The following is a 54,759-nucleotide window of genomic DNA, read 5'->3' as shown; positions in this document are numbered from 1 at the left end:
TGACCGCGATCCCGAAGTTGGACATGAACGAGTCAGAGAGCATGCCCAGGTCCAGCGGCTTCTCTTGCTTGATCTCCTCGCTGGGAGCCAGGTCACTGACCGTGACCTCGAAACGCCCCGAATCGTCACGTAGCTCGATGCGGATGGGCTCGCCCGGACAGTGCGCTCGATGCGCCTCGACTGCCCGGGAACACGCCTCACCCACGGCGAGCCTGACCTCGTCCAGCAGGGACTCCTCCACACCGGTGCGGCGCGCGATAGCCGTCGCGACCAGCCGTGCGGTGCGCACGTGTGCGGGGAGAGCGCTGAACGTGAGCTCGACGGTAGCCATGCTACTTGTCTTTGCCGTGAGCTTCCTTGGCCTCGTCGACCGAAGCGTAGATCCCGAAGACCTTGGTCAGCCCGGTGATCCGGAAGATCTTGAGGATGCGCTCCTGGGTGCAGACCAGCTCAAGCGAGCCGTCGTGCGCGCGAACTCGCTTGAGCCCCCCGACCAGGACCCCGAGGCCCGTGGAGTCGAGGAAGTCGACCTTCTCCATGTTCACAAGAAGGTGGAAGTTGCCCTTGTTGACCAGATCGATGAGGAGTTCACGCAATCTCGGCGCCGTGTAGACATCGATCTCACCCTCGACCTCCACGATGGTGAGTCGGTCTTCGGTGCGGTGATCCAACTTCAGATCCACAGATCCTCCAGCGCCTCGCCTGCGAAAGTAGTCTTGCCGGCCTGGCAATCTGGAGCGTGGCCCCAGACTGTCCGACCCTGACGCGCGGCATTCAACCACGCGCCTGGCTTGTGTCTATACGAAATCACGATTCCCGGCGACTTTGCCCACGGATGCAAGACTGGAAACAGTGACTTCCACCGGATCCTCCCCAGAACAGACGGCATCACTCCTCCGCCACCTGCTCGGCGTACCCTCACGTCGCGCGCGTATCACCCATGTGGAGCATGTTCCTGCACGTCAGGCGGGTCACGTGCGCTGGCCGGAGTGGACGCCGGAAGTCCTCATTACGCGCTTGGCGAACCGCGGGGTGACAGGACTCTGGCCTCACCAGTACGAGGCCGCCGACCTGGCATTCCGTGGCCGAAACGTGATCATTTCGACCGGTACGGCGTCGGGCAAGTCCCTCGCGTACCTCACTCCGGCGGTCGCCGCCTCCCTCGACGGCGGCACGGTTCTTTACCTGACCCCTACCAAGGCATTGGCCGCCGACCAGCTCCGCAGTCTGCGCGAGCTGCGCATCACCCAGCTCCGCGCGGCCTGCTTCGACGGTGACACCCCCTTCGAGGAACGCACCTGGGTACGCCAGCACGCCAACTACGTACTGACAAATCCAGACATGCTGCACCGCAGCATCCTTCCCCGCCACGCGCAGTGGTCGTCGTTCTTCCGCCGCCTGCGCCTGGTCGTGGTGGACGAGTGCCACGGCTACCGCGGTGTCTTCGGCTCGCACGTGGCCCAGATCCTGCGCCGCCTCCGCCGCGCCTGCGCCCGCTACAACTCCACCCCCACCTTCATGCTCGCCTCGGCGACGGCCAGCGAGCCCGGGCTGTTCGGGCGGAGGCTGACGGGGCTCGAGATGGACGAGGTGACGGTGGACGCCTCGCCGAAGGGCGCGACCACCATCGCGCTGTGGGAGCCGCCCCTGACGGAGCTGCGGGGCGAAGGCGGGGCCCCCGTACGCCGCACGGCCACGGCGGAGGCCGCCGACCTGCTGGCCGACCTCGTCCTGGCCGACGTACGCACCCTCGCCTTCGTCCGCTCAAGGAGAGGCGCAGAAACAGTAGCCCTCTCAGCCCGCGCCAAACTGGCCGACGTAGCCTTCTCCCTTCCCTACACCCCACCCCCCACCTCCAGCACCCAGCACCCGAGGCAAGCCCCCTTGGGCGCGGACCACTCACCCCCCAGCTCAGAACACGCTGCTCCGACCTCGGAACACATGCGGGCTGCCCACACCGCCGCATCAGCCGAACAAGCCAGGGACCAGACACCGGCCGCCCACGCCGAAGGCTCGCGGGAGCCGGTCCCGCCCGCCGCCCTCTCCCGGGAATCACCGTCCTCCCTGGAAACAGCGTCCTCCCTGGAAACAGCGTCCCCCCTGGAAACAGCGTCCCCCCTGGAATCACCGTCTTCCTTCGGATCAGCGTCCTCCTTGGAATCAGCGTCCTCGATGGAATCACCGTCCCCTCTGGAATCGTCCTCACTCACCTGGGCGATCCCGGAGTCGGCCGAAGCCGACCTCGCCGAGCTCCCCAACAAGATCGCCGCGTACCGGGCGGGCTACCTCGCTGAGGACCGCCGTCTCCTGGAGAAGGCCCTCCGCGCAGGCACGATCATGGGCCTGGCCACCACCAACGCCCTCGAACTGGGCGTGGACGTCTCCGGCCTCGACGCCGTGCTGATCGCCGGCTGGCCGGGCACCCGCGCCTCGCTCTGGCAGCAGGCGGGTAGGGCGGGTCGCGACGGCAGGGACGCGCTGGCCGTACTGATCGCCAGGGACGACCCGCTGGACACCTACCTCGTGCACCACCCCGAGGCCCTGTTCGGCCGCCCGGTGGAGGCGATCGTCCTCGACCCCGACAACCCGTACGTGCTGGGCCCCCACCTCTGCGCCGCCGCCGCCGAGATCCCGCTGAGCGAGGACGACCTGCCCGTCTTCGGCCCCACCACCGCCAAGGTCCTCGACGACCTGGTGGCGGACGGCATGCTCAGAAGGCGTCCGGCCGGCTGGTTCTGGACCAGGCGCGAGCGGGCCACGGACCTCGCCGACATCCGAGGCGGCGGAGGAGCCCCGATCCAGGTCGTGGAGTCGTCCACAGGCCGCCTGCTGGGCAGCGTGGACGAGCCCTCCGCGCACACCACCGTGCACACGGGCGCGATCTACCTGCACCAGGGCGAGACCTTCCTCGTGGAGCTCCTGGACCTGGACGCCGGAGTGGCCCTGGTCTCCAGCGCCAACCCGGACTACACGACCTTCGCCCGCGACATCACCGACATCTCCATCCTTTCCACTGAACGCTCCCAACCTCTGGGCCCCGGCACCCTCCACTTCGGCGAGGTGGAGGTGACCCGGCAAGTCGTCTCGTACCTGAAGAGGCGCCTCCAATCAGGGGAAATGCTCGGCGACGAACCTCTGGAGCTGCCGCCCAGAACCCTCCGCACCCGCGCCGTCTGGTGGACGCTGCCCGCCTCGGCCGTGGCCCCGCTCGCCGAAGCCGACATCGACCTGGGCGGCGCCGCCCACGCCGCCGAGCACGCCGCCATCGGCCTTCTCCCGTTGTTCGCGACCTGCGACCGCTGGGACATCGGCGGCGTCTCCACCGAACTGCACGCCGACACGGGCCTGCTCACCGTCTTCGTGTACGACGGCCACGAGGGCGGCGCCGGCTTCGCCGAACGCGGCTACGCCCGCGCGACCGACTGGCTCACCGCTACCCGCGAAGCCATCATGTCCTGTGAATGCGAACGCGGCTGCCCTTCCTGCATCCAATCCCCCAAATGCGGCAACGGCAACGAACCCCTGCACAAAAGAGGCGCCATCCGCCTCCTCAACACTTTGCTATCCCCGCAATAGGAACTCACGCCCGTGCGACATGACTTCAACCCAACCACAGCCGGAACAGATTAAAGTCACCGGCCCAACACCTAATGCCCGCCGCCTGAAACCCTACCTCGAACGCCCTTTCCCCTTGCACCAAGACCAGCATTTTCAGCGCACCGCAGAACCGGCCATCCCCCTCGGCAGCCCACATTCGGCGGGACCCCGAACCCGCCACGGACCAGCCATCCACCCGACGAGGCCATCACCAAGCCCTTTTCAGCCGAAGAGCAATTACTCCTTTTCCGACTCACCTGAAGGCTTCCCGTTCCTCCGCGCGCGACCGGCATATGCCCCTTCGTCATCGCCATCCGCTTCCCAGAAATCGCCATCCCCCGCCTGAGAACGCGTCCAGAACGCACTGTCCTCCATGGACCTAGGCGCAGGCGGCAGGAAGTCATTCCACCGCTCATCGATCGGCACCGAAGGCAGGACAGGCGCCGCAGAACCGTCCGCCACCTCGCCTGAAGGAGATGTCGACGCAGCCCCCTCGGAGGAGGAGACATAGGGGGAAGGCGAACCCTCGGGGGAGGAGGCACTTTGGGGTGGCCAACCCTCAGGGGAGGAGACGCCTCGGGGTGGCGAACCCTCGAAAGGCGCCGACCCCTCAGAGGACATCGAACCGTCCGGCACCCCCATCTCCACCTGCGACTTCCGCCCCGACGAACCGGACGAGACAGCTCCCTCCCCCTCCAGAGACCTGGAGAACGCCGCCCCCTCCCGCGTCGTCGAGTCAGACGATCCCGCACCTCCATGCCCCGGCCAGCCGGTAGAAGCCATAGGTCTTTGCCGCGAGGAACCGGAAGCCGCCGCATCTTCGCGCGGCACAACCTGCCGAGACGCCCCACCCTCTCGCCGCGAAGAGGCTGGAGACGGCACCGCACCCTCCGGGCTCGAAGCGTCGGAGGACGACGCCATGCCCTCCCGCTGCGACGAGCCAGAAGACCAGGCCCCACCCTCCGCCCCGACAGAGCCAGAAGCCGACGCCACAGCCTCTGGCTCGGAAGAGCCGCAAGAGCCGGAAGACGTCGCCACACCCCCTCCCTCCGACGAGCCAGAAGGCCATGCCACAGCCTCCGCCCCGATTGAGCCAGAGGGCGATGCGGCGTCCTCCTTCCCCTTATGTGCCTCTTGCTTAGATACGCGGGTCTTGGCGACGGACACGATCACTGCGGGTCGTCGCGACGCCGATGTGACCGGCGTGACCGTGCCATCCGCTCGCTTGAGCTTGGTGCCCTGCGCGGTCGAAAGCGTGTACGCCCCAGCCGCCAGCCCCGACGTTCGGCCCGCTGAGGAGGGCGAGGCGGCAACCCCGCCCTCGCCCGCAGCCAGCGAACGGCGCCGGGCCCAACCGCCCACCTGCACACCGAGCAGCAGCAAGAGGATGCCGGCCGTCGCGTACCACCCGTACTGGCCGATGTTCCCGAGCGGAGACCCGCCCGATGCGGTCGTCACCGCGCCGGTCTGGCCTGGGGCCGGGCCGGCGCCGTCCTTGCCGTTCGCCGTGGCCGGGCCACCACCCTTCTCCGCCCTTTCCTGCCCGGAGGGAACCGGAAGGTTGGCGTTCGGGTCGGCTTCGGATGATTCGGGGGACGTCGCCGGCTTGCGATTGCTCGGCTTGCTGGACGGCCGCGTCTGCGTCCTTCCTGGCAGGATGGGCAGCGCGTCGACCCTCGTGGGTCCCTTGTTCTTCGCTGTCTGGCCGGTGTCGGCGGGCTTCCTCTTCGTCGGCTTGACGGACGGCGCGGCCGGGAAGCTCACGTACGCCATCGCCGACTCCTCCGAGCCGATCGACCCGCCGCTCCCGTCGCCCCTGAACGCCGTGACCGCGAACCCCACCTTCTTCCCCGCCACCTGCGCCGGGACCGCCAGCTCCGCCCTGCACGAGGAGCCGGAGCACGCGCTGTCAGCGGGCATCCGCCCGCCGACAGCGGATTGCGTGCTGGACACCTCGTACGACTGCAGGTCCGGCTCGGGCCCCTTTCTCCAGGTCACGAGCACCTTCTTGGCGCCCCGCCTGCCGGCCCGCACATCCGCCGGCATCTGCGCTGGCCTGCGCAGGGTGAACGTGCTGCTCGCGTAGGTCGTGCCGGTGATCTCACCCTTGAGGGTCACGGTGAAGGTGCCGTTGGGAACGTCGCCGGCGTTGAACGTCCCGGAGATGGTCTGATTTCCACTGCCGGTGCCGATCGTCTGGCTGGGCGTGGAAGGTCCCTCGACGTACAGCCCCACCTTCAGCTGCAACAGTCCGGCCCGCGCGGAGACCGGCACGGACGAGCTCGTCACCACCTCACCGTCAGACGGAGAAGTGATCTCCCCAGGTGCGATCTGTGACATGGCCGCCGGCCATGCTGAGCTTGCCGACGCGGTCAGGCTGGAGAAACCGGCGTGCTGGGTCGTCATGGCCGCTTGAGCGGGGTTGCCGAGTGCGATGGAACCGGCCGCGATCGCTCCTGTGACCACGACTTTGCCGACTACCGTCACGACGCTTCCCTCCGTCGAGAGCCTCGCGTCGCTTTGAGCACCCTCGGGGCGCCCATGCGACGACCGGAAGTGCAGTCCGCCCGGCCGATGACGGTCACCGACCGACCTCGGGCCGCACCCTAGCGACCGTGTTCCTGCTCTCCCACACTCCTTGTCGCAACTGGCATGGACCGAGGGTAAGCGGAACCTTACGGGACACAGTTGACTCTTGGACACAATGTCTAAGAAGTCGTGATTCGATTGGGATCTAGCCCCTTGGACCACAACCGTCCCACCAGCGGTAACGGCCCCGCGAAGCTCGAACGCCGCACCGCCTACGCCACACGCCGTATGACCGCACGCCTTACCCCGCACACCGTATGGCCGCACCCCGCACACCGGCTGCCCATGTCTCAGGCGGCGAGCGGAGGTCAGCGGTCGGCCGACTGGGCGATGGTGGACCGATCGGTGGCGGGCCGATCCGTGGCGGGCCGCTCCGTGGCGGGCAGGTTGATGGTGGCGAGGAGTTCCAGTTGCTCGATCTGGGCTTTCATGGACGCGGTCGCAATGCGGCAGACGAGGTGTTCTGCACCGGCTTCGACGCAACGGCGGCCACGGCCGCACTGCTGGCCGAATGAGCTCGGCTCCTGGCCGCTGCGGAGCGTCCTCAAGACCTGGCGGCCCCGCGACCCCTCGGGCTCACGGTCATGTGCACGACGTGGTCCGCGTCGCTCATGAACTTGAGTCATCGTGGCCTCGTCATTCCGCTGTTCGGTGAGGGTTGTTCGGATGGGGTGGGAGGTGCTGGGCCGGCTCGGGATCTGCCGGTCAGGGTTGTCGCGCCTGACAACGGGAGTGACAGGGGCACGGCGGTCCAGACGTCGGCTCTGTCGGTGGTGATCTCGCATTTCGTCAGCTTTGCGCCGTTCTCAGTGGCCAGTTCGGCGGCTCGGAGGCAGGCGCTCTCCGGGTCGATCAGCGCGAGCTTGGCCGCTGCCAGGGCGCTGAGGTCGGCGGCGCTGTTGACGCGGTGCTGGGCCGCTCGGACGGAGCCGATCGTGGCGAACGCCATGGCGACCGCCATCAGCAGGCCCATCAAGGCCACGCCCCAGAGAGTGGCTGAGCCGCGCTCCCTGGCTTTGAGCAGTGATTCCCTCTTGGAGGTGGTCACGCGTTCCTCCGGTTCTTCGTCGTCATGGCTCGGTGACTGCGGTGGCTGCGGCTGACACCTGGACCGCGGGGAGGGAGGCCGCCCACGATGGGCGCACCTCGACGGTGATGCGCACCTTCGTGAGGTCGGGGTCTCGTGTGAGAGCTATCTCGGCATTCGGGGTTGTGGCTGCTCGGACGTAGTCGCGGACCTGGTCGAGTGGCTCTCCCCTGGCGGCTGCTCGGGCTGCGGCGCGGGCGGCGTCGACACATTCGAGCTGTACGGCGACCGCTTGGATCGCCCACAGGGCGGCGGCCAGGACGATCATGAGGGCGGGCAGCATCGCGGCGGTTTCGGCGGTGACCGAACCCCGCGATGCCGGCCCTCTGGTGCCCCTGCGTGTCCGCGAGAGGCGGAGGCTCATTCCTTGGCTACGTTGAGCGCTCGGTTGATCAGCGCTGTCAGCATCTCCTGGACTTCTGTGCTGCTCACGACCTTGTAGAGGAGTGCGGCGAAGGCGCAGGCCGCGATCGTGCCTACTGCGTATTCGGCTGTGGACATGCCGCGTTCGCGGTTGACGGTTGCGTAATGGAGCCACTTGTTGACGCGCGGCCAGGATCCTTTCGCGCGGCGGGTCGAGGAGGGCTCAGCGGCTTGGTGTGGGGTTGTGGCTGGTGGCTGAGATCGGGCTTCACCTGTGCGATCGGAGTGTTCTGGGGTGGCTTTGATGTCGTCTGGCGTGGTGGCGGGACTTGGCATCGTGCCTCCAGGTGTTGAGGGCCGGCGGTTGTCCGGCGGGGTTCAAAGGGTGGCGGAGGCGGGGTGGCGGGCGGTGGCCCGAACGCGGTTCTGTGGATGAGCCGCCGTGGAAGGGTGGTGGTCTGTGGACGAGCGCGTTCTGGCGTTCCGATGAGTTTTCGGCGGCGCGGGGGTCTACTGCGGCGGCGGCACGCGACTGCACGTGGAGGACGACATGACCCTTGATCTGTTCGCCGGCATCCCCGTCAGCGACTACCAGGCGGCGTTGCGGTGGTACGAGCAGTTGTTCGGGGAGAAGCCGTCGTTCATCCCGAACGACGTCGAGGCCGTATGGGAGCTTGCCGAGCACCGGTACGTCTACATCGTCCAAGAGCCGGAACGCGCCGGGAACGCGCTGGTGGTGTCGTTCGTCGAGGACCTGCGGGAACGGGTCGCGGCGATCACTCGGCGCGGCATCGAGCCCGTCAAGCGGGAGACGTACGAGAACGGCGTGACCAAGGTCATCTACGAGGACCCGGAAGGGAACGAGATCGCCTTCGGCGGCATGGCGGATGATCGGCGTCCCGGAGATGACGAACCAAAGTAGGGCCGGCGCTGTCTCAATGAGGGGCGGTGACGGATAAGGCCGGTTCGCCGCACATGTTCGCGATGCCCTGGAGGTTCTGTGATCGAGCGGCGGCATCTCGAATGGGAAGGGTGCTTCAACGTACGGGACCTCGGCGGGATCGCCGTAAGTGGGGGCGGGTCCGTACGTGCGGGAGCTTTGGCTCGGTCGGACAATCCTGAGCGGCTTACGGCGGCGGGATGGCGGGCGCTCGTCGAGCACGGGGTCCGGACCGTGGTCGATCTGCAGTTGCGGGCGGCCGGGCTGACAGATGGAGATGTGGCCGAGCTTCGTGCACGGCTGGTTCAGGTGCCCACTACATAGGACTGATGAGCTGACTTCTCGTCCTTCGGCTCCCTGGTACATAGCGCTGATGATGCATGGTGCAGGGCCCATGGCTCGGCTTATGTAGTGAGTGGCTACGGGATGATGATGGTCGACGCCAGACCCGCCACTACCGGGATGATTCCCAGCAATACGAACGCCGGTAGGAAGCACAGGCCCAGCGGGGCCACTGCTTTCACGCCGACGCTTCTCGCGGCGGCGACTGCGGCCGCTCTTGATGCTTCTCTGGCGTCGTCGGCCAGGCGGGTCAGTACGTCGGCCACGGGCGCGCCGGTTTGCGCTGCTCGGCTCATGGCTCTCGACAGGTGGCCCATGGACGGGTCCTTGGCCAGGTAGGCCCAGGTCGGTTCTGGGTCGGCGCCCAGGCGTAGCTGGGTGCTCGCCCAGGTCAGACGCTCGCCCAGCGGGCCGCCTACGGCTGTCGCGGCCATCTCGGTGGCGGTGCTCACCGGGCGTCCTGCACGGAGGCACGCGGTCATGAGGTCGGCGGCGAAGGGGAGGTCGGCGGCGATTCTGCGCCGGTCGTCCTGGGACTCGGGTGGGCTTCGGCGGCGGAGGTAGAGGGCTGTCGCGGGGGTCAGGAGAGCGCCGGTGATCAGGCCTGGGGTGCCGCCGATGAGGAGTACGGCGAGCAGGCCTGTGCATGCTGCGGTGAGGATCGTTCGCTTCGTGAGTCGGTGGGTGGGCGGCTCCAGCCAGCTTGGGGCTGGGTGACGTTCTTCGGGTGGTTCTTGCGGTGGGCGTAGGCGGGTGAGGCGTTCTGCCGGGGTTCTCGGGGAGAGCCAGAGCCAGGCGGCCATGCCGGCGCACAGGGCTGACAGCAGGTGGAGCATCGCAGGGTCCGATCGGGGGTCGGGTCAGGATTGGGCTCGGGTGGCCATGCGGTTGGTCCACCACAGGCCGCAGACGTCGAGGGCCACGCCGGCTGTCAGGCACATGAGGCCCGGGATGCTGCCGAACAAGAAGCTCAGGGGATGCATCTTCAGGGCGGCGGCCATGAGGAGGCCGAGGGCTGGGAGGACGGCGAGCATCCTGGCCGTGGTGCGGGGGCCTGCCAGTTGTGCGGCGACGTCCTGGCGATGGGCTTGGGCGGCTCTCAGCGTCTGTGCGACTCGGTCGATCAGGGCCGCCATGCCCGCGCCCACCGTGGTGCCCACCTCCCAGCAGGCCGCCAACTGGTGCAGGCCCTCGCCGCCCTGGGGTGGAGCGGCCGTCCTCAGGGCTGTGGAGACGTCGCCGCCGTCTCGTGCGGCTGCCAGGACGGGGCGGAGGAGGGCTTGGTCGGGGAATTCCACTGCGGTCAGGGCTCGGGCCATCGATTCGGCTGGGGTCCGGCCGGCGGAGAGTTCCGCTGACAGGGATTGGCAGAGCTCGATCGATGCCTTTCGCCAGGCTTCGGCTTGGCGGGTGGGGCTGGGGCGGGCGAGGAGTCTCGACGGTGATGGGCGGGGGTGGGGTGGCGAGTTCCTGGTCCGCAGCAGGTTTGCGAGGCGGGTTGCGGGGGTGGAAGGGGCTGTCCACAGCCATAGGGCGCAGGCTGTGGACAGCGCGGCTATCAGGGCGCTGGTCATGGGTGGCGATCCGGGTCGGCCGTGCTGGGTGGCGAGGGATCTGGCGGTGGGCTGTAGGTCGTGCGGTGGGCGAGGGCCTCGTAGGCGGGACCGGGGTGGGTAGTGCCCTGAGGGGTGAAGGTCAGGGCCGGGATGGCCTCTACCAGGCCGGTTGAGGCTCTGGTCAGGAGGCAGACCTGGGCTATGCGTCTTCTGCCGGTTCTTCGGTCTCGGGTCAGGTGGATGACGGCGTCCAGCGCGGCGGACAGCTGGCTGTGGACGGCTTCCCTGGTCAGGCCCGCTGCGCAGCCCAACGCCTCCAGGCGTGGGGGGACGTCGGCCGCGGTGTTGGCGTGCAACGTGCCGCAGCCGCCCTCGTGGCCGGTGTTGAGCGCGGCCAGCAGGTCCACCACTTCCGCGCCTCTCACCTCGCCTACGACCAGGCGGTCGGGGCGCATTCTCAGTGCCTGCCTGACGAGGTCGCGAAGGTTCACCTCGCCGGCGCCTTCCAGGTTGGGCGGACGGGTTTCGAGGCGTAGGACGTGGGGGTGGAGGGGGCGGAGCTCGGCGGAGTCCTCCACGAGGAGGAGGCGTTCGCGCTGGTCGGCCAGGGAGAGCAGGGCGGACAGCAACGTCGTCTTTCCTGTTCCCGTGCCGCCCGAGATCAGGAAGGCGAGTCTGGCGGTGACCATGGCGGTCAGGACGGGGAGGGCGGGTGGGGTGATGGTGCCGGCTTGGACGAGGTCGGTCAGGGTGAAGGTGCGGCGGGGCGGGAGGCGGAGGGAGATGCAGGTGCCTCCTGGGGCCACCGGTGGGAGTACGGCGTGGAGGCGGACTCCTCCCGGGAGGCGGGCGTCGACGTACGGGGAGGCGTCGTCGAGGCGTCTGCCGGCCGCGGTGGCGAGGCGCTGGGCCAGGCGGCGTACGGCTCCGTCGTCGGCGAACGTCACCGACGTGCGGCGCAGGCCCGTGCCGTCGTCCACCCAGACCTCCCTAGGGCCGTTGACCAGGACGTCCGTCACGTCGGGGCGGGCCAGCAGCGGCTCCAAGGGGCCCGCGCCGATCAGATCCGCGCACAGGGCGCGGGCCACGGCGAGGATCTCGGCGTCTCCGTAGACCGCCTTCTCGGCCCTCAGCGCCACCGCCACCTGGGCTGCGGTCGGCTCTGCGCCGGTTCTGGCCAGGCGTACGCGGACGGCCTCCACCAGCTCGGGCGAGACGGCCGCCGTGACAGGGGTGGCGGTCATGTCGCCGGGAGCAGGTCGCGGAGGAGGGACGTGCACAGGGCGCCGAGTACGGTGCGGGGGCCCAATCTGGGGAGTTCGCCGCGGTTGAGGGTGGCGGTGAGCCTGGGCTGGTCGGGGAGGTCGCCGGCGGACGGGATGCCCAGGGAGGACATGGCCAGGTCGTCGTCCAGCACTCCAGGACGGAGGATCGCACGGACGTCGAGGGTGTGTTTGCGCACCTCGGTGAGCACCTGGACGGTGGACAGGATGCCGCGTACGTCGGCCGGCGCCACAGCCAAAGTCGTCTTCGCCCTGGTGAGGGCCTCTGTCGCGGCCGGGTCGAGGTGTCTCGGCAGGTCGACGACCACGAGGTCGAAGCCGCGGCGGCCCGCTTCGAGGACTGAGCGCATGGCCTGTGCGGGGATCGGAGCGGCATCGCCCCTGTGGAAGGAGAGCACGGCCAGGTCGCCGAACGCGGGAAGTGCTGCTTGCAGGGCGCTGGAGCTGATGCGTCCCTCCCTCGCCACCAGGTCGCCCCAGCGTGAGCCCTTCGCCTCCTCATGACCCAGGAGGGCGTCTATGCCTCCGCCGAGCGGGTCGGCGTCCACGAGGAGGGTACGGAGGTGGTCGGCCGATGCTCTCAGGGCCAGACAGGCGGCCAGGACGCTGGCTCCCGCGCCGCCTCTGCCGCCGATCACGCAGATGGTCGAGCCCGATCTCGGGTCGGGCTCCATCGCGTCGGCCAGGCGGTCGACCAGCCTGCGCTCGTCGGTGGGCAGCGTGAGGACGGTCTGGGCGCCCACGGCCACGCATTTTCGCCACGTGTCCGGGTCGTCGGGGTCTCTGGTGACCAGGAGGACCTGGTCGCGGGACGGGGGTGAGGTGGCGGCCACGGCCTCCGCCTGGTCGGCGCCGATGGCGATGAGCGGGGCCAGGTTCCAGAACGGGCGGGCGTGGGCGGGGGCGTGGGCCACGTCGAGCTGGGCACCGGCGGCGGCCGCTATGCGGACGAGGTCGTCGAGCAGAGCGTGGTCTTCGGTGATGACCAAGGGGCGATGCATGGTGGGCCTCCCTGCGGCCGGCGAGTGGGGAGGTCCGAGCTTGGCCGAGCGGGGCCGGGCGGCGAGGGGCCGAACACGGTTCTGGGGATGAGCGTCCGGCGAGGCCCGCTGCCTGTGGACGACCCCGCAACTCACGTCAGGCGCTGAGCGGCTCTCGCCGTGGCGGCCCGCATGGCGCTGGGGCGGTGGTGGCCAGGCGGGCGCGGGGAGCGGTCACGAAGGCGTGCTGCGGCCGGCGATCGGCGCCTTCAAGGACTCCCAGGCTCGGCGCGGGTGGCGACATCGCGCACGACGGCTTGGCGCGGGAGGTGGGGAAAAGGGGCGACCCCCGCCGGGGGGGAGAGCGGGGGTCGCCTGATCGGTCCGGCTCCGGGGGGGTAGAGCCGGTCCCGTTTCAGAAGAAAGCTTTCATCACCGGACCGGAGCCTGGCAAGGGACTTGCAAAGCCGTCCCGAGCAAGAGCGCTCCAGTTTCGGGCGATACCTCCGTATGTTGCCCGATCGACTCGAGTTTCGTCGAGGAGCAATCTCGCATTTCCGCCAAGTTTTTTCCTCTGACCATAACGATCACATAAAGACGGTCACGCACAGTGACGACACGAGGATGCAGGCCCATGATCGGGTAAAGGTCTTGCCCGCAGGGGTTCCCATCAGCGCGGATTCGACATAGAACGGTGTTACGGACCACCTTGTCCGGGTGCATCGACCGGGTACCCACGTGCGACCAGCCGCGGGAGGCGCGTCGTGACGGGCTTGACCCGCTCCGACGGATTGAGGTGCACGCTTGGTAACCCGGTGCGATGCGCCGGCAGACGGCGTCTCGTGACAGGGACGCCGTCCGCTATGTGCGAGCCTCCCTCAGCCCCGCTGCAGGGCCTCACAGATTGCAGTCGTCTCTCTGACGCCCAGGGTTACCGCAGAGGCACAGTGTTGTACCCAGGTGGCCACGCCCTCCGGAGTACCCGTCAGGTACGCCCTGAGCGCCTCGGCGTAGTCCGGCACCAGATGCCCCACTTCGACCGCCACCAGCGACTTGGGGTCCAGCCCGTACTCGACCAGGGTCAGCCGCCCGGCCGCCCGTGCGACGACCCCGTCGGCCGAGCCGAAGGGGCGCAGCACCGCCAGCTCCCCGTGCACGACGGCGGCGAGGACGATCGCGGGCGCCTTCGTCGGACGTTCGAGCAGCGTGAGCAGGCTCTCCATGCGGGTCGCGGTGTCGGCCGCGCCCGGCGCCGGACCCAGCGAGAGCGGGTCGGGAGCCTCGTCAGAGGACCGGGGACGTCCGAGACTCGCCTGCTCGGTCAGGCCGGCCGCGGCGACGGTGTGCAGGCGCGCGAGCACCTGCCTGGGCGCCTTGCGCCACGTCGGCCCGAGCCGTCCCATCTCGGCCGACGCCCGCAGCGCGCCCTGGACCAGCGGATCGTGCACCTCGTCGCGGCGCAGCGCGTCGAGGGCCACGTCCGTGCCCTCGATGGCGGCCGACGCACGGGCGCCGCGCAGGGACGACTCCGCGGACACCGCCGGGCTGGCACGGCGCAGGACGCGATGCCGGTAGAGCCGGTCCACGGCCTGCCGGGCCTCGTCCACCGCCTCGGGAACGCCGGGAAATTGCGCGATGACGGCCAAGGGGTCACTCACGCACCCGACCTTACCCGCGAGTAAGGACCGGCACGGCACCCGGTGGTTCGCGGCGCGATCCGGTTGCGTACGGTAGGGCCATGGGAAGGTCGGACGGCCCGCGGAAAGGCCCGCCGGCGCCGCGCGACGGCGCTCACGAGCGGCGCTCACGAGCGGCGCTTCCCCCATTCCAGGACCCGCGCCCACACCGTTGTCCGCCACCCCATAAACCCCCGCGAGGGGGGCCCATAAAGCATGCCCATTCCCTTGCGCGCACATTCTGAAGATTTCAGGATGACAACGTTTCAATTGCTGTTGTCATCCGTTCAGATAACCTCGGCACCCGCCGCGCACGTCGGTACAGACCTGTCTAGACCTCTTGTGTACGGAGGCCGTGAGCTGGTGAAGTGGGACACGAACCTATCCATTCTGGCCATAGAAGGAGCACGAGGTGGCCCCGGAGACCGCTGGTAACGAGACCCAGGCGCTGTCCAACCTGCTGCAGGAGAACCGCCGGTTCGAACCGCCGGCTGACCTGGCGGCGGCCGCGAACGTGACCGAAGCCGCGTACGGCGAGGCCGCGGCGGATCGCCTCGCGTTCTGGGAGGGCGCGGCCGATCGGCTCACCTGGGCCAAGAGGTGGGACAAGACGCTTGAGTGGAACCCCCCGTTCGCGAAGTGGTTCGTGGGCGGTGAGCTGAACGTCGCCTACAACTGCGTGGACCGCCATGTCGAGGAGGGCCGCGGCGACAAGGTCGCCTACCACTGGGAGGGCGAGCCCGAGGGCGACACCCGCACGCTGACCTACAGCGACCTGAAGAACGAGGTCAGCAAGGCCGCGAACGCGCTGCAGGAACTGGGCGTCGGCAAGGGCGACCGGGTGGCCATCTACATGCCGATGATCCCCGAGCTGCCGATCGCGATGCTGGCCTGCGCCCGCATCGGGGCGATCCACTCGGTGGTGTTCGGCGGGTTCTCCGCCACGGCGCTCAAGAGCCGCATCGACGACGCCGACGCCAAGGTGGTCATCACGGCCGACGGCGGCTACCGCAGGGGCAAGCCGTCGGCGCTGAAGCCGACGGTGGACGAGGCGGTCGCGGAGTGCCCGCAGGTGGAGCACGTCGTCGTCGTACGCCGGACCGGCCAGGAGGTCGCCACCAGCGAGAAGGACATCTGGTGGCACGATCTGGTCGACCGCCAGAGCGACCAGCACGAGGCGCGGCCGCTCGACGCCGAGGACCCGCTCTACATCCTCTACACCAGCGGCACCACGGGCCGCCCCAAGGGCATCCTGCACACGACCGGCGGCTACCTCACGCAGACGGCCTACACCCACCACGCGGTCTTCGACCTCAAGCCGGAGACCGACATCTACTGGTGCACGGCCGACATCGGCTGGGTGACCGGCCACAGCTACATCGTGTACGGCCCGCTCGCCAACGGCGCCACCAGCGTCATCTACGAGGGCACGCCCGACACCCCGCACCGGGGCCGGTTCTGGGAGATCGTGCAGAAGTACAAGATCACGATCCTCTACACGGCGCCGACGGCGATCAGGACGTTCATGAAGTGGGGCGACGACATCCCCGCCAAGTACGACATGTCCAGCCTGCGCATCCTGGGCTCCGTGGGCGAGCCGATCAACCCCGAGGCGTACGTCTGGTACCGGCAGCACATCGGCCAGGACCGCTGCCCCGTCGTGGACACCTGGTGGCAGACCGAGACCGGCGCCATCATGATCAGCCCGCTCCCCGGCGTCACGGCCGCCAAGCCCGGCGCCGCCATGCGCCCGCTGCCGGGCATCACCGCCGACGTGGTGGACGACCAGGGCAACAGCGTGCCCAACGGCGGCGGCGGCTTCCTCGTGGTGCGCGACCCGTGGCCGTCGATGCTCCGCACGATCTGGGGCGACGACCAGCGCTACATCGACACGTACTGGAGCCGCTTCGACGGCATGTACTTCCCCGGCGACGGCGCCAAGAAGGACGACGACGGCGACCTGTGGCTGCTCGGCCGCGTCGACGACGTCATGCTCGTCTCCGGCCACAACATCTCCACCACCGAGGTGGAGAGCGCGCTGGTCAGCCACCCGAAGGTGGCCGAGGCGGCGGTGGTCGGCGCGACCGACCCGGTGACCGGCCAGGCCATCGTCTCGTTCGTGATCCTGCGCGGCACGGCGGAGGAGGGCGACGACATCGCGGCCGAGCTGCGCAACCACGTCGCCAAGACGCTCGGCCCGATCGCCAAGCCGCGCCAGATCCTGGTGGTGCCCGAGCTGCCCAAGACCAGGTCCGGCAAGATCATGCGGCGCCTGCTGCGCGACGTGGCCGAGAACCGCAGCATCGGCGACGTCACCACGCTGGCCGACAGCACGGTGATGAACCTCATCTCGGAGAAGCTCCCGTCCGCCAAGTCGGAGGACTGAGCCTCGTAGGTCCACGGCAGACGGCCGCTCCCCACTCAGGGGGCGGCCGTCCGCGTTTCACCGGAAGACTCAAGGGGGCGCGGCCGAGGGCCGATAACCGGAAGCGCTATCTTGTCCGATCAGGTAGTTCTGGGAGTGGACTCGTGCTCGGTAAGTTCCCCGGCGTGTTCGGCGGCGCCTGGCGGTCCGTACGGCGTCGCGCTGGATGATGTTTGACACGGCCACCCGGCCTCGATAGGAGACGTTCATGCCGCAGACTCCCGAGGAAGAATCCCTGGGCTCGCTGGTCGCCCAGGCGAGCAGTCACATCTCGGCCTTGATCCGCTCGGAGATCGAGCTGGCCAAGGCCGAGTTCAGGTTCGACGCCAAACGGGTGGGTACGGCGGTGGGGATGTTCGCCGCCGCGGCGTTCATGGCGCACCTGTGCCTGATCCTCGCCTCGTTCACGATCGCCTACGCGCTGGCCCAGGTGCTGCCCAACTGGCTGGCGTTCCTCATCGTGACGGTGTTCTACCTGCTGGTGGCGGGCCTCGCGGTGCTGTTCGGGGTGCGCAGGCTGAAGGGGCTGGCCGGGATGAAACGGACCGCACGGTCGATCAAAGGGCTGAAGGAGATCGCCACGCCCGACGAGCAGGAGCGGCTGCCGACGCCCGTCCCCGATCGCGAGCCGGTGACCCGCGATGGCACCTGACGAGACGGCCGTCCACATCGAGGGCCCGTGGACCCACCGGGCGGTGCACGCGGGCGGCACCCGCTTCCACGTCGTCGAGGCCGGCGAGGGCCCGCTGGTGCTGCTGCTGCACGGGTTCCCGCAGTTCTGGTGGACGTGGCGGCACCAGCTCGTGTCGCTGGCGAACGCCGGCTACCGCGCGGTCGCGGTCGACCTGCGGGGTTACGGCGGCAGCGACAAGCCGCCGCGCGGCTACGACCTGCCGACGCTGGCGGCCGACGCGACGGGGCTGATCAGGGCGCTCGGCGAGACCGGCGCGATCGTGGTGGGTCACGACTGGGGCGGGCTGCTGGCCTGGACGATGGCCGTGCTCGACGCCAAGTGCGTACGCCGCCTCGTCGTCGTCTCGGCCCCCCATCCGTTGCGGCTGCGCAGCGCGCTGGTCACCGACCCGTTCGGGCAGCTCAAGGCCAGTGGGCGGCGCATCGGCTTCCAGCTTCCGCTGCTGCCCGAGCGCCGGCTCACCCGGCACGACGCGGCGCTGGTGGGGCGGCTGCTCGACGCGTGGTCGCGGCCGGGATGGCCGGAGCCGGCGGAGTCGCGTACGTACCGGGAGGCGTTCCGCATCCCCGCCGTGGCGCACTGCGCGCTGGAATACCACCGCTGGTTCGGCCGCTCGCAGCTGCGTCCCGACGGGCGGCGCTACGCGCGCACCATGCGCACCGAGGTCGAGGCCCCCACGCTGCAGCTGCACGGCGCGCTCGACCCGAGCGTGCTGCCGCGCACGGCGCAGGGTTCGAGCCGCTACGTGGCGGCTCCCTACCGGTGGCGGCTGCTGGAGGGCGCCGGCCACTTCCCCCACGAGGAGATCCCCGACGTGTTCGACACCGAGGTGCTCGGCTGGCTCAACGACCCGGAGCCCGACCGATGAGAGACCGCGATCCCGAAGGCAGGCCGCGCAACGCCAGGCCGCGCGACGCGTACGGCCGGCCGCTCCCCTACGGCTCGCCCGGCATGCCGCGCGTCCCCGACGACTACGCCCCCACCACCGAGCAGGCGCTCGCCGACGGCCGCCGCTTCCTCGACGAGGGCCTGCCGTTCAACGCGCACGAGGTGTTCGAGGGCCGGTGGAAGTGCGCGCCCGACGACGAACGCGAGCTGTGGCAGGGGCTGGCGCAGATCTGCGTCGGGCTGACGCACCTGCAGCGGGGCAACGGGCGCGGCGCGGTGACGTTGTTCAGCAGGGGCGCGGCCAAGGCGCAGTCGTACGGCGGCGCGTACGACGCGGTCGGCAAGGCCGCCTCAGGCCTGACCCAGGACAGCGACCCCGCCGAGGCCATCGCGCTGATCCGGGCCAGCCTGCCCCGCTAGTCGCACTTGCGGGTGCTGGCGGGCGCGGTGTCGTTGCGGCCGGCCGCCGCGTCGGGGGCGACCTCCTCGGCCGTCAGCACGTAGCCGGTCTGCTCCTCGTTGATCGCGGCGGCGAAGATCACGCCGTAGACCTTGCCCTCGGGGGTGAGCAGCGGGCCGCCCGAGTTGCCGGGCAGCACCTGGCCGCGGATGACGTAGACCTTCCGCCTGACCGTGGTGTCGCGGTAGATGTCGGGGCCCTCGGCCTCCAGCTGGCCGCCGATGCGGGCGGGCTCGGCGGTGAAGCCCTTGCCCTTGGGGAAGCCGGCGACGATGGCGCTGTCGCCGCGGGAGCCGTCGCCGTCGAAGGCGAGCTGCGGCAGGTCGAGCCCGGGCACGTGGAGGATGGCGATGTCGCGGCGCGGGTTGTAGCGGACGACGGTGGCGGCGTGGCGGTTGTCGGCGGCGTCGATGACCTCCAGGCCGCGCGTGACACCGGCCACGACGTGGGCGTTGGTCATGATGCGGCCGGGCGCGTAGACGAAGCCGGTGCCCTCGATGTGCTTGTTGCAGCTTTCGGCGTTGCCCTGCACCTTGACGATCGCGCGGCGGGCCCGCCGCAGCTCGGCGCCCTGCAGCACGCTCTGGTCGGGCGGCTGCACGTCGATGAGCTGCCCGGCGCCGATCGCGTCGAAGACCGGCGGGAACTCCGAGCGGTCGATGAACTTCTTGAACGGCTGCTGCCAGTTGCGCGCGGCCTGCGGGATGGCTTCGTCGACGGTGGTCAGCAGCGCGGAGTTCTTGACCTGGTCGACGAGCGGGGCGAAGGACGTGGAGACGATCAGCGAGCCGATCAACCAGGCGATGACCAGCACCGACAGCGCGCTGGCGAACGTGCCGCCGACCGCGTCGGCCACCTTGGCGGGCTCCCACGTGACGTGGCTGCGGACGACCGCGCCCAATGTCGAGGAGGCGAACTGCCCGATCGTCGCCGCCAGGAACACGATCACGATCGCCAGCAGCGCCTGCGGCGTGTCACCGTCGACGAGGGACTTCGAGATGGGCGGGGCGATGAACACCCCCAGCACGGCGCCGCCCACGAACCCCACGAAGCTCATCGCACCGATGATGAAGCCCTGCCGGTAACCCGAGACGCCGAAGGCGATCACGAGGCCGATCAGAATGAGGTCAAGCAGATCACCGCGCACGCTTCAAAGGTAACCAGCGATAGGGTCAAGTGTGCACGTCTTCGATCAGGACGGCGTCACCCTGCTGACTATCTTGAGCTTCATGCCGCCGGACGAGACAGCAGTGCGCGACCTCATCCAGGCAGCTCTGCGCGACAGCGATCCCGACGGGGCCCTGCGCTGGCACGTGATCTCGTTGCTGCGCGAGCGGGGCGACCTGGAGTCGTTCATCGAGGCACGCCGGCTGTGCGCCGCGGACAGCGTGACCGAGCGGCTGCTGGGCGTCGACATCATGGGCATGTTGCGGCCCTTCGTCGACCGTACGCTGCCGGTGCTGCGCTATCTCGCGGCCAGCGAGGACGACGCGATGGTGCTCTACTCGGTGCTCATCGCCTTCGGCCACCTGGCCGACCCGCGCTCGCTCCCGTCGGTGATCGATCTGGCGGCGCACGACGACCCCAGGGTGCGGTACGGCGCCGCGTACGCGTTGCAGCACGTGCTCGGCGACCCGCCCGACCGGGCGGGGCTGGAGACGCTGCGCGCGCTCGCGGCCGACGACGACGCCGACGTGGCCGGCTGGGCCGCGCTCGGCGTGGCGCTCAGGTCGGGCGCCTGACGAGCGCTGAGCCTGACCCGCTCAGGTCGGGCGCCTGACGAGCGCTGAGCCTGACCCGCTCAGGTCGGGCGCCTAACGCGCGCTGAGCCTGACCACCTCGGGCGGCAGCTCCTCCACCCGCGTCGCGTCCCACGGAAGCTCGAAACCGCCCTCGCGCAGCACGGTGTCGAGCACCATCGCGGTGAACCCCCACACCAGCATCCCCCGCACCCGGAACGCGGGCCCCGCCGTGTCGCCACGGGGATGGCGGAGCATGACGCGGTTGGCCGGATCGACCAGCTCGGCGATCGGCACCCGCTCGACGGAGTCGACCTCGTCGGGCGAGGCCGCGTGGACCGCCGACGGCTCGCGCCACCAGGCGATGACCGGCGTGACGCGGTTGTCGCTGTAGGTCAGGTAGAGCTCGGGCATCGTGCAGATGACGTGCACCCCGCGCGGGTCGGCACCGGTCTCCTCCTCGGCCTCGCGCAGCGCGGCCTCGATGGGCCCCGCGTCCTCGGGATCGACGCCGCCGCCCGGGAAGGCCGGCTGGCCCGCGTGCCTGCGCCCGCGGGTGCTGCGCTGGATGAGCAGCACGTCAGGGCCGTTGGGGCCGTCGCCGAAGAGCATGAGCACCGCCGCGGCCCGCCCGCGCCCGTCTGGTGGCCGGAGTGGACGGGGGACTCTGATCCGCTGCGCTTGCGTCGCCAGTCGCTCCAGCCATTCGGGCACTCGGGTCACGCATCCTCCAACACGCCGCGGGGTGGTTCACTTCCCTTCTCAGGAGAAGGGGCCTGGCCTGACGAGCTTGTCGGCCTGGACGGGGTCGGTGGGGCCGGTGCCGTACGAGGGGCAGAGCGCGGCGAGCGGGCACACCCCGCAGGCCGGCCGGCGGGCGTGGCAGATGCGGCGGCCGTGCCAGATCACCCGGTGGGAGAAGATCGTCCACTCGCGTCTGGGCAGCAGCCCGCCCACGACGTGCTCGATCTTGACCGGGTCGGTCTCCTCGGTCCAGCCGAAGCGGCGTACGAGGCGCTGGAAGTGGGTGTCGACGGTCAGGCCGGGCACGTCGAAGGCGTTGCCGAGCACCACGTTGGCCGTCTTGCGGCCCACGCCGGGCAGCGTGACGAGGTCTTTCAGCTTGCCGGGCACCTCGCCGCCGTAGCGCTCGCAGACGGTCTGCGCCATGCCGATGATGCTGTTGGTCTTGGCGCGGAAGAAGCCCGTGGAGCGGATGATCTCCTCCATCTCCGACGGGTCCGCGGCGGCGTAGTCCTCCACCGTCGGATATTTCGCGAAGAGGGTGGGGGTCACCATGTTGACCCGCTTGTCCGTGCACTGCGCGGACAGGATGGTCGCGACAAGCAGCTCCAGGGGGTTGGTGAAGTCGAGCTCGCAGTGGGCGTCGGGGTAGGTCTCCGCGAGGATGCGGTTCATCTTGCGCGCCCGCCGGACCAGGGCAAGCTGGGTCTCCGGTTTGCGCCCCGCTTTCGTCGCCATGCCGCAACTGTAGAAGCTCCCGCGAACGGTTGAACCCATGACCGGTTTTCCGCGTACCACCAGCAGGCGCGAGAAGGGGGTTCTGGGATGAGGGAGCAGAAAGCGAGGCTGGCGGAGTTCGTCGGGCAGGGCGGGCCGCTGCGCGGGCAGGCGCTGCACCGGTTCGCGGTCGGCACGGTGGCGGCGGTGGCGAAGCTGCACGCCCGGGGCGCGACCGGGCTGCGGCTCGGCAAGGAGAGCGTGGCGCTCGGCCCCGGCGGTCAGGTGCTCATCGGCTGGCGTACGTCCGGGCCGCCCGCCCACTCCGACGACGTACGCGCGTGGGCCGACCTGGTCGTCTTCGCCGCAACGGGCTCCGAGTACGGCGACACGACCGTGCTCCCGCCCGCCCTGCGGATCGCGGTCGCGCAGTGCCGCAGACCCGACGCCGCGAGCCGTCCCACCTCGGGAGACGTGCTCAGGGTGCTGCTCAGCAGGTCCGTCGCGGCGGCGGTGGCGTCGGTGGACGACCTCTTGCACAAGGCGGGTTGAGCTTCAAAGGTGGTGCCGGTCACGATACGGGAACGGACGTCATGTACCTTTCCCTCCTGGTCCCTCCCGGACTCGACATGTCCGGGCAAGACCCGACCACTCCGGCGTTCCCCTAACCTGTGTACGCACGCCTGGAGTGGGGTGAGTCACAATGGCAGCAGAGGAGGCAGAGTGAACACCGAAGATGTGCTGGGCAAGGCCCCCCTGTTCGCCGCGCTCGACCGCGAGAGCGCCGCGGCGCTTCGCACGAGCATCACCGAAGTCCAGCTGTCCAAGGGACAGACGCTCTTCCACGAGAACGAGACCGGCGACCGGCTCTACGTCGTGCTGGAGGGCAAGATCAAGCTCTCCCGCACCTCGCCCGACGGGCGGGAAAACCTGCTCAGCGTGCTCGGGCCGAGCGAGATGTTCGGCGAGCTGTCGCTGTTCGACCCGCGGCCCCGCACGGCCACGGCCACGGCGCTGACCGAGGTCCGCCTGGCCGGGCTCGGCCACGACGACCTGCGGCCCTGGCTGACCGGCCGCCCCGAGGTGGCGCTCCACCTGCTGCGCGCGCTCGCGCAGCGGCTGCGCCGCACCAACGACGTGCTGGCCGACCTGGTGTTCACCGACGTGCCAGGGCGGGTGGCCAAGCAGCTGCTCGACCTCGCCGAGCGGTTCGGCACCAAGGCCGACGACGGCCTGCGGGTGCACCACGACCTCACCCAGGAGGAGCTGGCGCAGCTCGTCGGCGCCTCCCGAGAGACGGTCAACAAGGCACTCGCCGACTTCGCCGGGCGCGGCTGGCTGCGCATCGAGGCCAAGGCCGTGGTCATCCTCGACATGGACCGCCTCTACAACCGGTCGAGGTAGTCGAGCTGGGCGGCCACCGACATCTCGGCGGCCGGCCAGAGCGAGCGGTCGACGTCGGCGTACACGATCTCAACGATCTGGCGCGGCGTGCGCGCGCCCTGCTCGCGGGCCGCCCTGATCTGGTCGAGGCGCTGTCTGCGGTGGGCGATGTAGCCGTCGAGCGCGGCGATCGGGTCGGGCAGCACGGGGCCGTGGCCCGGCAGCAGCGCCCGCGCCTCCATGCTCTCGGCGGCGGCCCTCAGCTTGTCGAGGCTGCGGAGATAGTCGGCCAGGCCGCCGTCGCGGGCGATGATCGTGGTGCCCCTGCCGAGCACGGTGTCGCCGGTCAGCATCGCGCGGTCGGCGGGCAGCCAGAAGCACAGCGAGTCGAACGAGTGGCCCGGGGTGCCGTAGACACGGATCTCCAGGTCCCCGACGGTCACCACGTCGCCGTCGGCGAGCCCCTCGTCGCCGAGACGGTGGCGCGGGTCGAGGGCGCGGACGGGCGCGTTCACCATCCCGGCGAACCTCTTCGCGCCGCCGCTGTGGTCGAAGTGGCCGTGCGAGAGCAGGATCGCGGTGACCCGCCGCTCGCCCAGATGGTCGCGTACGCGGCTCAGATGCCCCTCGTCGTCCGGCCCTGGATCGACCACGACCACGTCATCACCCGCGCCGATCACCCACGTGTTGGTGCCGTCGAGCGTCATCGCCGACGGGTTGGGCGCGAGCAGGTTCTCGGCGTGCTCGGTGCGGGAGCCGTCGGGCGTCCCGAGCGGGATGTGCAGGCCGCTCACGACACCACCAGCCGCATCTCGCCGTCGATCTCGACCGCCTTCGGCATGACGGTCACGATGTCGCGCGGCGTGGCCAGCACCTCCGCCACGTCCGCGCAGCCGGCCAGCTCGCTCAGCGTCCGGTACGTCGGCGGCATCAGGAAGATCTCCCCCCGGTGCGCGAGGTCGAGCGCCTCGGCCGGCCGTTGCCAGACGACCTGGTCGGCCTCGCCGCCCACGTCGCGGGTGCGCTGGCCCTCGGGCAGCACCGCGACGAAGAAGCGCGTGTCGAACCGCCTGGTCTCGACCTCCGGCGTGATCCAGTGCGCCCACGCCTTGAGCAGGTCGGTCCGCAGCACCAGCCCGCGCCTGGCGAGGAACTCGGCGAACCCGAGCGCGTGGTCGATCAGCGCCAGCCGGTCGGCCTCCCAGTCGTCGCCCGTCGTGTCGGCCACCACGTCGTGAGGTCCTTGACCGGCCAGCAGCACGCCCGACTCCTCGAACGTCTCGCGTACCGCCGCGCACACCAGCCCGCGCGCCACCGCCTCGTCGGCGTGCAGGGCCGCGGCCCACTCGGCGGGGGAAGGACCGGCCCAGGCGACGTCGTGGTCGGTGTCGCGGACGTCGACGGAGCCGCCGGGGAAGACGTACGCGCCGGCGGCGAAGGCCATGGTGGCCTTGCGCCGCAGCAGGTAGACCTCGGGCCCCGGGCGCAGGAGCACCACCGTGGCGGCGTCCCGCGCCTGGACCGGCTTGACCCGCCCGGCCAGGACGTCCCGGGCCCGGGCGGCGAGTTCGGCTGGAAGCAGCAGTCCGGTCACATGACCTCCTCTAGAACTTCACTCGGTCATGGTGACATATGCCCATTCAGCCGACTTCGGCGATCAGCTCCACCTCCACCGGCGCGTCCAGCGGCAGCGCCGCCACGCCCACCGCGCTGCGCGCGTGCCTGCCGGCCTCGCCGAACACCTCCGCGAGCAGGTCGCTGGCGCCGTTGGCCACCTGCGGCTGCTGCACGAAGTCGGGCGCGCTCGCCACGAACACCACGACCTTCACGATCCGCCGCACCCGCGACAGCTCGCCCAGCTCGCCCTTGAGCGCGGCCAGCGCGTTGAGCACGCAGACGCGGGCCTGCGCCTTGCCCTCGTCCACGCCGAGGTCCACGCCGAGCTTGCCGGTCTGGTGCAGCTTGCCCTCCAGCATCGGCACCTGGCCCGAGGTGTAGACCAGGTCGCCGGTGCGCGTGGTGGGAACGTAGGAGCCGACCGGCGTGACGGGCGGCGGCAGCGTGTAGCCGAGCTCCTCGATCTTCTGCTCGGGCGTCACTGCTTCTCCCGCTTGAAGTAGGCGACGAGCTGCTCGGGCGTCTGTCCCTGCACGATCTGGACGAGCTCCCAGCCGTCGGCGCCGAAGTTGTCGAGAATCATCTTGGTGTTGTGGATCAGCACGGGTGCTGTCAGGTACTCCCACTTCTTCATGACGGCAGCTTATTGTGAGCAATCTCAAACGGTGGTCGTCGGCTTTCGACAAGTGACCGTTCGGTAGCCTCGAGTCGTGGACTCTCCGGACACGGATTGGGCCGACGTACGTCTCCATGTCGTCACCGGCAAGGGCGGCACCGGCAAGACGACCGTCGCCGCCGCCCTCGCGCTCGCGCTGGCCGCCGGCGGCCGCAAGGTGCTGCTCGTGGAGGTCGAAGGCAGGCAGGGCATCGCGCAGGTCTTCGACCTGCCGCCGCTGCCGTACGAGGAGCGCAAGATCGCCGTCGCCCCCTCGGGCGGCGACGTCTACGCGCTGGCCATCGACCCGGAAGAGGCCATGCTCGAGTACATGGAGATGTTCTACGGCATGCGCAGGGCCGGCCGGGCGCTGACCAAGATGGGCATCGTCGACTTCGCCACCACCGTGGCCCCCGGCTTCCGCGACGTGCTCGTCACGGGCAAGACCAGCGAGGCCGTACGCAGGCGCGGCAAGAACGGCCGCCGCATCTACGACGCCGTCGTCATGGACGCGCCGCCCACGGGCCGCATCACGCGCTTCCTGAACGTCACCCAGGAGGTCGCGGGCCTGGCCAAGGTCGGCCCCATCAAGAACCACTCCGACCTCGTCAGCGGCGTCGTGAAGTCCCCCGAGACGGCCGTGCACTTCGTCACGCTGCTGGAGGAGATGCCGGTCCAGGAGACCCTCGACGGCGTCTCCGAGCTGCGCGCCGCCGGGCTGCCCGCGGGCGGCGTCTTCGTCAACATGGTGCGCGAGTCCCAGCTGCCCCAGGCCGCACTTGACACGGCTGTCAAGGGCCGCTTCGACCCCGATGAGCTGGCACTCGGCCTCAAGGCCGCGGGCGTCGCCGACGGCGACCAGGCCGCCGAGCTGGCCAAGGCGCTCGGCGACGAGGTCGTCGAGCACGCCCACCGCACCGAGCTGGAGCGCGCCGAACGCGAGAGGCTGGCCGGCGCCGGGCTGACCGGCTACGAGCTGCCGCTGCTCGCCGACGGCGTCGATCTGGCCGGCCTGTACGAGCTGGCAGAGAGCATGCGCACCCAGGGAGCAGCGTGAAGAAGCCGCCGGCACTCGACGTCGACGCGATCCTCGACGACCGGGGCACCAGGATCATCGTCTGCTGCGGCGCCGGCGGCGTGGGCAAGACCACGACCGCCGCGGCGCTCGGCCTGCGGGCCGCCGAGCGCGGCCGGTGCGTGGTCGTGCTGACCGTCGACCCGGCCAGGCGGCTCGCGCAGTCGATGGGATTGACCGAGCTGGACAACACCCCGCGCCTGGTCAGCTCGCCCGAGGGCGGCGGCCAGCTCTACGCGATGATGCTCGACATGAAGCGTACGTTCGACGAGATCATCGAGGCGCATGCCGACCCCGAACGGGCCCGCCAGATCCTGTCGAACCCCTTCTACCAGTCGCTGTCCTCCAGCTTCTCCGGCACGCAGGAGTACATGGCGATGGAGAAGCTCGGACAGCTGCGCCGCTCCGACGAGTGGGACCTGATCATCGTCGACACGCCGCCGTCCCGCTCGGCGCTCGACTTCCTCGACGCGCCCGAACGGCTCGGCCGCTTCCTCGACGGCCGGTTCATCCGGCTGCTGACCGCGCCCGCCAAGGCCGGAGGACGCAGCGCGTTCCGGCTGCTCAACGCCGGGTTCGGACTGATGGCCGGAGCGATGACCAAGCTCCTGGGCGCGCAGGTGATCAAGGACCTGCAGACGTTCGTGTCCGCGCTCGACGCCGTCTTCGGCGGGTTCAGGCAGCGGGCCGAGATGACGTACCGGCTGCTGCAGGCGCCCGGCACGGCCTTCCTCGTGGTGGCCGCGCCCGAGCGGGACGCGATGCGCGAGGCCTCCTACTTCGTGGAGCGCCTCGCCGAGGAGCGCATGCCCCTGGCCGGCCTGGTGGTCAACCGGGTGCATGTCTCGCCCGCTTCGGGGCTCTCCGCCGCCCGCAGCGCCGCCGCCGCGGAGGACTTGGAGTCGAGGGGCGAGCACGAGCTCACCGCGGCCGTGCTGCGGCTGCACGCCGGGCGAATGCAGCTCGCCGCCCGCGAGAACCGCGAGCAGGAGCATTTCGTCTCGGCCCACCCCACGGTGCCCGTGGTGCAGGTCCGCGCCATGTCCGAGGACGTCCACGACCTGACGGGTCTGCGTCAGATCGGGACCCTGCTGGCCACCGCATAGAAGTACGGCCGACGGCGGCGCCGGCCGTACGCGGTCGCCTGGCTGGGGTCAGCCGGCGATCAGCTCATTGGTGCGTTCGTACTCTTCCTTGGCGGACTCGAGCAGCTCTCGCCACGAGTCCACGTCGGGCCGCCGTCGAAGCAGCGCGCGACGTTCCCGTTCGGTCATACCGCCCCAGACCCCGAACTCGATGCGGTTGTCCAACGCATCGGCGAGGCACTCGGTGCGGACCGGGCAACCCCGGCAGATGAGCTTCGCCCTGTTCTGCGCGGCGCCCTGCACGAACAGGGCATCCGGATCCGCACCCTTACAGGCGGCACGGGAGGTCCAATCCGTGATCCACATGTTTCGACCCCACTCCCCTTAGGTGGTCAGTCGTCATTTGGGGCCGACGGGCGCGGGCGCCGAGCCTCCGTATTCAGTTGCCGCAGGGAGAACGTACGCAACCAGACGTTCGGGCCGACAGACCCCAGAGGACCAATTTCTCGCGGCCATCTTGACCGGGAATGACTAGTCACCCCCGTCAGTCAAGGCGAAATGGTGTCGTGCTACCGATTCGGTCTGTCTTTCGACGTACTCTTGTAGGCGTGCAAGCCCAGGGCAAACGTCGTTCCAACCCCATCCTCAGTGTCCTGCGACTCCTCATCGCGGGCTCGGCCGCCGGGGTGCTCGCCGCCGCCGTGGCTTTGCCGGCGGTGGGCGGAGCGGGCATGTCGACCAAGACCGCCGTCGAGGGGCTCAACCTCAAGCCCGAGGACCTCGACGAGCCTCCCCTGCCTGAACGCACCGAACTCTTCGACGGCGACGGCAAGAAGATCGCGCAGTTCTACTTCGAGAACCGGCAGTCCGTCAGCCTCGACGAGGTCGCCCCGATCATGCGGACCGCTCTGATCGCGATCGAGGACTTCCGTTTCTACCAGCACGGGCCGATCGATGTGGAAGGAACGGCAAGAGCGCTGCTGAAGAATGTGACCAGCGGCGGCGTCACCCAGGGCGGTTCTTCCATCACCCAGCAGTACGTCAAGCAGGTGCTGGTCAACAAGGCCGAGACGCCGGAGGAGCAGGCGGCGGCCATCGCGCCCACGATCTCGCGCAAGCTGGCGGAGCTGCGCTACGCCATGGCGGTCGAGGAGAAGTACACCAAGGACCAGATCCTGGAGAAATACCTCAACATCGCCTACTTCGGCGCGGGCGCCCACGGCGTCCAGGCCGCCGCCAAGCGCTTCTTCGACAAGCCGGCCTCCAAGCTCAACCTGGTCGAGGCCGCCACGCTCGCCGGCGCCGTCCAGAACCCCGCGCGCACCGACCCCAACGTCGGCCCCGAGTCGCGGCAGCGCCTGCTGGAGCGGCGCAACACCGTGCTCGACCGCATGGCCCAGCTCAAGAAGATCACCCCGCAGGAGGCTGCGGCGGCCAAGGCGAAGAAGCTGGGCTACAAGGACATCAAGGCACCCGGCGGCTGCGAGGCCAGCAGATATCCGTACTTCTGCCTCTATGTCCAGTACGAGATCCTCAACAACGAGGACTTCGGCAAGAACCGCGACGAGCGCAGGAAGCTGCTCCAGCGCGGCGGCCTGCGGATCAAGACCACGCTCGACACCAAGATGCAGGCGGCCGCCGAGAAGGCGATCAAGAGGTACGTCAGCTCCAAGGACAAGCCCGTCGCCTCGCAGGCGATGGTCGTCCCCGGCACCGGCGAGATCAAGGCCATGGCCGCCTCGCGCACGTTCGGCCGCAGCAAGAAGAAGAACGAGATGAGCTACAACATCGTGGCCGACGCCGCCCACGGCGGTGGCCGCGGGTTCCAGCAGGGCTCGACGGCCAAGGTCTACACGCTGGCCACCGCCCTGGAGGAGGGGCTCAAGTACGGCGACGGGTTCCCCTCGCCGGCCGGCTACAAGGCCAGCGGCTACAGCTCGTTCAAGAACTGCAAGGGCCAGAACGTCGGCGACCCGTCCCACACCGTGCGCAACTCCAGCGAGGGCGGCGGCGGCTTCAAGACGCTCGAGACCGGCACCTGGGGCTCGGTCAACACGTTCTTCATCAAGCTGCAGGAGAAGGTCGGGCTCTGCGACGTCGTCAAGATGGCGAAGAAGCTCGGCGTCGAGCGGGCCGACGGGCAGAAGCTGTCGGAGGTCGAGACGTTCACGCTCGGCGTCAACGAGGTCGACCCCGTCACCATCGCCAACTCCTACGCCGTCTTCGCCGCCCGCGGCAAATACTGCAAGCCGCTCGCCATCACCGAGATCGAGGACAGGAACGGCAAGGTCAAGCAGTACAAGCCGAAGTGCTCCCAGGTCCTTGAGGAGGAGGTCGCCGACGCGGTCAGCGGCATCCTGTCCGGTGTGTTCACCAAGGGCACGATGACCGACGTCGGCGGCATCGGGCGCGACGCGGCGGGCAAGACCGGCACCACCGACAACTACATGTCGGCCTGGTTCTCCGGCTACACCCCCAACCTCGCCTCCGCCGTCAGCCTGGGCGACCCGCGCGGCACCTCCGCGCACAAGCTGATCGGCATCACCATCGGCGGGCGCTACTACCCCTACGTGTACGGCTCGTCGATCTCCGGGCGCATCTGGAAGGACTCCATGCTGGAGGCGCTCAAGGGGGTCGAGCCGGCCAAGTTCAAGTCGGTCGACCGGTCGCGGTTCGGCGGGTGCACCGACAACTGCGCGCCCAAGCCGAAGAAAAAGAAGAAGGGCGACGGGGCGTACCCGTTCGACAGCTTCGACCGTGACGGCGGCGACAGGTTCGGCGACCGGTTCGGCGACCAGCTCGCCGACGGGCCCGACCGTGGGCGCGGCGGTGGCGACGACCGGCGGGGCGGCCCCTTCGGGCGCGGCGGCGACATCGGGCCGCTCACCATGCCTGGCCGCTGACGCGCGCGGCCACGAGCGCCGGCTGACGCCCAGGGGTCCTGAGACGTACAGGGGTCCTGAGACGCCCAGGGGCCCTGCGACGCCCTGAGGCCTCCGCCCGGGAGGGAGGAGGCCTCGAATGCCCTCGGATGCCGCCCGGCGGCCCGCCGCGGCGCAGAGAGGCGCTGGGGGCCGGGCACGCGGGGTTACTGGGCAGGGAGCCGGGTACGCGGGGTTACTTGGCGGCGAGGCGGGCGCGTACCTGCGCGGCCACCCTGCCGCCCTCGGCTCGGCCGGCCACCTTCGGGTTGACCGCCTTCATGACCTGCCCCATGGCCTGCGGCCCCGAGGCGCCCGTCTCGGCGATGGCCTCGTCGACCAGCGCGCCCAGCTCCTCGTCGGACAGCTGCGCGGGAAGGTATTCCTCCAGCACCGCCTGCTCGGCCAGCTCCGCGTCGGCCTGCTCCTTGCGCCCGGCGTTGCCGAACGCCTCGGCGGCCTCGCGCCGCTTCTTCGCCTCCCGGGTCAGGACCTTGACGACCTCGTCGTCGGTCAGCTCTCTGGCCTCCTTGCCCGCGACCTCCTCGACGTTGATCGCGGCCAGGGCCATGCGGACCGTACGGAGACGTACCTCGTCCTTGCTCTTCAGCGAGGCCGTCAGATCGGCCTTCAGCTTGTCCTTCAAAGCGCTCATGCGCTTTATCTTGCCGCCTGCGCGGACCACCCCGACGCCATCCGGACTTCCCGTGCCGGATCTCGGGCATCATGAAGAGGTGAGGAAAGCCGCCGCAGTGCCCCTGTCCCTGCTCGGTCTCGGCCTTGCCGGGCTGGGCTACGCGTCCGTCGTCGAGCGCAACTGGTTCCGGCTGCGCCGCTTCGACGTGCCGGTGCTGGAGCGGGGGCGGCGTCCCGTACGCGTGCTCCACCTGTCCGACCTGCACCTGACGCCGCGCCGCACCATGCTCATCAACTGGGTGCGCTCGCTCGGAGCCCTGGAGCCCGACCTCGTGGTCAACACCGGCGACTCCATCGCCCACCCCGAGGCCGTCCCCGCGCTCCTGCACGCGCTCGAGCCGCTGCTGTCGCGTCCCGGCCTGTTCGTCTACGGCTCCAACGACCTCTACGCCCCCCAGCCGAAGAACCCGGCCCGCTACCTCTGGCGCACCTCCAAGAACGACCGCCGCCAGCACACCCCCAACCTGCCCTGGGAGGAGCTGGGGGCCGGCATGGCGGCCGAGGGCTGGCTCGACATGAACAACACCACCGCCCGCATCAAGGTGGGCGACCTCGACGTGGCCGTGGCCGGCATCCACGACAGCCACATCAACCGCGACCGCTACGACGTCGTGGCCGGCCCTGCCCCCGCCGACGCCGATCTCCGCCTCGGCGTCATGCACTCGCCCGAGCCGCGCAACATGACCCGCTTCGCCGCCGACGGCTACCAGCTCCTGCTGGCCGGCCACACCCACGGCGGCCAGCTCTGCGTCCCGTTCTACGGCGCCCTGGTCACCAACTGCGGCATCGACCGCGCCCGCGTCAAGGGCCTCAGCCGCCACGACTCCGCCTGGCTCCACGTCTCGGCGGGCCTCGGCACCTCGCCGTACGCCCCTGCCCGCTTCGCCTGCTTCCCCGAGGCGACCCTGCTGACGCTGGTGCCCCGGAGATAAAGGCGGTCACAAGCACCTTGGAAGTCCGCTAGACTTTCAGAAGCACGCGCAAGACGGGCGTGCGACCGGGGTGTAGCGCAGCTTGGCAGCGCGCTTCGTTCGGGACGAAGAGGTCGTGGGTTCAAATCCCGCCACCCCGACGCTGTTCGACCAGGTAAAGGGCTTGATCCGCTAAGTGGGTCGGGCCCTTTTCTGCTTCTGGAAGTCGATAGGACCCGATCGGGGAGCCATCTCACTCGGACTCAACCCGTCGGCTTGTCACCGAAGATTGTGTTCATGGTGTGGGCGCCCTTGGTGATCACCGGCTTGAGCTGGTGCCGGTAGACCGCTTCCGTGACGCTGGTGCCGGCGTGCCCCACGAGATCGGCGATGGTCTCGATGGGTACGCCCTGGTCGCTCATGATCGAAACGAACGAGTGAAGTAGTTCGCGGGATGTCCAGTCGGTTCCGATCCCCGCGTTCTTGGTGATGTGCCGGAACGCCCGTCGTACGTTCGCCGCGTCGAGCGGGGTGCCGACGTTCGTGCAGAACACCAGGTTGTGATCTTGCCATGCCTCGCCTGCCTTGAGCTTGTGGACGGCCTGGCGGGTGTGGTGTTGCCGGAGCGCCTCAGCGGCGAGCTTGGGTAGCTCCAGTGTGCGACGTGACTTGCGGGTCTTGGTGTCACCTCCTACTCGGTCGGCTCGCCACACGTAGATGGCGAACCTCTTGTGCCTGAACCCTGCCTCGGTCACCGGATGCCACGCCTTGAGGTTCGGGTTCCAGGGAACGACGTGATCCCAACGCAGTGCGCGGGCCTCCTCGGTACGGACGCCCGTGGTGAGGCTGAGCACCACGTAGGCGTGGAGTTCGGACGACTCCGCGGTCTTGAGCATCGCGTCCGCCTGCTGCCGGGTGAGTGCCTTGCTGGGTCGGCCTTCCTTGCCGGTGGGCGTGGTGACCAACTCGGCGATATTCCTCAACACCAGGTCACGCGCTTGCGCTTGCCGGATGGCCCGCTTCAGCACGCTGTGGACATCTCGTAGCGTCCGGGTGGCCAGATCGATTGAGAGTTCGTCGAGCCACTCGTCCACGTGATCCGCGCGTAGCTGCTGGAGCTTGGTCTTCCCCAGCCTCGGGATGACGTGCGTCTCTGCGAGGATGCGTAGCTTGGTGACGGTGCCCTCGGACCGGCCCTTGAGGCCCGTGCTGAGCCAGTCGTTGACGGCATCGCGCACGGTGTAGGTCTCTGATGCGGTGACGCCTGCCTCAAAGTCTTTGACGGCCTTGATCAGCTTGTCCTTGACTGCGGTCTTGGTCTTGGCCTTCCGCTTGAGACGTTGGCGTCTGCCGTCTGGGCCGAACCCGAGGGAGATGGCTCCGGTGTAGCCGTCTCCCTCGGGATAGATGGTAGCTTCGTACTTGCCGATAAGGATCTTGGCCAAGGGATCACCCCTTCTCGTGACGGTTGAGGTACTCCTCGATCGCCTTCCTGATCACCCACGACACATCTCGTTCCTGCGACTCGGCGTACCTGCGGAGACGGTCTTTCAACTCCAGCTGCCACACGTGTCGCCGCACCCGCGCCCGAGCCCGGGCGATCCAGGCCTGCAGTTGGTCCGACGTCCCGACGGGCTCCAGCGCTCGCCGCACGGTGGAGTCCGAGGGCGGCTTGCCGAAGAGCTGCTCCTGGTGGGCCAGCAGAGCGATCTGCCGCATGCTGGGGGCTCCCAGCGCGATCGCCACCGCGAGTTGGACCAGCACCACGCCCCGGTCCCACACCGGCGAGCCGCCCAGCCGGGCGAACACCCCGCCCAGCGCCCCTGTTAACCCACCCTGATCAGCGCATTTGCGCAGGAGCAGGGCTCCTGCGTGTCCGACGGGCCCCTTACCGTCCCCTCGAACAGACAAGCGGGCGGTCCCATGCCGTAGCGTTCACCCGAAAGGTGCAGCCGTTCTCTGCGATCTCGTGATCTAGGCAATCCGATCATCGCAGGCCGGAGGCACCTTTCTCTATGAACGATCTTCAGGACGAAATGCCAGCCGAATTACCGAGGTTAACGGAGGGTAAAGCAGAAGTCATCCATTATTTAGTGGCGGGAGAAAACAGTTGGGACAGATCCCTCTAATCTCGTAGGAGCGTGTTGATCGCGGAAACTGATGCTCACAGTGGGAGCAAGTAACCAACTGTGTTCGGTCGATTTTAGACGTATGGATAGTCTGGTATGGAATAACCCGGGGGTCATCTGTCGCCCGCGCATCATCTGCGATCACGGATGACAGGTCGTTGCCAGCAGCCTGCATCCAGTCCAGCCACAGCCCATAGTCGACGCGGAGTGCCTCGTGCGTTAGGCGTACTTTAGGTGGGATATCGCTGCGAATGAGGGCGTGAATCAGGCGTTTTTCCATGAGCTCATCGACAGCACCAGAAATTATGGGATAATCATCCTTGCGTATGTAGAAGACACGTGACCGGCGGCGTGTGCTCATATTTTGGACCTGGTTAAGAAGTTGGCTCGCTTCCGAGTGATAACCAATCTGCATATCATCGCTCATCGTGTGTATGATGGCCTCTCGCACTGAGCTAATTTTCCACGGCTCTACCAGTCGGTAGTTGTGGCGTTCGGCGATGGCGTTGAAGACGCGCAGGAACCGACGCGGTATCCCCTCCGAACTCCGAACCAGTTCATGGTAAGTGTCTTGCGAGTCGAAAATCAGCGAGAGGAATCGACTATCGGGAACCGAGTCGTGATCGGCGTCAAAAAGGTCTAGCCGTGGTTCGCTTATGAGAAGTCGGCGGTACAGCATCGTCTCATAGAACTGCCACTGTTCAACTTCTGTCATAACTGAGCGGTCGAGGTCCACAGCTACAAAGATGTCGGCGCCCACCTCAAGCCCATAATGCCTGGTACCACCCATCAAATTACTGAAACGCGTCTGATAGCGATTCCCTGCTATCTTTACTGATATACGAGGCGATCCGCTGAACGTGACCTTGAGCAGTTCGGCGAAGAGTGGTTGGATTGAACTGGTGGCAGTGCTATCCAGCGCAGACCACTCATCGATAAGCAAGTGGAGGGTCGAAATCTCTAGTATTTCAAGAAGCTCCACGATTTTCTTTCGCACCTCAACGAAGCGCGGGATAGCGGGGCTGTTCTGCACCATCTCATCTATGTGGCGACTTTCGAATCCTCTCTTCCGGCCAGCACCAGCCTTGGCACCCAGCTTGAACTCCTTGGGCGTGACCCCCACGCTTCCGGTGAGATTCAGGTCGTATTCTTCAGCGTCATTAAGTGCCTCGATTGCTTTTTGCGACCGCTCGAAGCGGGAAAATGCAGCAATAGGCATTCCTGTCTGTGACATCTCAGAGATGGACAAGAGGATGCGCTCGATCCTTTCCTTCAGCTTCGCCCGCCCCCTCAAGAGCCTCTGGCCCCACGACGGAGATCCAAGAAGGGTGTCAACCGCCTCCGACAACCTCGTGGCCAGGTCGTCCATAAACACCTGGAAATAGCCCAACCCTCTGACCCTGTCCGGTACAGTCACGCCAGTAGGAGAGGCTCGGAACTCATAACCAGTGAAATACAGCGCGAGATCATGACTAGTGCCCGCTTCTAGCTCCAGGTGGAGAGACTCCTGCAGCGCGCCCAGCAAAAGTGTCTTTCCGGTGCCTCTGCGGCCGTAAACGACCAGCCAGTCGCTGCCACGAAGCCGCTGCAAGTCCCCGACGTCCACGAAATAGCGGAGATACTCACGATGTCGGTCACTGCGAAGGGGGAGGCGGGCATGCTCAAACAATGCGCGCTCAAGTTGGTAACGTGCCATGGACAGATCCTGGCTCATCACGTATTCTCCCAACTCACAACTCGGCCGGCGTATCCCGGTCGGCTCAACGTGCGAACGCTTTGGATCTGCTCGTCGCGCACCGGCCAGTCCCTCTTCTGGGTCATGAGGAGGAGCTGTTCAGGATCGCTCACTTCATAGTGGATCGCCTGAATAATATCCGTGAGGGTTATCTCCTTAAGCCCACCCGTTATATTGCGCAGCGCCGCCAACTCGGCCGCGCGCAGAGCAACCGCCCGAAGCGCCGACCCTGTCAGGAAGTCCCGCACATACAGTACTTGGTTACTCGAATCGCCGTAACAGACCTCGGCGATGGCATTCTGCTCAGCTGGCGCGTAGAGCTGCTCTACAATCGAGTTTGCCAGGTCAGGAGCAGAGTCGGGGTCCATTAGGCGCAACTGTCTAACTAGAATCTCCCGGGCGGCCTTGGCGTCAGGACGGGGTATCCGAACATGTTGGCCCAGTCGCCCGTGCCGGAGCAGCGATGGATCGACAAGATCTTCGCGATTCGTTTCTCCGATCACCAGTATATGCCTAAACGGCGCGATTCCATCCATGTCCGCGGCAAATTCACTTACTGCTGATCCAGGTGAGTCCCCCCTTCCGCGAAGGTTAAACAGCGCATCGAATTCTGTGAACAGCATGATGACTCGCCGTCCCGCTGAAGCCTCCGCGCGTGCGCGTTCGAAGGGCACGCGAACGGCCTTCTCCGTTTCCCCCACATACTTGTCGAGGAGGTGCGGTGTGCTGATGTCTAGAAAGATGGGCGGATCTTCGCCATCCATCTCTGCATTGGCAGCGACGGCATTCGCCAAGGCATTCACAAGCAGCGTCTTTCCGCAGCCTATGGGGCCAGAGAGAAGTATCCCGTTCTGGCCGTGCACGCCCATTTCACAGAGGCGATTGGCATACCGAAGAGGGATTTCGGCCAACGCTCGCAATGTTTGCACTTGGCCCTCAAGCCCGCCTATGGAATCCCATGTCACGCCGGGGATTTTTCTCTCAGAAAGACCCTCTATATCTACGGGAATCCGTTCGAGTACGACTCCGGCGCGCCCGTCAACAAGGAGTAGATCACCCTCTGTCATATGGATGTCTTTCAATTGGTGAGTTAGTTTGAGGACTTCCTTCTCACCGCTGTGGTTGAGGGCTATGATGCGATCTTCATGCGGAAGTGCGCGAGTGAACGTATACAACTCACCAGTGGACGGGACCCATCGCGCCTCAACGATATTCAGTGCTTCATTAAGCATAACTTCTTGGCCGCTACGAAGCTTTCCAGGGTCGATATCTGTCTCGTACGATACGCGGAGCTTACGTCCGCCCGTGAACACTTCGGCAGATCCATCGCCGCGATCCGCCAGAAAGATCCCAAAGCCCAATGGTGGGCCTGTTACCCTGTCGAGTTCTTCCTTAAGGGCGATTATTTGGTCTCGCGCCTCTCGCAGAGTCGCCACGAGTCGTTCGTTCTGATCTGTGACCAGAGTCAACGTCTCGCGTGTCTCCGTGAGGCGAGTCTCGGCCACCTCGATCTGTCGGGGAGCCTCGAGCAACCGCTGACGAAGCGTGGCGACCTCCTCCTCAAGGAACGCCACCTGCTCATGGAGGCCGTCGTTCTCCATGAGCAGCTCAGCGACCCGTCTATCGTCCGCATCATGATTTGCCATGAGGCCACCAAATCAGTTGGGATATGTGAAACGTATCGTGCGATCCTGCGCTCAGCTAGATTCTTGCCGTCTCTACGACGGTCTAAGACCATCGATTGTGACGGGCTTCGCCTGTTACAGGTAGGCAGTTGACACGCCTTGGCGGCTGTTGGTCGAGCGAACAGAACAGGCCACCGCCGACAGTCGGTGGTGGCCTGTTAGCCGAGGTCAGCCGTGCACTGCCTCATTCCGTACACGCTGCCACACGTGCATGCTGACGGCGCGGATCTCGGTCGCGTCACGGAAGCAAGCGGGGTAAAGCAGGTTCTCCGGAGCGTCGCCGTTGGGCACGTTAGGGTGAGGTATGGCCAGAGCGGGCACCTCGACGACTACCCGCCGCTCGTCGCGACCGCACTGGGCCAGGACGGTGCCAGGTAGCCACGGCCACGAGTCGCGAGCGTCGTTCCGGTCTTCGCGTAGGGGATACCTGACGAGGACGAGGGTGTCCTCAGGGAACCGTCCGTCGTTGTCGTCGGGAAGGTACTCGTTGATCATGGGTTCCTCTCCCACTCCGGGGAGAAGCCACGGGAGCCATTTTTGGGAGCCACCGTCTTGCGGCCCCCTCAGACTCCGAGTCCTCCCCGGAGTGTTGTCTAAGGTGAGAGGCACCCCGATCGACTCAGATCGACATCCTTAGACTCCCCGGTGTTCCTTCGGGACGAAGAGGTCGTGGGTTCAAATCCCGCCACCCCGACAGTGCAGTAGGCCGCTTCCGTAGATCGGAAGCGGCCTCTTCTGTCTCTGCCGCAGTCCGACCTCCTCAATCGGGAGGTCTCACGAAGTGCCACATACGGCCCTCTGGCTCGCGGAGCCAGCACGCACGCGTGAACACCACACCAACCAAGATGCTGCATGCGGTGACCAGTGCCGCCGCAATGTTGAGATCCTTGACTTGAGTCTTCCGCCTGCCGGCAGGGTCTGGCAGGCGGCGGCCGGGATCAGGTCCTTGGACTCGGGCCGGCCACTAAAGATCTTTCTAATGCCGAACGTCGTGGAGGAGCAGCGCTCCGTGACCTGAGGGGACGGCGTTATGACGCTCGTTCGTGCTGGTGAGCCTTCACCAGAGTGGTCCACACCTGGCGGGCGTCGGGGTAGCGGCCTCGGCCTGTCTCTTTGTAGCCGTTGTTGTCGGTGTGGCGCAGGACGAAGAACCGGCCGGCCTCGCAGCACCATTCGTACGCGCCGCAGCATGAGGTCTCGGTCACGCGGACCGGGCGGTCGCTGGACGGGACGTGCGGTTCCCACTGGTGCATGCGGCGTGCTTCGGGTTCATACGGCGAGGGCGACGCTCGTTCGCGCCGCCCTCGGGGATTGCGGGTGGGGTGTGGCCGGTCTCAGTCGGCGGCGGGGATGGCCTTCTCCCTGCGCAGGCGCAGCAGGGTCACGCCGTAGATGTAGGCGGGGTCGGAGGCGTAGTGGTCGAGGCGTACGTGCTGGACCCCGCCGGTGGCGCCCGGTGCTAACGACTCCAGGGCCTCACGCAGGAGCGTCGCGGCACGCTCCAGCTCGCCGGTGATGCCGCTCGCTCCCCGGCCGTCGTCGTCACAAGCCGTCCACGAGGAGAAACCCTCGATGTCGAAACGCACGACTACATCAGAGCCACGCGCGGTACCAACCCTGTAGAGGACACCGGGAGGCGACCGGTGATGTCCGCCCCCGTGTCCTCCCGTCCCCGCAGGAGCACAGGATGACCGGCATCCCAGAGACCCCCGCCTGGGCCACCCGCCTGCTCGCGGCCCGCAACACCCGCGGCTGGTCCCAGCGCGACCCGGCCCGCGAGCTGATCAAAGCCTCCGACAAGCCGCTGACCGAGCTGCCCAACCTCATCCGCCGCATCCGGGGCCACGAGACCGGCGACCACCGCCCGGACGCCTTCTACACCCAGCTCTACTGCAAGGCGTTCGGCCTCACCGAAGACCAGCTCTTCGGCACCGTCACCAAGCCCGTCCCCGCCATCGCCCTGCCCGCGCCGGCTCCCGACGCCGACCTGACGCCGGGCGGTGGTGCGAGCGGGCTGAGCCGCTCCAGCAGCAGCGCCGCCATCGACACCGAGTCGGCCAGTTCCACCGAGCGTTCCGGGTCCCGGTGGGGGTCGGCGAGCAGCGGCGGTCGCAGCTCCTGGGATTCCGTCGCTCGTGTCATCGCAGCTCCCTTCTGGTCCGGGGAACCGTGATCCCCTGCACGAGACGAGCAAGCTGGCCGATTTGTACCATGGTGCGAGCTTCGGCGTTGTCGTTTCGCCTGCCTTTAGGTTGTCTCGAAATGTGGCTTCCGGGTGCACCGGTCACCTCATGTGGCTATGATCCCGCCTAATTTCGATCTTCAGATGAAGGGGTTCTATGAAGCGGCAGATCATGCGCACAGCCGGCGTCGCAGCTCTGGTCCTGACCGGGGTCCTGGGGATCAGCCCCAGTGCGCAGGCCGACCGCTACGCGTGCAAGTACAGCCTCTGCGTGTACGAGCACGACAACTTCAAGGGAGACATGTGGGCCTTCACCATCAGCGGCAGGGAGTGTCAGACCATGGGCAGGCTGAGTGACCGGGTGAGCTCCATGAGGAACAACGTCAGCCGGGTGCGGTTCTACAACGCCTCCAACTGCGCCGGTTCCTACGGCTACACGGCCCAAGGCTGGTCGGAAGACGCTGACCTGACGAACAACGGCTTCGACAACAAGGCCAGCTCCATGAAGCCCGGCTGATCACAGCGTCCACCCCCGTACCCACCAGAGGAGTTCGCGTGTCGCTTCGGCTGCTGGGCTCGGTGGTGGTCCTCCTGGCCGCGGTGGCGGCCTGCGCCACCACGGAGGGAACGGAACCCGCGCCCCCGGTGCCGATGCCGGGGGCGGAAGCGCGCGAGCTCTCCGTGCCTTTCGACAGGTACAACTTCTCTCCGGCGGACATCATGATCCTGGAGGCCGCCGAGGACCTCCTGATCCGCGACTGCATGCGGCGGCGGGGCATGGAGTGGGAGGTGCTGCCACCGGTCGTGGCCGACGACGTCGAACCGCCCAACCGGCGCCGCTACGGCGTCGTGGAGGCAGAGGTCGCCGGCCTCTACGGGTTCCGCGTCGCCCCGGACCGCCCCTCCGTGGCCCGGCGCTCCGCCGCGCGGGAGACCCGCACGCGACGCCTGTCGACGGCGGCGCGGGAGGCGGCGTACGGCGAGACGGGCAGTTGCCTGGGGGAGGCGCGCGATCACCTCCAACGCGGGACGCCGCAGGTCGACGAGGCGTTGTTCAACCGGCTCATCACGGAGACGTTCGAGCAGTCCCAGCAGGACCCGGAGGTCGAGCGGGTCTTTCAGGCATGGAGTGCCTGCATGCGGGAGCACGGCCTGCGCTACGCCGATCCGCTCGCCGCGGTCGCCGACGAACGATGGACGGGCGACGGCGCCCCCACCCGAGAAGAGATCCGCGCGGCACAGGTGGATGTCCGGTGCAAGGCGGAGACGGCTCTCGTCTCCGTCTGGTCCGCTGTGGAGAAACGCATCCAGGACGGTGCCGTCCGCGCGCACGCCGCCGAGTTCCAGGCGCTGCGAACGGCCAAGGATCAGCAGCTCGCGGCCGCCCGTCGCGTCCTCTCCGCCCAGGACTGACACCCTGTGCCGCGCGGATGGCGGCTGAGCCGACGGGGCGACCCCCACAGAGATCCACCGGGCCGGCGTGATCAGCGGGGCAGCAGCGCGTGACGGGCGTCAGGAGCGGTCGTCGCCGATGACGAACCCGGTGTGGGTGTCCACGTCCACGGCCGAGGGGGCGAGCACGGCGCCGTCACCGCCCAGGGCGAGGTGCAACCGCCCGCTCGTCCAGCCGTCCGGCAGCTCGGCAGCCCGCCGTGGCCCGAGTTGTGGGAGTTGTTTCAGCGGGTGGTGCCGCCGGTGTTCGGCGCGTCCTGACAGACGGTGCACCACCGCTTCAGCGAGTGGAGCCCCGCCACGGTGTGGGTCAAGCTGTACCGGACTCTGCTAGACGAACTCGGCGCGCGAGGAGAGCTGGGCTGGTCGCGGTGTGCGATCGACTCCGTCAGCGTGCGAGCCGGCACCCCGGTCATCCTCTCCGGCGGTGCAGAGGACAGCACTGTACGGATCTGGAACCTGGACACCGGCAAACCCATCAAGAGGACCTTCAGCGAGGCCTTTTTCACGACCACCACAGACCTGGCAGCCGGAAAGCGCAGCGATGGCACGCCCGTCGCCATCTCCGCGAACACCGACTTTCCCCTGCCGGATAAAGACATACCGGACGGCAAGATCTGGGCGTACAACCTGAACACCGGAAAGCCGATCGGAAAGTCCATCAAGATTCCGGCCACCCAGGTCGCGGACCTGGCCGTGGGGCGACGCGGTGACGGTTCCTCCGCCATCGTCTACGGCGATGTCTCCGGCAACGTGTCCGTGTGGGATCTGGACACCCGAGCGGCAGCGGGAGAGCCCTTCGCCGCGCGTTCCGGCCCGATCCACGCTGTGGCGGCAGGCCGACGCAGTAACGGGACGCCTGTCGTGATCACTGGTGGGAGCGACGACACGATACGCATCTGGAGCCTGGGGCCTTAGCCGGCTCGCACATCGCTGGGCGTCCGCGGTCGAGATCCTGCAGTGTGACCTTGACTTGGCGTCAGGACATGCATGGGACGCCAAACCGATACGGAACGGTCCAATACTGTTCCATGATGATCAATAGGATCGTGCTGCGATATCTCACAACTCAGGAGGCGTCCCCGTGCGTAGCCGATCTCTGCTGACCGCCGCTCTGTTAGCCGCGTCCGTCGTCGCCGTCGCGCAGCCCGCGTACGCCGCCGCGCCCGCCGTACAGATCACCAAGATTTACTACGACTCGCCCGGATCGCCGGACAACGGCGGGAACAGCAGCCTCAACGGCGAGTACGTGCAGGTCAGGAACATGACGAAGAAGGCCGTCAACCTGCGTGGCTGGACCGTGCGCGATGCTACGCGGCGGCAGGATCACATCTACACGTTCGGGACGTTCACCCTGAAGCCCGGCAAGACGGTCGCCCTGCGCACCGGGAAGGGCAAGGACACCAGCACCACCCGCTACTGGGGCAGGAGCGGGGGGACGCTGGCGTACATCTGGAACCAGAGCAGCGACACCGCCTACCTGCGGAACGCGGCTGGGAAGCTGATCGACTCCTGCTCGTACAACTCTTCGCGGCACGACTACAAGGTCTGCTGACCGCGCATCGACGAGGCAGGGTCCGAACCGCGATCGTCGGCGGCGGAGACGCCGGACGGGCCGGTGACGTGTCCCGATGCCAAGGTCGATGATCATGTCACTACCGGCGCGTACGGAGGACCGTGAGGAGGATCACCAGCACGTAGGCGCCCACCACGAGCAGGGCCGCGCTCATCACCAGCAGGAACGGCGGGAGGAAGAAGGAGCCCACCGCGCAGATCGCGCCCAGGAGCATCAGGGCCCAGCCGCCCGCGCGCTGTGAGCGCTGCCAGGCCAGAGCCAGGGCGCCGTTGGGGCCGTCCGGCATGCGGGACGGGCTGACCTTCGGCAGGACGTTGCCCATGCCGATCAGCATGATCCCGATCGCCACCCCCACCGTGCGCTCCAGCGGGAACTCATGGCCGGCCGCCCTGGACAGCAGGCCGGCCTGGAGGGTGACCAGCAGCAGGGGCAGGACGACGAAGAGCACGTTCATCGATCGCGTCTGGGAGCGCGGCGAGGCGACGAGCCGGGGGTCGACGTAGTGGCGCATGCGGCCGCCGATGACCGTCGAGACGGCCATGATCGCGCCGACCACGACCAGCGCGCCGGGCAGGGCGAAGGCCATGACGACGCGCGGCACGGTGACGCCGGAGCGGGTCTCGGTGGCCTCGCGGGTGACGATGCTCTCCGGGAGGGAGTCCCACAGCGTCCAGGCGATGGCGATCATGACGAGGAAGCCCACGGCGGAGACCACGATGCCCGTCCACGGCGGGCGTGCCGCAGTGGGATCCGCGGGCTCTTGGTTCTGGACGTGAGTCCGGTCCATGCGGCCTCCTCCGCTCGACGTGACATTTCAGAACGTAGATCCACCGCACCCGGCCGCGGTATCCGTCGTGCGGCATGAGGAGGTCATGTCGAACGGCCGGGTGGCCATGACCGAAGTCATGGAGCGGCCATTTGTCGCCGTTATTACTTTTTCATTCTTTCGCGACGCATCAAAATAGCCTTTTTTCTCGGCTTTTTCTCCGGGCCGCTGACACGCTCCGTGTTCGGGCCCGTTCAAACCATCGACGATAACGCCCTCGACAGCATATGGCCAGGCGTCGGCCTGAAATGCCAGAGGACTTTCACGGAGCGTGACTTTCCACATCCCTGACGCGTCTCGCTCCAGCCCGACCGACAGGCTCCCGGCGGGTTCGCACGGCCGCCCGTGATCACACTCGGTAATTGGACAAGCCTTCCGGCTTGCTTATCGTTTTGAGCCGTACCCCGGAACATCGGTGCGGGAGGCGCTGGGATGAAACTGCAGTACTTCGAATACTGTTTCGCCGACCGGCTCTTCTATGAGGAGCCGGCCAAGTGGGAGACCGCGCAGAAAGGTTACCGGCAGGCGGAGAGCCCGGCCCCCGACGGCTGGATCACCCTCCGCAAAGGCCCCTGGTACAACTACATGTGCGAATCGTCGACGTTTCCCGCACAGGGCTGGAAAATTCATGTTTCGGCGACTCGCGAAACTGCGCAGCAGGTGCTCGACATCACCGCCGCTTACTGTATCGAGCAGAAGATCTCGTTCAAGTTCCTGACCAGCGAGGCGGCGTTCATCGGCCGCAACCTGAAGTACGCCGACCGCGGCGGCAGCGGGAAGTTCATCACCATCTACCCGGCCGACGACGTCCAGTTGGAGAAGATCCTCGACGACCTGGACCCGAAGCTGCAGAGGTTCGGCGGGCCGTACATCCTGAGTGACCTGCGCTGGAAGGACGGGCCGCTCTACCTGCGCTACGGCGGGTTCGTCGAGCGGTTCACCCGCAACGACCTCGGCGAGCCAGCCATGGCCATCGAGACGCCCGACGGAGAGCTGGTGGTCGACAAGCGCGACCCGGTCTTCCACGTGCCCGACTGGGTCGAGCCCCCGCCATTCCTGCACCCGTTCCTGGAGGACCGCAAGAATGGCGAGCCGCCGACCGACTTCCCGTACGAGATCGATGCCGCCCTGCATTTCTCGAACGGCGGCGGAATCTACACCGCGGTCGAGAAGGCCACCGGCAGGAAGGTGGTGCTCAAGGAGGCCCGCCCGGGCGCCGGCCTCGACCAGGTCGGCCGCGACGCGGTGAGCCGGCTCAAGCGGGAGTACGAGTTCCTCAAGCAGCTCGCCGACGTGGAGGCGGTCGTCGACTGCTACGACTACTTCGAGCTCTGGGAGCACCACTTCCTGGTGCAGGAGCTGGTCGACGGCGTCACGCTCAACAAGCGCATGGTGCAGCGGACCCCGCTCATCAAGGCGAACGTCACCGACGAGGAGCTGCGCGAGTTCACCGAATGGGCGGTGGACATGGCGGACCAGCTCGAAGAGGTGGTGGCGACGCTGCACGAGCGCGGTATCGCCTTCGGTGACCTGCACCCGAACAACATCATGATCACCGAGGACGGCCGGGTGCGGCTGGTCGACTTCGAGCTGGCCACCTACGTGGACCAGGAGCAGCGCATCGGCATGGGCGCGCCGGGCTTCGTGCCGCCGGACAAGCGCGAGGCGCTCTCCGCCGACCGGTACGCGCTGGGCTGCCTCAAGATCGCCCCCTTCGTCCCGCTCACCATCCTGTTCACCCTCGACACCACGCGGGCCCGCGCGCTGGTCGACTTCGTCGAGAGCCGGTTCCCCGTGCCCGCGGGCTGGGGCGAGCGCGTGCTCGAACTGCTCGACCTCGGCCCGTCCGACTGGGCGGGGACCGAGGAGCAGATGGCCCACACCAGCGCCCTCATCGGTGGGCACGACGGCGCGGAGCGCGACTGGCCGGCCATCGAGGCGTCGATCGCCCGTGCCCTGTGGGCCAGCGCCACCCCCGACCGCGAGGACCGGCTCTTCCCCGGCGACGTCGAGCAGTTCAAGCTCGACGGCTACGGCTTCGCCTACGGCGCCGCAGGCGTCCTGTACGCGATGGCGAAGTCCGGCCACGGCCGGAACGAGGAGCACGAGCAGTGGCTGCTCGACCGGGTGCGCAACCACAAGGGCCTGCACCGCATCGGCTTCTACGACGGCCTGCACGGCATCGCGTACGCGTTCGAGGAGATCGGCCGCAGGGACGCCGCGCTGGAGGTCCTCGACCTGATCGACGAGGCCGGCCGGGTGACGCTCGCCGATGAGCTGCTCAGCGGGCTCAGCGGGGTTGCGCTCAACCAGCTCTACTTCGCCACCAAGCTGGACGATCAGGGCCTGCGGGACGCGGCGCTGAAGAACGCTCAGGAGTTGGCGGACCGGCTGACGAACCAGCCGCCTATGGCCCAGGGCGAGGACGGCAGGCACCGCAGGGCGGGACTGATGCACGGCGCCTCGGGCCAGGCCCTGCTGTTCGTTCGGCTCTTCGAGGACACCGGCGACTCGGCCTTCCTCGACCTCGCCGAGCGCGCCATCGGCTACGAGCTGGACTGCTGCACGCTCTTCGAGGACAACGACGTCCTGTACGTCAACGAGGGCTGGCGGACCATGCCGTACATCGGCGTGGGCTCGACCGGCATCGGGCTGGCGCTGAGCGAGCTGCTGCGGCACCGGCGTACCGACGAGCTGTCGGTGGCCATGGACCGGCTGCGCCGCGCCGCGCACGCGGAGTTCCACATCTGCCCGATGGTGTTCTACGGCACGGCCGGCCAGATGGGCTTCCTCCACCACATCCGCCGGCTCTACCAGGACACCGACCGCATCGACGAGCTGATCGCGACCAAGCGCGACCGCCTGCGCCTGCACATGGTGGGGCTCAAGGGCGAGATCGCCTTCCCCGGCGACCAGCTCATGCGGCTGTCCATGGACTTCGCCACGGGAAGCGCCGGCGTCCTGCACGCCCTGGCCACCCTGCGTGACCCGGGCCTGCCCCTGCTTCCCTTCCTCCACCCCTTCTCCAGCCGCGAGACCGGCTGAGAGACGAAGACCGGCCCCAACCGGCGGAAGGCCGTACGGCCTTCTGATCCGCCCCGCATATCACCAGAAAGGAAACACCACCATGTCGTTCCTCCTCGACCTGCAGAGCCGCACCGTCGCGGCCGACCGGGCCAACGGCGACTACGAGCCGCTGGGTCCCAGCTCCCTCAGCCCGTCGCTGTGCGTCAGCGGCTGGACCCTCGTCGGCTGCTGACTCTCACCCCGAAAGGAGAAAGCCGATATGTCGTACATCCTGAACCTCCAGGGCATCCGCGCCGAGCAGAGCACCGACCGCGGCATGGCCCAGCCGAGCTCGGCGAGCCTGTCCCTCTGCTTCAGCAACGCCAGCTGGGCCTTTTGCTGAGCCCGTGCCGACCACCTAAGGAGACATCGCCATGGGTTACGTGCTCAACCTCCAGGAGATGACGCGGAACGGCGCCCCCGCCGACGACGCCGCGCTCTCGATCAGCACCAACAGCTGGTTCGCCTGCCTGAGCAGCGCCAGCCAGATCTTCTGCATCACCACCTGATCCCGGCAGACCACTCACAGAAGCGGAGAAAACCATCATGAGCTTCGTTCTCGACCTCCAGGTGAAGAGCGTCAGCGAGGGCAGGGCCGCGGACGGCCCCGAGCCGCAGAGCCTCAGCTTCTTCAGCCCCGTCACCTGCTTCAGCACCACCAGCGTCGTCCTCTGCTAGTCCCCCTCCCCGAAGAACGATCGAAAGGAAACGACCATGGGTTACGTCCTCAACCTCCAGGGCCGCAGCGGAGCCGCCGCCGCGGGCGAAGGGCCGGACTCCATCATCAGCAGCGCCAGCGCCACCGTCGCCTGCGCCGGCAGCACGCTGAGCTACTCGATCTGCGCCACCCTGAGCACCTTCAGCGCGGCCATCTGCATGTGACGTCCGCATGACCCGGCCGGGGTGCCCGCACCGCACCCCGGCCGTCCCCTTTCCCGACCACGGAGGCCCCACGCATGACCTGGACAGACGCGGACCGCCTTCTCGCGCGTACGGTGCGGTCCGGCTGGGCCTGGAACGCCGCGCTCCTCACCCTGAACCTCTGCCGCTCCGCCGCAGCCATCGCCCTGCCCGCCCTGGTCGCCGCGGCCATCGACGAACGGCTCACCGGCTCAGGTGACACCGCGCTCCTGCTGCTGACGGCCCTGGTGGGCCTGCTGCTCCTGACGGAGGTGGCGAACCAGGTCATCGCCACCTGGTGCGTGAACTCGCTCGTCCTCGACCTTCGCCGCCGCTTCCTCACGCACGTGCTGCGGCTCGGGGTCAGGGACCGCGGCAGGTTCGCCGGCGGTGACCTGACCAGCAGGCTGCTGACGAACATCACGGAGGCGGCGTCCGTCGTGCCGCTGTTCACCGTGTGGGCGTCCTCGCTGCTGGTGTCGGGGGGTGCGCTGGTCGCGCTGTGCCTGATCGACCTGCGGCTGGCGGTCGCCTTCCTCGTCGGCGCTCCCCTGGCGACGCTCATGATCCGCGCGTTCGTCGGCCGGATCTCGCCGCTGCTGACCACGTACCTGGCCATCCAGGGCCGGATCTCGGGACGCCTGGTCGAGGTGCTGACCGGCATCCGCACCGTACGCGCGGCCGGTACCGAGCGCCAGGAGATCGATCGCGTCCTGTCCGAGCTGCCGGGCCTGCACGAGGCCGGGCGCGACTCATGGAACCTCCAGGGCCGGCTCAACCTGCGCGCCGCGCTGCTGATGCCGCTGATCCAGGTCGCGGTGCTCGCCACCGCCGGGTACGCGCTGGTGGGCGGCGACATCACGCCGGGCCGGCTCACGGCCGCGGCCGGCTACGCGGGGATGGCGCTCGGCCTGCTGAGCCAGGCCAACATGTTCATGGCGCTGGCCCAGGCGCGGGCGGGCGCCCGCCGGGTGCAGGAGGTGCTGTCCGTCCCGGTGACCGGGCACGGTGACCGTACGCTGCCCGCCGGGCCAGGCGAGCTCGTCTTCGAGCGGGTCACGGTCGTGGGCCCGGACGGGCCGGTGCTCGACCGGGTCGACCTGCGGGTGCCGGGCGGCGGCACGATCGCGGTGGTGGGCGCGTCCGGCTCGGGCAAGTCCACGCTGGCGTCCGTCGCGGGCCGGCTCATCGACCCGGACGAGGGCCGCGTGCTCCTGGACGGCGTGCCGCTGCGCGAGCTGTCCGCCGGCGCGCTCGCCTCCGCCGTCGGCTGGGCCTTCGAACGGCCTTCCTACCTGGCCGGTACGTTCGCCGAGGCCATCCGCTTCGGCGCCGCCCCCGACAGGATCCGCGAGGCCGCCCTGGCCGCGCAGGCGGAGCTGTTCATCAGCCGCCTGCCCGACGGCTACCTGACCCCGTGCGCGAGCACCCCGCTGTCGGGCGGCGAGCAGCAGCGGCTCGGCCTGGCCCGCGGCCTGGCGCACCAGGGCCGGCTGCTCATCATGGACGACGCCCTGTCCAGCGTGGACAGCGTCACCGAGCTGCGCATCTGCCAGGCCGTCGCCGCGCGTACGGACCTCACCAGGCTCCTCGTCACCCACAAGCTCTCGGTGGCCGCGCGTGCCGACCTGGTGGCCTGGCTCGACCAGGGGAGGATCCGCGCGCTCGCGCCCCACGAGGAGTTGTGGCGCGTCGCCGACTACCGCCGGCTGTTCCAGCCCGGCCCTGAAGACCACCATCGCGAGGAACGGGAGCTGAGCCGTGCCTGACGAGAACGTCGTGAGCTGGCGGCTGATCCGCCGCTCGCTGCTGCGCCGCCGCCGGTCGCTGATCGTCCTGGCCGGCTGGTCGGTGCTGGAGGCCGTGCCGGCCATGACCACCGGCGTGCTGATGGCCAGGGCCATCGACGAGGGGTTCCTGCGGGGCTCGGTGTCCGCGGGGCTGTGGTGGCTGAGCGGCATGCTCCTCGCGTACGCGATCGGCGCCGTGGCCTCGCGCTTCACCTCCCCCGTCGTCGGTGCGATCGTCGAGCCGCTCCGCGACGACCTGCTGCGGGCCGTGGTCACCGGCGTCGTGCGCGGGGACGGCGTGGACGACGCGGCGGTCTCGCGGGCCACGAGCCAGGTCGAGTCCGTACGCAAGGCCGTCTCGTCGCTGCTCAACGGGTTGCGGCGGTTCGTGCTCACCGTCGTCGCGGCCGTCGCGGGGCTGAGCGCGCTCGCCCCCGAGATCGTCTGGCTGACCCTGCCGCCAGTGCTCGTGGCGGCGCTGCTGTTCGCCGGGCTGCTGCGGCAGCTCGTCAACCGCCAGCGCGCGGCGATCGCCGCGAACGAGCGCGTCGCAGGTGAGGTGGGCGGCGCGCTGGCCGGGCACCGCGACATCGCGGCGTTCGGCCGCCAGGACGCCGTCGTCGGCGCCGTCACCACCGCGATGGCCGGCGAGCGCAGCGCGCAGCAGCGCCTGGCCCACGCCACCGCGACGCGCAGCGTGATCACCACGCTCGGCGGGCAGCTGCCGCTGCTGTGCCTGCTGTTCGCCGCGCCGTGGCTGGTGAGCAACGGGACGACCGTGGGCGTGCTGGTCGGCGCGGCGACCTACCTGAGCACGCACCTGGAGCCCGCCATGCGGATGCTCACCGAGGTCATCGGCGGCGCGGGCCTGCAGCTGGCGGTCACGGTCCGCAGGCTCGCCGAGGCCGGCGCGGCCCGCAGGGAGCTCTCCGGCGACCCGGCGACGGTGCTGCACGGCACGGACATCACGGTCGAGAACCTCACCTTCTCCTACGGCACGCAGGTGGAGCCGGTCCTGCGCGACCTGTCCTTCACCGTCGAAGCGGACGGCCACCTGGCCATCGTCGGCCCCAGCGGGATCGGCAAGTCGACGCTGGCCATGCTGCTGGCCGGCCTCGCCGTGCCGGACGGCGGCCGGATCAGGGTCGGCGGGACGGCGCCCGACCGGCTGCCGTCCGACCGGCGCAGGGAGCACATCGTGCTGGTGCCGCAGGAGTCGTACGTCTTCTCCGGGACGGTCGAGGAGAACCTGCGCTACCTCGCTCCTGATGCGAGCGAGGAGGAGCTCGATCACGCCGTACGCGAGGTCGGCGCGCACGTCCTGGTGACGGGGCTCGGCGGGCGGGCGGCGCCGGTGGACCCGGCCCGCCTGTCGGCAGGGGGGAAGCAGCTGATCGCCCTGGCCAGGGCCTACGTGAGCCGCGCCCGCGTGGTCATACTCGACGAGGCGAGCTGCCACCTCGACCCGGTCGCCGAGGCCCGCGCCGAGCTGGCCTTCCGCGCCCGGCCAGGCACGCTCATCGTGATCGCGCACCGGGCGTCGTCGGCGCTGCGCGCGGACCGGATCCTGCTGCTCGACGGCACCCGCGCCTGCTTCGGCGACCACCGGGGGCTGCTGGGCTCCTCACACCTCTACGCCGAGCTGGTCGGCGGCTGACCGGCCTGCTGGGGCGGGTTCTGGTGGGGCGGGTTCTGCGACACCCAGACCGCGAGCTGGGTGCGGTCGCGCAGCCCCAGCTTGCGCAGGCAGTTGGAGATGTGGTTCTTGGTGGTGCCCTCGGTGATGTACAGGCTTCGCGCGATCTCCCTGTTGGAGGCGCCCGAGCCGACCAGCATGGCGATCTCGTACTCGCGGTCGGACAGGCCGCAGGGCGGCTCGGCCGGCGGCTCCGGCTCGGGATCGGGCTGGGGGTCCGGCTGGTGCGCGCCGTCGCGGAAGGCCGCCACCAGGCGCTCCGTCGCGGTGCCGCCGAGCACGGTCTCGCCGCGCGCCACCCGCCTGATCGCCGTCACCAGCTCGTCGGGCGGGATGTCCTTCAGCAGGTAGCCCTTGGCGCCCGCGCGCAGCCCGCCGAAGATGTAGTCGTCGTCGTCGAACGTCGTCAGGATCACCGAGGCGATCCGCGGAAAGTCCGTACGCAACCGCTCGACCAGCTCGACGCCGTCCATGACGGGCATGCGGGCGTCCACGAGCGCCACATGGGGATGCTCGGCCGGCGGGGTGTCCGCCAGCAGGGCGAGGGTGTCGGCGCCGTTGCCGGTGGAGCCGGCGATCTCGATGCCAGGCTCGATCTCCAGCAGTTTGCGCAGGCCCTCACGCATCAAGATCTGGTCGTCGACCAGCATGACCCGGATCACGTCGTCGTTCCCCCCATATCCGTGGCTCGCGCCGGCACCGTGGCCTCAAGCGTGAAGCCCTCCCCCGGATCGCTGTGCACGTCCAAGGACCCGTCGATCGACTCCAGGCGTTCGCGCAGGCCGCGCAGCCCGAACCCGTTCGCGATCGCCTCTCCCCCGGTGCCCGCGCCGTCGTCGGAGACCGTCACCCGCACCCGCTCGGGGGTGGCGTCGACCGTGACCGTGATGTGGCGGGCCTTGGAGTGGCGCAGGGCGTTGGTCAGACCTTCCTGGACGATCCGGTAGCAGACGAGCTCGCCGTTCTCGTCCACGTCCGGCCAGGCGCCCGTGGCGGTGAAGGTCACGTCGGTGTCGGCGGAGCCGTACGACTGCGCGAGCGCGCGCAGGGCGGCGATGCCCGTACGGCCCTCCATGCGCAGTGGTCTGAGCGCGCGCACCCAGCGGCGGGTGTCGGTCAGGGCCTCCAGGGTCAGCTCCTTGGCCTGCCGCACCTCCTCCCAGGCGGCCTCGGGGCGCGCGGTGCGGTAGCGCTGGGCGTTGGCCAGGCCCACGTTGATGACCGTGAGGTAGTGGCCGACGGAGTCGTGCATGTCCCTGGCCATCCTGGCGCGCTCCTGGGCGATGGCCAGGTCGCGGGTCTGGGCGGCGTAGCGGCGCAGCTCGGAGTGGGCCTCTTCGAGGTCGGACAGGAGCTGCCTGGTGACCTCGGCGCGGCGCTGCGACTCGATCATGGCGATCACCACGACCATGATGACCAGGCACAGGAGCAGCACGCTCGCCCCGTTGAGCACAGCCGCCAGCGTCGCCTGCCCGGGATTGACGGCGCCGACCCCGAAGTGAAACAGGCCCGCCGTCGTCGCGTACGCGATGCTGCCCCGCAGCCCGAACACGACCAGCGCGTTGCCCACCGCCACGCTGACGATCAGCAGCGCCGCGATGCCGCCGGCCAGCATGAGCAGCAGGCTCGTGGCGAGGAACGCCACGGTCACCGCCTTGCGCAGCGGCGGCGGCTGCGTCCGCCAAGGCAGGAACGGCCAGAGCACGCAGCTCGGCGCCAGCGCACCGGCACTGATCAGCACGAATACCTGCGTCAGCGGCCAGTCGGCCGGGCCGAGCCGGCCTAACTCCGCCAATCCGGCCAGGAACACCAGAGCGCTGATGAGCGCGGATCCCCAGAAGAAGACACCGAACACGAGAGGAGGACGGTCGTCGGTGAACCCCACCCAACGACTCATGTCTCGAATGGACCCCGCGCCCGGCACACCGCGAGCATAACCGTCCACTTGCCGCGGCACAGCGTGGTGATGGTCATGCTTCGCCACTGCCCGGCCATGACTCGAGTCATGGTCATCTGACTCCCGGCCATGACCCGTATGTGCCCCGGGCAGGATATTGAGCCCTGACCGCCCAGATCTACGATGTACGTCTTGGGCAGCGGGGAGCTCGCCGAAGACCAGCGTTGAAACAGGTGGTCGAGGGTGCCGGTAAATCACACATTCGAAGCATTGGCCCACGTACGACGACGCGAAGTGTTACGCATTCTTCGGAAACATGATCGCCTTTCGGCCGGCCAGATCGCCGAACGCCTGGCGATACCCAGGCCGACATTGTCCGGCCATCTCAACATCTTGAAAGGCGCCGACCTCATCATCGGGGAAAGGGAGGGCACCACCATCTGGTACCGGCTCAACCTGACCGTGATGGAGGAGGCGCTCGGGCTGGCCCTGTCGCTCCTGAGCCGGCAGCCGATCGAGGAGGGCCAGCTGTCCTCCGTCTTCGCGGCGTCGCCCTCGGCGGCCGTCTACGCGGCCTCACCGTCGCGCATCTACGCGGCGTCACCGTCGAAGTCCTAGTAAGGCCGGTCTCCAAGGCAGACGTGGCACGCCTGCCGGATCGTGCACCGCGACCTCCAGCCGGGCAACGTCATCCTGGCCGCCGACAGGCCGCGCCTGATCGCCTTCGGCATCGCCGGCGCCCTCGACGCCTGTGGGACGCGCCGCGCGCGCTGGGCGAGGTGGGCCGCCTCCGCCAGCCAGCGCCGGGCCCCGGGCGAGTCGCCCATCCGGGCGTGCGCGGTCATGAACGGCTTGCGGTCGGAGGCGAACACGGCCTCGGTCAGGTCGAGCGCCCCCCACGTGGCGCCGACCACGGGCGCGAGCACCGTCGTCCCGTACAGCAGCAGGTCACACCCCGCCCGAGCGCTACTTCGCATCGGACGACTTGCTGGGGGACGGCGTCGGGGAGGGGGTCGCGGTTGCCGAAGGGGGTGCGGTGCCGGCAGCGCGTAATGCGGATCTAAGCGTCCAGGGTGAAGCGCGCCGCACTTCGGCGCGCAGCCCGCGCTGACGGCCAGGCGCTAGAGCCCGAGCAGCTTGGCGGGCTCGGCGATGATCTGCTGGATGACCAGCCCGGCCGCCCCGAGCACGGCGGCGTCGGAGCCGGTGGCCGAGACGACGACGTCGGGCGGTGCCCCGCGCATCTGCGCGAGCCGCGTGCCCAGGCCGTCGGAGACCGGCGCCGCCAGCCAGGGGAACAGCGGCGCGAAGATGCCGCCGAGCACGATCGTGCCGGGGTCGAGCAGGTGCACGGCCGAGGTGAGCGCGACGCCGAGCGCGTGCCCGGCCCGCCGGCACGCCT

At 68.6% G+C, this 54,759-nt stretch carries 62 protein-coding genes, 1 tRNA gene and 1 pseudogene (2 of these 64 running past the window's edge); 31 read left to right on the top strand and 33 right to left on the bottom strand.

Going from position 1 to position 54,759, the window contains the following annotated elements:
- Together ABZW11_RS11915 and ABZW11_RS11910 are read right to left on the bottom strand one after the other, a co-directional pair.
- On the bottom strand, positions 1-331 hold the 5' portion of the coding sequence (locus ABZW11_RS11915) for an ATP-binding protein (protein ID WP_355415393.1). Its footprint begins 110 nt before the window's first position; only the first 331 of its 441 coding nucleotides appear in the window; the start codon lies at positions 329-331; its stop codon lies off the left edge, out of view.
- A gap of 1 nt (position 332) precedes the next feature.
- A complete protein-coding gene (locus ABZW11_RS11910) occupies positions 333-683 on the bottom strand; it encodes an STAS domain-containing protein (protein ID WP_043629845.1) in 351 nt (116 codons plus the stop codon).
- A gap of 409 nt (positions 684-1,092) precedes the next feature.
- Here ABZW11_RS11910 and ABZW11_RS11905 point away from each other — a divergent pair, with 409 nt between their 5' ends.
- From ABZW11_RS11905 to ABZW11_RS11895, 3 genes are all read left to right on the top strand, one after another.
- Positions 1,093-3,576 (top strand): DEAD/DEAH box helicase, encoded by a 2,484-nt coding sequence (locus ABZW11_RS11905; protein ID WP_355415391.1) that lies wholly within the window; start codon positions 1,093-1,095, stop codon positions 3,574-3,576.
- A gap of 1,708 nt (positions 3,577-5,284) precedes the next feature.
- The gene (locus tag ABZW11_RS11900) at positions 5,285-5,683 is read left to right on the top strand and encodes a hypothetical protein (RefSeq protein WP_355415389.1); all 399 of its coding nucleotides are present in this window, start codon (positions 5,285-5,287) and stop codon (positions 5,681-5,683) included.
- A gap of 99 nt (positions 5,684-5,782) precedes the next feature.
- Complete coding sequence (locus ABZW11_RS11895; protein WP_355415387.1) at positions 5,783-6,013, top strand: hypothetical protein; 231 nt, start codon at positions 5,783-5,785, stop codon at positions 6,011-6,013.
- 481 nt (positions 6,014-6,494) lie between these two features.
- Here the strand turns inward: ABZW11_RS11895 and ABZW11_RS11890 are convergent, their stop codons facing one another.
- From ABZW11_RS11890 to ABZW11_RS11875, 4 genes are all read right to left on the bottom strand, one after another.
- Complete coding sequence (locus ABZW11_RS11890) at positions 6,495-6,617, bottom strand: hypothetical protein (protein ID WP_355415385.1); 123 nt, start codon at positions 6,615-6,617, stop codon at positions 6,495-6,497.
- Between the two features lie 191 nt (positions 6,618-6,808).
- Positions 6,809-7,234 (bottom strand): Rv3654c family TadE-like protein, encoded by a 426-nt coding sequence (locus tag ABZW11_RS11885; protein WP_355415383.1) that lies wholly within the window; start codon positions 7,232-7,234, stop codon positions 6,809-6,811.
- A 22-nt stretch (positions 7,235-7,256) separates the two neighbouring features.
- Positions 7,257-7,637 (bottom strand): TadE family type IV pilus minor pilin, encoded by a 381-nt coding sequence (locus ABZW11_RS11880; RefSeq protein WP_355415381.1) that lies wholly within the window; start codon positions 7,635-7,637, stop codon positions 7,257-7,259.
- Positions 7,634-7,972: a DUF4244 domain-containing protein gene (locus ABZW11_RS11875; protein WP_355415379.1), complete on the bottom strand. Its 339-nt coding sequence runs from the start codon at positions 7,970-7,972 to the stop codon at positions 7,634-7,636. Before ABZW11_RS11875 ends, ABZW11_RS11880 begins: the two co-directional genes overlap by 4 nt.
- 214 nt (positions 7,973-8,186) lie before the next feature.
- Between ABZW11_RS11875 and ABZW11_RS11870 the strand changes: the two genes are divergently transcribed.
- Together ABZW11_RS11870 and ABZW11_RS11865 are read left to right on the top strand one after the other, a co-directional pair.
- The gene (locus tag ABZW11_RS11870) at positions 8,187-8,558 is read left to right on the top strand and encodes a VOC family protein (RefSeq protein ID WP_355415377.1); all 372 of its coding nucleotides are present in this window, start codon (positions 8,187-8,189) and stop codon (positions 8,556-8,558) included.
- A gap of 78 nt (positions 8,559-8,636) precedes the next feature.
- Positions 8,637-8,900 (top strand): tyrosine-protein phosphatase, encoded by a 264-nt coding sequence (locus tag ABZW11_RS11865; RefSeq protein ID WP_355415375.1) that lies wholly within the window; start codon positions 8,637-8,639, stop codon positions 8,898-8,900.
- A 95-nt stretch (positions 8,901-8,995) separates the two neighbouring features.
- On the opposite strand, the gene ABZW11_RS11860 is transcribed toward ABZW11_RS11865, so the two are convergent.
- The 5 genes from ABZW11_RS11860 to ABZW11_RS11840 all read right to left on the bottom strand — a co-directional run bounded on the left by ABZW11_RS11860 (position 8,996) and on the right by ABZW11_RS11840 (position 14,395).
- Entirely contained in the window at positions 8,996-9,400 is a 405-nt protein-coding gene (locus ABZW11_RS11860; protein WP_355415545.1) for a type II secretion system F family protein, read from the bottom strand.
- Positions 9,401-9,778: 378 nt separating this feature from the next.
- Positions 9,779-10,492: a type II secretion system F family protein gene (locus tag ABZW11_RS11855; protein ID WP_355415373.1), complete on the bottom strand. Its 714-nt coding sequence runs from the start codon at positions 10,490-10,492 to the stop codon at positions 9,779-9,781.
- Positions 10,489-11,718: a TadA family conjugal transfer-associated ATPase gene (locus tag ABZW11_RS11850; RefSeq protein WP_355415371.1), complete on the bottom strand. Its 1,230-nt coding sequence runs from the start codon at positions 11,716-11,718 to the stop codon at positions 10,489-10,491. The genes ABZW11_RS11855 and ABZW11_RS11850 overlap by 4 nt, the downstream gene beginning before the upstream one ends.
- Positions 11,715-12,758 (bottom strand): septum site-determining protein Ssd, encoded by a 1,044-nt coding sequence (gene ssd / locus ABZW11_RS11845; RefSeq protein ID WP_355415369.1) that lies wholly within the window; start codon positions 12,756-12,758, stop codon positions 11,715-11,717. The genes ABZW11_RS11850 and ssd overlap by 4 nt, the downstream gene beginning before the upstream one ends.
- Before the next feature lie 857 nt (positions 12,759-13,615).
- Positions 13,616-14,395: an oxidoreductase gene (locus ABZW11_RS11840; protein WP_355415367.1), complete on the bottom strand. Its 780-nt coding sequence runs from the start codon at positions 14,393-14,395 to the stop codon at positions 13,616-13,618.
- Between the two features lie 430 nt (positions 14,396-14,825).
- Here ABZW11_RS11840 and acs point away from each other — a divergent pair, with 430 nt between their 5' ends.
- The 4 genes from acs (at position 14,826) to ABZW11_RS11820 (ending at position 18,840) form a co-directional block, all read left to right on the top strand.
- The gene (acs, locus tag ABZW11_RS11835; RefSeq protein WP_355415365.1) at positions 14,826-16,799 is read left to right on the top strand and encodes an acetate--CoA ligase; all 1,974 of its coding nucleotides are present in this window, start codon (positions 14,826-14,828) and stop codon (positions 16,797-16,799) included.
- Between the two features lie 247 nt (positions 16,800-17,046).
- On the top strand, positions 17,047-17,490 hold the full coding sequence (locus ABZW11_RS11830) for a phage holin family protein (protein ID WP_355415363.1): 444 nt from the start codon (positions 17,047-17,049) through the stop codon (positions 17,488-17,490).
- Positions 17,480-18,400 (top strand): alpha/beta hydrolase, encoded by a 921-nt coding sequence (locus ABZW11_RS11825; RefSeq protein WP_355415361.1) that lies wholly within the window; start codon positions 17,480-17,482, stop codon positions 18,398-18,400. Before ABZW11_RS11830 ends, ABZW11_RS11825 begins: the two co-directional genes overlap by 11 nt.
- Positions 18,397-18,840, top strand: coding sequence for a DUF309 domain-containing protein (locus tag ABZW11_RS11820; protein ID WP_355415359.1), 444 nt, complete (start codon positions 18,397-18,399; stop codon positions 18,838-18,840). Before ABZW11_RS11825 ends, ABZW11_RS11820 begins: the two co-directional genes overlap by 4 nt.
- Here ABZW11_RS11820 and ABZW11_RS11815 read toward each other — a convergent pair.
- Entirely contained in the window at positions 18,837-20,027 is a 1,191-nt protein-coding gene (locus ABZW11_RS11815; RefSeq protein ID WP_355415357.1) for a MarP family serine protease, read from the bottom strand. The two genes, ABZW11_RS11820 and ABZW11_RS11815, sit on opposite strands and share 4 nt — an antisense overlap.
- An 82-nt stretch (positions 20,028-20,109) precedes the next feature.
- Between ABZW11_RS11815 and ABZW11_RS11810 the strand changes: the two genes are divergently transcribed.
- Positions 20,110-20,622 (top strand): HEAT repeat domain-containing protein, encoded by a 513-nt coding sequence (locus ABZW11_RS11810; RefSeq protein WP_355415355.1) that lies wholly within the window; start codon positions 20,110-20,112, stop codon positions 20,620-20,622.
- Between the two features lie 72 nt (positions 20,623-20,694).
- On the opposite strand, the gene ABZW11_RS11805 is transcribed toward ABZW11_RS11810, so the two are convergent.
- Together ABZW11_RS11805 and nth are read right to left on the bottom strand one after the other, a co-directional pair.
- Positions 20,695-21,333, bottom strand: coding sequence for a CoA pyrophosphatase (locus ABZW11_RS11805; protein ID WP_355415543.1), 639 nt, complete (start codon positions 21,331-21,333; stop codon positions 20,695-20,697).
- Between the two features lie 48 nt (positions 21,334-21,381).
- Positions 21,382-22,101, bottom strand: a complete 720-nt coding sequence (nth, locus tag ABZW11_RS11800) for an endonuclease III (RefSeq protein ID WP_355415353.1) — start codon at positions 22,099-22,101, stop codon at positions 21,382-21,384.
- An 87-nt stretch (positions 22,102-22,188) separates the two neighbouring features.
- Here nth and ABZW11_RS11795 point away from each other — a divergent pair, with 87 nt between their 5' ends.
- Both ABZW11_RS11795 and ABZW11_RS11790 read left to right on the top strand, forming a co-directional pair.
- Entirely contained in the window at positions 22,189-22,632 is a 444-nt protein-coding gene (locus tag ABZW11_RS11795) for a hypothetical protein (RefSeq protein ID WP_355415351.1), read from the top strand.
- 171 nt (positions 22,633-22,803) lie between these two features.
- Positions 22,804-23,484, top strand: a complete 681-nt coding sequence (locus tag ABZW11_RS11790; RefSeq protein ID WP_355415349.1) for a Crp/Fnr family transcriptional regulator — start codon at positions 22,804-22,806, stop codon at positions 23,482-23,484.
- On the opposite strand, the gene ABZW11_RS11785 is transcribed toward ABZW11_RS11790, so the two are convergent.
- From ABZW11_RS11785 to ABZW11_RS11770, 4 genes are read right to left on the bottom strand one after another with little or no spacing between them, the layout of a single operon-like run.
- On the bottom strand, positions 23,466-24,257 hold the full coding sequence (locus ABZW11_RS11785; protein ID WP_355415347.1) for an MBL fold metallo-hydrolase: 792 nt from the start codon (positions 24,255-24,257) through the stop codon (positions 23,466-23,468). The two genes, ABZW11_RS11790 and ABZW11_RS11785, sit on opposite strands and share 19 nt — an antisense overlap.
- Positions 24,254-25,048 (bottom strand): NUDIX hydrolase, encoded by a 795-nt coding sequence (locus tag ABZW11_RS11780; protein WP_355415541.1) that lies wholly within the window; start codon positions 25,046-25,048, stop codon positions 24,254-24,256. The genes ABZW11_RS11785 and ABZW11_RS11780 overlap by 4 nt, the downstream gene beginning before the upstream one ends.
- Before the next feature lie 55 nt (positions 25,049-25,103).
- Entirely contained in the window at positions 25,104-25,562 is a 459-nt protein-coding gene (locus ABZW11_RS11775; protein ID WP_355415345.1) for a RidA family protein, read from the bottom strand.
- The gene (locus ABZW11_RS11770) at positions 25,559-25,714 is read right to left on the bottom strand and encodes a hypothetical protein (RefSeq protein ID WP_345393967.1); all 156 of its coding nucleotides are present in this window, start codon (positions 25,712-25,714) and stop codon (positions 25,559-25,561) included. The genes ABZW11_RS11775 and ABZW11_RS11770 overlap by 4 nt, the downstream gene beginning before the upstream one ends.
- A 76-nt stretch (positions 25,715-25,790) precedes the next feature.
- On the opposite strand from ABZW11_RS11770, the gene ABZW11_RS11765 reads away from it, so the two are divergent.
- Together ABZW11_RS11765 and ABZW11_RS11760 are read left to right on the top strand one after the other, a co-directional pair.
- On the top strand, positions 25,791-26,792 hold the full coding sequence (locus ABZW11_RS11765) for an ArsA-related P-loop ATPase (RefSeq protein WP_355415343.1): 1,002 nt from the start codon (positions 25,791-25,793) through the stop codon (positions 26,790-26,792).
- Positions 26,789-27,916, top strand: a complete 1,128-nt coding sequence (locus tag ABZW11_RS11760) for an ArsA family ATPase (protein WP_355415341.1) — start codon at positions 26,789-26,791, stop codon at positions 27,914-27,916. The genes ABZW11_RS11765 and ABZW11_RS11760 overlap by 4 nt, the downstream gene beginning before the upstream one ends.
- A gap of 48 nt (positions 27,917-27,964) precedes the next feature.
- Here the strand turns inward: ABZW11_RS11760 and ABZW11_RS11755 are convergent, their stop codons facing one another.
- Positions 27,965-28,261, bottom strand: a complete 297-nt coding sequence (locus ABZW11_RS11755) for a WhiB family transcriptional regulator (RefSeq protein ID WP_020542548.1) — start codon at positions 28,259-28,261, stop codon at positions 27,965-27,967.
- A gap of 242 nt (positions 28,262-28,503) precedes the next feature.
- On the opposite strand from ABZW11_RS11755, the gene ABZW11_RS11750 reads away from it, so the two are divergent.
- Entirely contained in the window at positions 28,504-30,798 is a 2,295-nt protein-coding gene (locus ABZW11_RS11750) for a transglycosylase domain-containing protein (RefSeq protein ID WP_355415339.1), read from the top strand.
- Positions 30,799-31,012: 214 nt separating this feature from the next.
- On the opposite strand, the gene ABZW11_RS11745 is transcribed toward ABZW11_RS11750, so the two are convergent.
- On the bottom strand, positions 31,013-31,471 hold the full coding sequence (locus ABZW11_RS11745) for a GatB/YqeY domain-containing protein (RefSeq protein WP_355415337.1): 459 nt from the start codon (positions 31,469-31,471) through the stop codon (positions 31,013-31,015).
- Positions 31,472-31,550: 79 nt separating this feature from the next.
- On the opposite strand from ABZW11_RS11745, the gene ABZW11_RS11740 reads away from it, so the two are divergent.
- A complete protein-coding gene (locus ABZW11_RS11740; protein ID WP_355415335.1) occupies positions 31,551-32,444 on the top strand; it encodes a metallophosphoesterase in 894 nt (297 codons plus the stop codon).
- Between the two features lie 66 nt (positions 32,445-32,510).
- A tRNA-Pro gene (locus ABZW11_RS11735) sits at positions 32,511-32,584 on the top strand.
- Between the two features lie 102 nt (positions 32,585-32,686).
- Here ABZW11_RS11735 and ABZW11_RS11730 read toward each other — a convergent pair.
- The 7 genes from ABZW11_RS11730 to ABZW11_RS11700 all read right to left on the bottom strand — a co-directional run bounded on the left by ABZW11_RS11730 (position 32,687) and on the right by ABZW11_RS11700 (position 39,558).
- On the bottom strand, positions 32,687-33,868 hold the full coding sequence (locus ABZW11_RS11730) for a site-specific integrase (RefSeq protein ID WP_355415333.1): 1,182 nt from the start codon (positions 33,866-33,868) through the stop codon (positions 32,687-32,689).
- A gap of 4 nt (positions 33,869-33,872) precedes the next feature.
- Positions 33,873-34,232, bottom strand: coding sequence for a ribbon-helix-helix domain-containing protein (locus ABZW11_RS11725; protein ID WP_355415331.1), 360 nt, complete (start codon positions 34,230-34,232; stop codon positions 33,873-33,875).
- Between the two features lie 270 nt (positions 34,233-34,502).
- Positions 34,503-36,266: a hypothetical protein gene (locus ABZW11_RS11720; protein ID WP_355415329.1), complete on the bottom strand. Its 1,764-nt coding sequence runs from the start codon at positions 36,264-36,266 to the stop codon at positions 34,503-34,505.
- A complete protein-coding gene (locus ABZW11_RS11715; protein ID WP_355415327.1) occupies positions 36,266-37,933 on the bottom strand; it encodes an AAA family ATPase in 1,668 nt (555 codons plus the stop codon). Before ABZW11_RS11715 ends, ABZW11_RS11720 begins: the two co-directional genes overlap by 1 nt.
- A 207-nt stretch (positions 37,934-38,140) precedes the next feature.
- Complete coding sequence (locus ABZW11_RS11710) at positions 38,141-38,467, bottom strand: hypothetical protein (protein ID WP_355415325.1); 327 nt, start codon at positions 38,465-38,467, stop codon at positions 38,141-38,143.
- A 533-nt stretch (positions 38,468-39,000) separates the two neighbouring features.
- Positions 39,001-39,225, bottom strand: a complete 225-nt coding sequence (locus ABZW11_RS11705) for a hypothetical protein (RefSeq protein ID WP_355415323.1) — start codon at positions 39,223-39,225, stop codon at positions 39,001-39,003.
- Between the two features lie 81 nt (positions 39,226-39,306).
- Positions 39,307-39,558, bottom strand: coding sequence for a hypothetical protein (locus ABZW11_RS11700; RefSeq protein ID WP_355415321.1), 252 nt, complete (start codon positions 39,556-39,558; stop codon positions 39,307-39,309).
- 101 nt (positions 39,559-39,659) lie between these two features.
- On the opposite strand from ABZW11_RS11700, the gene ABZW11_RS11695 reads away from it, so the two are divergent.
- From ABZW11_RS11695 to ABZW11_RS11685, 3 genes are all read left to right on the top strand, one after another.
- Entirely contained in the window at positions 39,660-40,145 is a 486-nt protein-coding gene (locus tag ABZW11_RS11695) for a helix-turn-helix transcriptional regulator (protein ID WP_355415319.1), read from the top strand.
- A 166-nt stretch (positions 40,146-40,311) separates the two neighbouring features.
- Positions 40,312-40,671: a peptidase inhibitor family I36 protein gene (locus ABZW11_RS11690; protein ID WP_355415317.1), complete on the top strand. Its 360-nt coding sequence runs from the start codon at positions 40,312-40,314 to the stop codon at positions 40,669-40,671.
- 38 nt (positions 40,672-40,709) lie between these two features.
- Entirely contained in the window at positions 40,710-41,567 is an 858-nt protein-coding gene (locus tag ABZW11_RS11685) for a hypothetical protein (protein ID WP_355415315.1), read from the top strand.
- Between the two features lie 99 nt (positions 41,568-41,666).
- Here ABZW11_RS11685 and ABZW11_RS11680 read toward each other — a convergent pair whose 3' ends face one another.
- Entirely contained in the window at positions 41,667-41,882 is a 216-nt protein-coding gene (locus tag ABZW11_RS11680; RefSeq protein WP_355415313.1) for a hypothetical protein, read from the bottom strand.
- Between ABZW11_RS11680 and ABZW11_RS11675 the strand changes: the two are divergent.
- Positions 41,883-42,008 (top strand): annotated as a pseudogene (locus ABZW11_RS11675) (IS5/IS1182 family transposase); the annotation flags it as partial. It abuts the gene before it with no gap.
- 682 nt (positions 42,009-42,690) lie between these two features.
- Positions 42,691-43,161 (top strand): lamin tail domain-containing protein, encoded by a 471-nt coding sequence (locus tag ABZW11_RS11670; RefSeq protein ID WP_355415311.1) that lies wholly within the window; start codon positions 42,691-42,693, stop codon positions 43,159-43,161.
- Positions 43,162-43,261: 100 nt separating this feature from the next.
- Here ABZW11_RS11670 and ABZW11_RS11665 read toward each other — a convergent pair whose 3' ends face one another.
- Positions 43,262-43,969, bottom strand: coding sequence for a hypothetical protein (locus ABZW11_RS11665; RefSeq protein ID WP_355415309.1), 708 nt, complete (start codon positions 43,967-43,969; stop codon positions 43,262-43,264).
- A 471-nt stretch (positions 43,970-44,440) separates the two neighbouring features.
- On the opposite strand from ABZW11_RS11665, the gene lanKC reads away from it, so the two are divergent.
- The 8 genes from lanKC to ABZW11_RS11625 all read left to right on the top strand — a co-directional run bounded on the left by lanKC (position 44,441) and on the right by ABZW11_RS11625 (position 51,421).
- Complete coding sequence (gene lanKC, locus ABZW11_RS11660) at positions 44,441-47,053, top strand: class III lanthionine synthetase LanKC (protein ID WP_355415307.1); 2,613 nt, start codon at positions 44,441-44,443, stop codon at positions 47,051-47,053.
- Between the two features lie 82 nt (positions 47,054-47,135).
- The gene (locus tag ABZW11_RS11655) at positions 47,136-47,267 is read left to right on the top strand and encodes a hypothetical protein (protein ID WP_355415305.1); all 132 of its coding nucleotides are present in this window, start codon (positions 47,136-47,138) and stop codon (positions 47,265-47,267) included.
- A 27-nt stretch (positions 47,268-47,294) separates the two neighbouring features.
- Positions 47,295-47,417, top strand: a complete 123-nt coding sequence (locus tag ABZW11_RS11650) for a SapB/AmfS family lanthipeptide (protein ID WP_355415303.1) — start codon at positions 47,295-47,297, stop codon at positions 47,415-47,417.
- Between the two features lie 31 nt (positions 47,418-47,448).
- A complete protein-coding gene (locus ABZW11_RS11645) occupies positions 47,449-47,583 on the top strand; it encodes a hypothetical protein (protein WP_355415301.1) in 135 nt (44 codons plus the stop codon).
- A gap of 37 nt (positions 47,584-47,620) precedes the next feature.
- The gene (locus ABZW11_RS11640) at positions 47,621-47,752 is read left to right on the top strand and encodes a hypothetical protein (RefSeq protein WP_345393909.1); all 132 of its coding nucleotides are present in this window, start codon (positions 47,621-47,623) and stop codon (positions 47,750-47,752) included.
- A 36-nt stretch (positions 47,753-47,788) separates the two neighbouring features.
- Entirely contained in the window at positions 47,789-47,956 is a 168-nt protein-coding gene (locus tag ABZW11_RS11635) for a hypothetical protein (protein ID WP_355415299.1), read from the top strand.
- 74 nt (positions 47,957-48,030) lie between these two features.
- Positions 48,031-49,743, top strand: a complete 1,713-nt coding sequence (locus tag ABZW11_RS11630) for an ABC transporter ATP-binding protein (RefSeq protein ID WP_355415297.1) — start codon at positions 48,031-48,033, stop codon at positions 49,741-49,743.
- On the top strand, positions 49,736-51,421 hold the full coding sequence (locus tag ABZW11_RS11625) for an ABC transporter ATP-binding protein (protein WP_355415295.1): 1,686 nt from the start codon (positions 49,736-49,738) through the stop codon (positions 51,419-51,421). The genes ABZW11_RS11630 and ABZW11_RS11625 overlap by 8 nt, the downstream gene beginning before the upstream one ends.
- Here ABZW11_RS11625 and ABZW11_RS11620 read toward each other — a convergent pair.
- On the bottom strand, positions 51,397-52,110 hold the full coding sequence (locus ABZW11_RS11620; protein ID WP_355415539.1) for a response regulator transcription factor: 714 nt from the start codon (positions 52,108-52,110) through the stop codon (positions 51,397-51,399). The two genes, ABZW11_RS11625 and ABZW11_RS11620, sit on opposite strands and share 25 nt — an antisense overlap.
- Before the next feature lie 8 nt (positions 52,111-52,118).
- Complete coding sequence (locus ABZW11_RS11615; RefSeq protein ID WP_355415293.1) at positions 52,119-53,357, bottom strand: sensor histidine kinase; 1,239 nt, start codon at positions 53,355-53,357, stop codon at positions 52,119-52,121.
- Between the two features lie 243 nt (positions 53,358-53,600).
- On the opposite strand from ABZW11_RS11615, the gene ABZW11_RS11610 reads away from it, so the two are divergent.
- Positions 53,601-53,975, top strand: a complete 375-nt coding sequence (locus tag ABZW11_RS11610; RefSeq protein ID WP_345393894.1) for a metalloregulator ArsR/SmtB family transcription factor — start codon at positions 53,601-53,603, stop codon at positions 53,973-53,975.
- Here the strand turns inward: ABZW11_RS11610 and ABZW11_RS11605 are convergent.
- Both ABZW11_RS11605 and ABZW11_RS11600 read right to left on the bottom strand, forming a co-directional pair.
- Positions 53,972-54,334 carry a hypothetical protein gene (locus ABZW11_RS11605; RefSeq protein ID WP_355415291.1) on the bottom strand — a complete coding sequence of 121 codons (363 nt, stop codon included), beginning with the start codon at positions 54,332-54,334 and terminating at the stop codon, positions 53,972-53,974. The two genes, ABZW11_RS11610 and ABZW11_RS11605, sit on opposite strands and share 4 nt — an antisense overlap.
- 144 nt (positions 54,335-54,478) lie before the next feature.
- A protein-coding gene (locus ABZW11_RS11600) for an ROK family transcriptional regulator (RefSeq protein ID WP_355415289.1) crosses the window boundary here: on the bottom strand, positions 54,479-54,759 show its 3' portion. It continues 832 nt past the right edge of the window; only the last 281 of its 1,113 coding nucleotides appear in the window; its start codon lies beyond the right edge, outside the window — the gene reads right to left on this strand; it ends in the stop codon at positions 54,479-54,481.

It is taken from the genome of Nonomuraea sp. NPDC004580, assembly GCF_040609855.1.
GTDB lineage: Bacteria > Actinomycetota > Actinomycetes > Streptosporangiales > Streptosporangiaceae > Nonomuraea > Nonomuraea salmonea.
Note: the sequence above shows the minus strand (reverse complement) of the source record. Positions and strands in the feature narration are given on the sequence as shown.

Excerpts from the sequence above, each read along its gene's own strand:
- ABZW11_RS11890 (WP_355415385.1), bottom strand. The coding sequence starts at position 6,617 with ATGAAAGCCCAGATCGAGCAACTGGAACTCCTCGCCACCATCAACCTG.
- ABZW11_RS11880 (WP_355415381.1), bottom strand. The coding sequence starts at position 7,637 with ATGAGCCTCCGCCTCTCGCGGACACGCAGGGGCACCAGAGGGCCGGCA.
- ABZW11_RS11875 (WP_355415379.1), bottom strand. The coding sequence starts at position 7,972 with ATGCCAAGTCCCGCCACCACGCCAGACGACATCAAAGCCACCCCAGAA.
- ABZW11_RS11870 (WP_355415377.1), top strand. The coding sequence starts at position 8,187 with ATGACCCTTGATCTGTTCGCCGGCATCCCCGTCAGCGACTACCAGGCG.
- ABZW11_RS11860 (WP_355415545.1), bottom strand. The coding sequence starts at position 9,400 with ATGACCGCGTGCCTCCGTGCAGGACGCCCGGTGAGCACCGCCACCGAG.
- ABZW11_RS11855 (WP_355415373.1), bottom strand. The coding sequence starts at position 10,492 with ATGACCAGCGCCCTGATAGCCGCGCTGTCCACAGCCTGCGCCCTATGG.
- ABZW11_RS11850 (WP_355415371.1), bottom strand. The coding sequence starts at position 11,718 with ATGACCGCCACCCCTGTCACGGCGGCCGTCTCGCCCGAGCTGGTGGAG.
- ssd (WP_355415369.1), bottom strand. The coding sequence starts at position 12,758 with ATGCATCGCCCCTTGGTCATCACCGAAGACCACGCTCTGCTCGACGAC.
- ABZW11_RS11830 (WP_355415363.1), top strand. The coding sequence starts at position 17,047 with ATGCCGCAGACTCCCGAGGAAGAATCCCTGGGCTCGCTGGTCGCCCAG.
- ABZW11_RS11825 (WP_355415361.1), top strand. The coding sequence starts at position 17,480 with ATGGCACCTGACGAGACGGCCGTCCACATCGAGGGCCCGTGGACCCAC.
- ABZW11_RS11820 (WP_355415359.1), top strand. The coding sequence starts at position 18,397 with ATGAGAGACCGCGATCCCGAAGGCAGGCCGCGCAACGCCAGGCCGCGC.
- ABZW11_RS11810 (WP_355415355.1), top strand. The coding sequence starts at position 20,110 with ATGCCGCCGGACGAGACAGCAGTGCGCGACCTCATCCAGGCAGCTCTG.
- nth (WP_355415353.1), bottom strand. The coding sequence starts at position 22,101 with ATGGCGACGAAAGCGGGGCGCAAACCGGAGACCCAGCTTGCCCTGGTC.
- ABZW11_RS11795 (WP_355415351.1), top strand. The coding sequence starts at position 22,189 with ATGAGGGAGCAGAAAGCGAGGCTGGCGGAGTTCGTCGGGCAGGGCGGG.
- ABZW11_RS11770 (WP_345393967.1), bottom strand. The coding sequence starts at position 25,714 with ATGAAGAAGTGGGAGTACCTGACAGCACCCGTGCTGATCCACAACACC.
- ABZW11_RS11755 (WP_020542548.1), bottom strand. The coding sequence starts at position 28,261 with ATGTGGATCACGGATTGGACCTCCCGTGCCGCCTGTAAGGGTGCGGAT.
- ABZW11_RS11745 (WP_355415337.1), bottom strand. The coding sequence starts at position 31,471 with ATGAGCGCTTTGAAGGACAAGCTGAAGGCCGATCTGACGGCCTCGCTG.
- ABZW11_RS11720 (WP_355415329.1), bottom strand. The coding sequence starts at position 36,266 with ATGAGCCAGGATCTGTCCATGGCACGTTACCAACTTGAGCGCGCATTG.
- ABZW11_RS11715 (WP_355415327.1), bottom strand. The coding sequence starts at position 37,933 with ATGGCAAATCATGATGCGGACGATAGACGGGTCGCTGAGCTGCTCATG.
- ABZW11_RS11710 (WP_355415325.1), bottom strand. The coding sequence starts at position 38,467 with ATGATCAACGAGTACCTTCCCGACGACAACGACGGACGGTTCCCTGAG.
- ABZW11_RS11705 (WP_355415323.1), bottom strand. The coding sequence starts at position 39,225 with ATGCACCAGTGGGAACCGCACGTCCCGTCCAGCGACCGCCCGGTCCGC.
- ABZW11_RS11695 (WP_355415319.1), top strand. The coding sequence starts at position 39,660 with ATGACCGGCATCCCAGAGACCCCCGCCTGGGCCACCCGCCTGCTCGCG.
- ABZW11_RS11690 (WP_355415317.1), top strand. The coding sequence starts at position 40,312 with ATGAAGCGGCAGATCATGCGCACAGCCGGCGTCGCAGCTCTGGTCCTG.
- ABZW11_RS11665 (WP_355415309.1), bottom strand. The coding sequence starts at position 43,969 with ATGGACCGGACTCACGTCCAGAACCAAGAGCCCGCGGATCCCACTGCG.
- lanKC (WP_355415307.1), top strand. The coding sequence starts at position 44,441 with ATGAAACTGCAGTACTTCGAATACTGTTTCGCCGACCGGCTCTTCTAT.
- ABZW11_RS11655 (WP_355415305.1), top strand. The coding sequence starts at position 47,136 with ATGTCGTTCCTCCTCGACCTGCAGAGCCGCACCGTCGCGGCCGACCGG.
- ABZW11_RS11650 (WP_355415303.1), top strand. The coding sequence starts at position 47,295 with ATGTCGTACATCCTGAACCTCCAGGGCATCCGCGCCGAGCAGAGCACC.
- ABZW11_RS11645 (WP_355415301.1), top strand. The coding sequence starts at position 47,449 with ATGGGTTACGTGCTCAACCTCCAGGAGATGACGCGGAACGGCGCCCCC.
- ABZW11_RS11640 (WP_345393909.1), top strand. The coding sequence starts at position 47,621 with ATGAGCTTCGTTCTCGACCTCCAGGTGAAGAGCGTCAGCGAGGGCAGG.
- ABZW11_RS11635 (WP_355415299.1), top strand. The coding sequence starts at position 47,789 with ATGGGTTACGTCCTCAACCTCCAGGGCCGCAGCGGAGCCGCCGCCGCG.
- ABZW11_RS11630 (WP_355415297.1), top strand. The coding sequence starts at position 48,031 with ATGACCTGGACAGACGCGGACCGCCTTCTCGCGCGTACGGTGCGGTCC.
- ABZW11_RS11620 (WP_355415539.1), bottom strand. The coding sequence starts at position 52,110 with ATGCTGGTCGACGACCAGATCTTGATGCGTGAGGGCCTGCGCAAACTG.
- ABZW11_RS11615 (WP_355415293.1), bottom strand. The coding sequence starts at position 53,357 with ATGAGTCGTTGGGTGGGGTTCACCGACGACCGTCCTCCTCTCGTGTTC.
- ABZW11_RS11605 (WP_355415291.1), bottom strand. The coding sequence starts at position 54,334 with ATGCGAAGTAGCGCTCGGGCGGGGTGTGACCTGCTGCTGTACGGGACG.